Source organism: Natrinema halophilum, assembly GCF_013402815.2.
Taxonomy (GTDB): domain Archaea; phylum Halobacteriota; class Halobacteria; order Halobacteriales; family Natrialbaceae; genus Natrinema; species Natrinema halophilum.
This window is the reverse complement of the sequence record NZ_CP058601.1, coordinates 2,971,737-3,028,738: the sequence shown is the minus strand read 5'-3', so window position 1 is coordinate 3,028,738 and position 57,002 is coordinate 2,971,737. Positions and strand designations below refer to the sequence as shown.

Genomic DNA, 57,002 nt, shown 5'->3' with positions numbered 1-57,002 from the left:
TAGTGGCGAAGTGACGGCAGTCGAATCGGCTGGCGAAGGACGCCGAATTCAAATTCGCGCCGATATATTCGACGATATTGAGGCTGGCGACAGTATTTGCGTGAGTGGCGTTTGTCTGACTGCAGAAACCGTTACCGATGGGGCTATTTCCTGTTTTGCAGCAGCGGAGACGCTTGAACGCTCGTGGTTCTCGGATCTCGAGTCGGGTGATCATGTCAACCTCGAACGGCCACTGCAACCGGACGATCGCATGGGCGGACATATCGTCGAAGGACATGTCGAGGCGAGTGGCGAAATTCTGGACATATCGGAACTTGAGGAGGGATGGGACTTCGTCATCTCGAAACCATCGGGACTCGACTCGTACATCGTCGAGAAAGGATATATCACAATCGAGGGGATGAGTCTGACCGTCACCGATGTCGACGCTGACCGGTTCTCCGTAACCATCATTCCGGAAACTCACAACCGTTCGAATCTCTCAGAGAAGGATGAGGGTGATAACGTCAATTTGGAGACCGATGTCGTTGCGAGGTACGTTGAGGGGATGGTACAGAAGTCGTGACTTCCTCTCTCCCCTTCAGGCGCAGGATTCACCGGAGTGTGATCACGGTTGCGCGTTTCCTCGGGCCGCACGTACGCTCTCGCGTGGTCTGTCGAAGGGAGCCACCGAATTGTGACTGACGGTGTGGCCACCGAATTGTGACTGACGGTGTGGCCACCGAATTGTGACTGACGGTGTGCTTTCCAGCGCGTGTGGCCTCGTCAAAGGGGTACCATCTGACGCGCAGTCGGCGTGGTCCGAGTGACCGACGGTCTCTCGTACAGAGCGGCATCTTCGAATCCGCGAGGTCGTCGGGGGCTTCGCGGCGACTCGTTTGAAGATCACGAAAGTTGTGAAACGTTTTCGAACGACTTCGTCGGAGCGATCCCGTTCATCGCTCTGAGGCGGTGTATTCAGTTCGCACGGTGCCACGGTTCGCGTCGCCCGAAATGGTATGCGGTGGACTGGGTTCGGATGTGGTATCCCGCAGGCCGTGGACGCGAAGCGACCATATCAGCGAAGCTGAAAGCTCCACCCCGAGGTGATCGCGGTGGCTCACGATTTGATCCACGACGAGGAATGGATACTCGAAGACCACCGCCGCTGGCGCATCGAGTACGACGTTCCTCGCGGATCACAACAACCACGTAGCGGACACACTGTTCTCCAGCAATTCAATCGTCAGACGTTCGATCGAAGCGCGCTGGTAGCGTTTCTCGCCCATCCGGGACTGTCTCTCTCGCTACTGCGGAGCCAGTAGCCTCACGGAAAATCGAATTCGTCATGGGAACAGACGGGAATTCACCCGGCCACTGGTCCCGATGAATCCGCCGGGTGTCAGTCGGAGGGCTGTGCCTGGGTCAGCGCCGCATCCGCATCTGTGACGGCGTCGACTGCGCCCTTCGCGTAATGCTCGAGTCGCTTTGAGACTTCTTTCCACGAAGCGTCCGGTCCGATGATACCGTAGCCGACCGGTTTGACGTGATTGCAGGACTGCTCGAGCAACTGCTTGGACACGTTGTTCGCAAGTAACTGGTCGTGGTCGGTGCTTCCTTTGACGACAGCGCCGAACACCGCGACGCCGTCTACATTGTCGCGTTCAAGCGCCGCTTCGACGACGACAGGGAGTTCGTGGACACCCGCAACGTCGATCGTGTCGACGACGGATACATTCTGCTCTTCGGCCCGTTGACGGGCGATAGAAAGCATTTCGTCGACGAACTCGCCGTTGACCGTCGCGTGGACGAATACGACGTTCATTTCACTGATCACCGTCGATTAACAGGCCTTCGTTCGAACTCCCCTGACGGACGCCTTTGCCCACCTTCGGACAGAGTTCGGTCTTGCCGCGAAGCAGGCTAATGGCATTTTCCGTGTGTGCCATGACTCGGTCTTCGACGATGTCGACGAGGCCCTCAGGACCTTTGGCCTCGTCGATAGCGACGTAAGCCTCGAGAATATGTGTGTTTGTCTCGAGTGCTACTTCCTGCAGTCCCTTCGACGCAGTATGGAGAAAGTCCTTGTTGTGAGAGTATGGACTCGCCATCCCGACTGCGACCACGATGTCACAGTCATGCTCAGTGATCAAACGTTTCGCTGCCACTGGCTGTTCGTTGTAGCCGGGCACCGTATACCGTTCGACGTCGGCATTACAGTTCTCGTTGATGGTGTTCATCGCAAACTGTCCCATGTCATACTCAGCCCACGTGGTATCCGTGACGCCGATAATCTTCGACTCCAAGTCTGGCATCACCAAATCCTACTATCGAATCATATTTAAATTATTCTAATTTGAATTAATTTTATTAAATTGTCTATGGATATACACCTGTGTGGGCCAATGCTTCGGGCGTAATCGTGAACGGTTCACATAAATTGCTGGCCATCCGATGGAGCTGATACCGTCCACCGTCTATCCCGTGACCGACATCGTGAGGGAGACATGCACCTCGCCTGGTTCATCGTCGGTGATGTACTTCTTGGATCTGTACGACGCTGCTGGTGGTTCGGTTCATATCGATCCCAGGCCATGCTCCGTGTCGCAGCCCAGCATTCAAGTCGCAATCGAATACGCAACCCATAAGCCATTCCTCTATACCAGTACGCGACAATATCGCGTTCGGAGCGTACAACCCGGGCAATGCAGCTATCGAACGGACTGGGAAAGAATCCGGATCACGAATTCATTCGAAGCAATAACTGCCGTTCGAACGACATTTCTTGTCACTCAGCAGCTTTTGGGCGCCCCCAATACTGATCTCATGGTGATACGTGAAAACGGTAAACCAGATTGTGGACGAGGGTGATCGTGAGTCGTTTCTTGAAACCGACGGAACACATGCGTCTCTCCGGTACGAGCAAATTAGTACAACGGAATCGAACGCTGGGGCCAATCACGGTTCTGCGTTCACCATCAGTGAACACATCGAATACCCCGCTGCCGACGGTCAACCATCATCGATACTATTCTGCTCTCGACCGGTTCCCCGGACTGCGCTTGAGTGACGGCCAGAATACTCGCTGCTCCGTGGTCCCCTGCACTCCCGACGGAGCTTCCGATTCTCGCGTCAATCAGCATTCGAAATGAGGGGGCAAACGCATATTTCGTAATCGAAAAGAATATATTTTCTCCAGATTTCAGTATGAATGAATCAACCCGATGGGCTGTTAACGGTGGGCGGCGTATGGCTTGCGGTTCCCTATAGCCCAACAGCGAACCGACAATTACCTGCTGACATAGCATAAGAATGGAGTTCACGCCTAGTCAGGTTACCGGTGACATAACGAGCATTGCTACAGAGGAACTCGAAGGCGCAACCGGCTACCGAATTACGTCGGAGGAACACGAACTGAGGTACGATCTATCGAGTACATCGGTTAGCGAAAATCATCACCTATCGATTGATTTTTTCCTTCACTCAGAATACCGCCCCAAGTTCAATCTCTCGGTTGAAGGAACCGCCGAGACACGGTTTCGGGTGACGTTCGGGCTGTTACAGCAGTGTCAGTCGAGAATTCGGATTCCGTTGCGTTCCGTCCTCGAAGGGGCGATAGAGGTGACACGGGACGGCGGGTGGCTGGAACCACGGTCACAGGACGGCCACATTCAACCGGACGAGATAACCGAGATCGTCATTTGGGCCGCTCCCGTACCGTGCCGGCGGACGGCCGATGGGGTGACGCCTCGGGTGGTGGAATGGTCACAGACACCGCTTCGGATCACGGAATCCACGCCTGAGAATCTCTCCGAACCGACGTTACCCTCTGGGCCCCTCGTTGACGCGTTCGGTCAAAGCACGGTTCATGAATGGGAGCAACGGTCTGAGAGCCGGGACGAGATCACGGAGCGGTTGCGAAGGCAGTACGAAACGGCTGCCGACGCGTCCTGGCCGGAGCGCTTCTCCAGGTGGGGTGGCGACCGGACCTGCCAGTTCGAATCGACCGGATTCTTCCGGACGACCCACGACGGTGACCGCTGGTGGTTCGTTGATCCGGACGGCCACCCGTTCGTGTCCGTCGGCATGAACTGCGTCCGGCCGCGTGTCCAGAGTTGCTATGACAACCTTCGCAACGCGCTGACCCGGATACCGGATCCAGAAACGGTAGGATGGGAGATTCACGATCAAGATGAGAAACGGATCAACCATCTCGCAGATAACTTCTGGCACGCATTCGGTGACGATTGGCATAAAAATTGGCAGGATATTACCGAAGCCTTTCTTCGGGAAACCGGTTTCAATACCATCGGAAACTGGTCGAACCAAGAGCTCATTCAGGAGTGTGATATTCCGTACGTACGAACGCTGGACCCCTCCTACGAGCGTGTTCCGACGATCTATCGCGGCTTTCCAGACGTGTACCACGACGAGTTCAGTGCGGAAGCTGCGTCGATCGCTGAGCCGCTGGTCGAAACGAGAGACGATCCCGCACTACTCGGGTATTTTCTCGAAAACGAACCCGTCTGGATCTTCGGCGACAAGTGCCCCGCTGCCGGGATGTTGTACAACACAGAGCAGTGTGCATCGAGGGCCGTTCTCGTGACGGAACTCCGGAAGAAGTACGGGGACTCCAGGTCGCTCTCGGACGCTTGGAACGTCGACGTGACGTTTTCGGAGGTCGAAACCGGCCGCTGGAAACGACCGCTGACCGACACCGCGAGAGAAGACCTGAAAGAATTTAGCACCAAGATGGTAGACCGACTCTACGGTGTACTCAGCGAGGAATGCCGAAAGAACGATCCGAACCACCTGAATCTCGGAGTCCGGTATATTCTGTTACCGCCAGAGTGGGCAGAACCGTCACTCAAACACTTCGATGTCATCACCAGCGTCTCGTATCTTGAACAACTCCCCGTCGAGCAATACCGCGCGATGAGCGAGCGCTACGAATTGCCGATATTGGTCGGCGAATGGCATTTCGGCGCACTCGATGTCGGACTGCCCGCATACGGAATCTGCCAAGCGTCGGGGCAGGCGGGACGCGCAAGCGCCTACCGAAAATACATCGAACACGCCACATCACAGCCATGGTGTGTCGGAACCCATTACTTCGAACTATACGATCAGTCTCCGATCGGCCGCTTCGACGGCGAAAACTATAATATCGGGTTTCTCGACGTCTGTAATAACCCCTACGAGGAACTTGTCACTGCCGCGCGAAAGAGCAACGGGGCCGTATACGAACTCGCGAACGGTGAGCGGGAACCGTATTCGGAGTCGAACACGTTACTTACGCATCTGTTCCCCCAGCTAAATCTCATGCCAGATTGATGTGGTGACAACGAATACAGACCCGCTACCGTCGAATCGTACAGTCAATCCGCCCCATGGACCGGGCCGATGAAATAATGAGTGAGTGATAAACGCGGCATCGTTTCGGCGGTCACACCGAACGGTCGCATCAGCAGCATTGACGTCGATCGCCGGGTCGAACGCTCTATCGACGGTTTACTATCACGCCTTGCCGGGTGATTTCGTCGTGGTGGCGCTACAGGAGGACTCGTTTCACGCCTTTCGAGACAGTGTACTGGTTCGCGATACGTTCGAGGTGCTCGTCTTCAGCATGCACCATGTGACAAGTAGATGCGGTTCATGATCGAGTAACGGAGCTCTTCGGAACCGTTCGGTTCGCCGGCGTGAACCGCGAGGGGATAGTTCGCCGAACGCATCTCCGCCCGTCGGTCGGCAAAGTCATCGACGTCTGCGCTACCCGCTCCGAAACCGTTGGTGATTTCGAGCAAACCTGAATCGTCGCTCTCAAGTCGATGGGCCCGATTTCGTGGCCGCCGACTGCCACCGAAGTCGTCGATTCCTCTCGGTCTCGAACACACGACACCCTCGACGACGTCAGGTCCGACGGTCGCACCGTGGCAATCGAATCTCCGATGTGAAGGTGAGCGTTGACGAGCATCGGCAAGATACTGTCTGAAGAGGCGATACTGCGCTCTTCGACGGAATGATCAGGCGATATGCGTCCTGACGGCGGTCACAGTACCTGAGTCTGTAACTCGAGGTGGACGGATTCCTGTCGCTCGCGACACGTCTCGAGTGCGTCCTTTGCGGACATTCCGGCGTCCTGGATGGTCTGACCATGGCCGATGCCGACCCTGTACTTGGGTCCTCCATCCTCCATTACGTGCTCGACCGCCGCCTCGAAATCCTCACGTTTGAGATATGGACAGATCGCGATGACGTTGTCACCGCCAGCGTAGAACGAGAGGGCACCGTACGACGACCTCATGTATTCAGAGAGTGATAAATAACTCGACATCACTTTCTGGAACGTCTCGTATTCGCTTATCTCGTCCGTGTATTCTCCGGTCACATCGACGATATCGAAGTGCGCGACGAGCGGGACGGCAGGCTCATCGGAGGTCGTCGTTCCGCCGAGCACTTCGACCCGGTTCGGGTCCTGAGCACTGCCCCGTTCTTGCAGTATCTGTGTAGACTGTTTTACCGCCTCACCTGGACGCGGAGCGGAAGAGACTCCTATGCTCACCGTCACGGGGAAATTATTCGCGATTGATTCCTGTAAGAGGGCATGGTCCTCCATATCGAGGTGATTGGTGATTCCAATGACGTTATCGTACCGCGTCTGGAAAACGTAACCGCCTTTGCTACCGACAAACCTCGCGATGTCGCGGAACAATCTTGACTGCAGTACCTGTAGGTCCATCTCGTAGCGGGGTTCGGGAGTAACCGTCCACGGACCATAATCGTCGATCTGGAACAGCGACACTTGTGTTTGTGTTTCCATCTATTATATTTAACTCAAAACTAAAGAAATAAATTTGTCGTTTTGCCAGTACTGAATACCTTGACTTCGCACGTCATGCTGGTGAAGCGTGGAGAACCAGCGTGAAACGACCACGTTCATTGTCTTCTCGGGTACTGTGCCAATTGAGAAGTTAGAGCGCTTCTCGCCGAGACTGAAGCAATACGTCACACCAAACGTCACAGGTCTTGTTGGTGGTAGCAATGAGAGCATTACAGTATCTCGAGCCACGTTCTTCCAGCCAAAAGCGAGCATGCCCTGAACAAGTTTCTCGGGGAGTAGGCCGAAAATAGCTCAAATAAAGGACGTCTGGAGCATCTTCAACGGACTAACGACAACGAAGCGGTGGGGTGAAGGTATCGTCATCATCCTCGATACCTTCACGCACAAAACCGGCGAGAAAACACCCACCGTCGAATACTACTACAGGGAGGCAGGCAGAGTTCCGCTTGGCTCGCCACCCAGGCGGTCTACGGTACCCGCAGATTGTACAATCGATCAATTCATCAAAGAGCGAGCCGCTACCTTCGATTTGCTTTTGTACGCCCCTACAGCTGACTATCGATAGACCGGCTATCTTCGGTAACTGATTGCACGTCACCGACTTGGATGTTCCAGAGATCGGTGTAGACCCCCTCCTGTGCCAATAGATCGGTGTGATCTCCCTTTTCACGAATCATTCCGTCTTTGAGAACGAAAATGCGGTCCGCAGTACGAACCGTAGAGATTCGATGTGCAATGATGAAGGTCGTCCGATTCGCTGTGAGTTCTTCGAGGTTGCGTTGGATGAACGACTCCGTTTCGTTGTCAACGTGGCTGGTTGCCTCATCCAATATCATGAGTGGGGGATCTTGAAGGATCGCTCGTGCGATGGCGATCCGCTGCTTTTGGCCACCGGATAGCTTCTCACCGTGTTCACCGACGTTCGTGTGGTAGCCGTCAGGAAGCCGACCGACGAAATCGTGAATTCCAGCCGTTTTTGCAGCGGCTTTGATTTCCTCGTCCGTCGCTTCTGGATAACTATATGTGATATTTTCCCTGATCGAACGATCGAACAGGTATGGATCTTGGCTAACGTATCCAACCGCGCTTCGTAGTGTTGCTGGTGCAATATCGTCGAGGTCGTGACCGTCGACTCGAATCCGACCGGAATCCGGCACATAGAACTTGAGAAGCAGTTTCGTGAGCGTCGATTTTCCTGCGCCTGTCGTCCCAACGATACCGATCGTCTCACCTGCATCGACGCTCATCGAGATGTCAGTCAGTGCTTGCTCACTACTCCCTGGATAGCGAAACTGAACGTTGTTCCATTCGACGCTCCCCTGTGTAATTGGTATCGATGGATCAAACTCCGCTTGCGTTGGCGTATACTCATCGCCTCTACTGATACCGAGGATCCGTTTCGCAGAAGCTTTCGCTTCTTTGTACTTTTCAAGAATCCATCCGAAGTCCTGCATTGGCTTCGTTAGCCGCTGCATGTAGATCAAAAACGGAATGAGTTGCCCGGCAGTAAGCGTGCCTTCGAAGAACATCGGTGGCTCCACAACGATCCAATAAAAACCAATCACGAGAATCAAAAGCAGCCATGCTCCCGACAAGAGCCGCATAAGTGGCCGCTGACGGGCGTATATTCTGCGATCGTCCCAACGAGCTTGCAAGTGATCGTCGGACGCTTGCTCGACCCGTTCAGTTTCGAACGCCTCCGCGTTGGACGATTTGATCTGGTAGATCCCACTTAGACTCGTTTTCAATTGGGCGTTCAGTGACCCTGCCTTTGCGCGGACGATATCCTGGCGTTTCTCGAGTTCCTGAGAGAACCAGTAGTTGATCCCTGCGAAGAGGGGGGATGCAACGAGAACGACGAACGCGAGTTGAACGTTCAACTCTAGCATGAAGATCATCGATGCGGATAACGAGGCAACAATCCAGATCGTATGCCGAATGCTGAACGTGAGGAACTCTTCTAGTTTATTTATATCATCATTGAGAACATTCATCACATCACCGCTCTCGTTCGTGTCGAAAAATTCGATACCGAGTCGTTGTGCGGTATCAAAGGTTTCGACGCGAAGGTCGTGGAGAACGCGCTGTGCAAACACGTTGAAACCAAATCGACCACACATCGTCGCAATTATGTCAGCAGCCTTGAATGCAATGAGGAAGATGACTGTTTGAAACAGCAGGCCCATCTGACTCTCTGGGAGAAGTGATTCTGAGAGCAGTGGTACGCTAAACGCCTGCTGGTTGAATATAGCGTCTATAGCGAGGCCGATCAAATAGATATCTGCATAACTGGCGAACGTTCCAACAGTTGTTCCCACGATTCCAAGTAGAAAGTAGGGGAGGTTCGGCCTCCCAACGGTTCGGATGATCCGCAATAGTGGCATCTGCGTCCCGGCTGCTTCGGCAAAATCGCGTCTACTCATTTGCCATCTGCGAGTATTCGCTACTCATGGTATCGGGAAAGTGTACTTCACCAGTCTGAATACGCCAGAGGTTCGCGTACAAGCCATCCATTTCGAGCAACTCTTCATGGATTCCACGCTCGACGATTTCGCCGTCGTCGAAGACCAGGATACGATCTGCATTTCGAAGTGTCGAGAGACGGTGAGCAATCGCGAAGATCGTCTGAGTATCGAACTGCCCTTGTAAATTCTGCTGAATGATCATCTCCGTCTCATTGTCTACGTGGCTCGTTGCTTCGTCGAGAACGAGTACTGACGGATCGTGATAGAACACGCGGGCCAACGCTATCCGTTGTCGCTGCCCACCGGAAAGTTGGCTTCCGCTCTCACCGACCGTGGTGTCGTACCCCTCGGGTAGCGCCTCGATGAACTCGTGTGCACCCGCTACCTTCGCTGCTTCTTGGATGGTGGACTCGTCTCTCCTTTGGGCAGGACTGCCATAGATGATGTTCTCCCTGACTGTTCCGGGAAACATGACTGGATCCTGACTAACATAGCCTAGCTCCTGTCTGAGACTGCCCAAATCGAGCTCAGAGATGTCTTGTCCGTCGATACGGATCTCTCCCCTGTCTGCCTGGTAGAACTGGAACAGCAGCTTCATCAGTGTCGATTTCCCTGCACCACTCGATCCGACAATACCGATGAACTGGCCCGGTTCGGCAGTGAGAGTGACATCATCAAGAGCTACCTCCTCGGCACCGTCGTAGCTGAAAGTTACATCGTCGTATTCGACAGACGGCTCCGAAAACTCCATGTCATTCTCGTTTCGGGATTTCTCGGAGAACTCCGGTGAATCGAACAGGGAGACGATTCGTTCGGCGGAGGCTGAGGCGTCTTGTAGGCGATCGATTACTCTCACAGCTAGGTTTCTCACAGGAGCGAGGAACGATTTCGAGTAGATGATGAACGTCAACAGTGTACCCGCGGTGAGCGTCGTCTGGAAGACGGCCGGTGGGCCGCTTATGATCCAGTATCCGCCTACCAAGAACAGCCCCCACACGCCAATCGAGTTGAAAAAATAGAGGATGCTATCGTAGACAAGCCTGATTCGTATCGCCGACCACTTGTTCTGCTTGTATTCCTCCGATGTATCCCGTAGCTGGGTCCGCTCGTAATCTTCCCGATTCGACGTTTTGACTGTCGTGATCCCGTCGATTACGTCATTGATACGTTCATTGATCGTACCAATGCTCGCACGGACATCCGTGTAGTGGGACTGGAGGACGGCAGCGTAGAAGCGGCTCACGAGAGCGAGGCCGATCGGAATAATTGCGACTAACAGCGCCAATTCCCAGTTCAAAACGACCATGAACGCGAACGCGAAGACGAGCTTTCCACCGAAGTCGATGGCCTGGTAGATCGCCTCCGAGCCCTTCTTCAAGTTGTTAATATCGTTGTTCATCACGCTCATGATATCACCTGTCGACGTCCTATCGAAGTACCCCATCTGGAAGTTGATGACGGATTCGTAGCTACTCGTTCGTATGTCGTGAATCATCTCCAGCGTCCCGCGTTCGTAGGCAAGTCGACCCATGTAGTCGAAGATACTTTCGAGTATGATGGCGCCGACAATCACGGAGACGGTAAACCACAGTTGTCCCCTCTGTGAAGTCGGAATCACGTGCTGGGGGATGAGCGGAATCGAGTACTGCTGACTATGTAAGAGGAGTGAATCCAGCGCAACACCGATAATAAGCGGCGGAACGCGCTGTGGCAGTCGAGCGACCGTCACCGCTACTAGCCCGCAACCGATCTTTACCGCGTGTGGACGGCCAAATCTTCGAATCAAGCATATGAGTGGTCGCTGTCCCCCCTTCCACGGCAACGCCTTATTCATCACAGGAATACTGCTTAGAACATTTATCGAGTTCAGCGACTGATTCGACGAATTTGTTCGTAGACCTGACGAAACCGTTCAGATCGTGGCAAAGTGGATGATACAATCGTTTAGCGCCCATAATTCCATAGAAAATTATATTAAATAAATAAGCTTCGGTGTGGGTCACTCAGACTCGTGTACTAGTATGATGAGTTCCGGCATCGGGTCTCCCTGTGTCGTCAATAGTGATACCGTCCGAGAGGCTCAAACGATGACCGATTCGCATGACGAAGCAGCTGTCGCTACGTTTCAAACCCCGCTGCCAAATGTGTTATATCTGATGTATCTAACTCCAAGATACGAAGCTGCAGTTCTATCCGGGACGATCCGACGGACCGGACTATTGGCGAATGTCGTCCCGGGAAGATCTACAGATGAAACCAAATAGGACGCACTTACTCGATTACTTGAGCGTGGATACTTCGATGAAGCTTACGGTACACTCCGCGTAACGGTATTGCAGAATGAAAGCCCGTAGCCACACTCTGTCACGCTTCCCCTGGTAACGCCCACCGTCTCGCCGGCCGGCTGATCGATCTCGTAGCTAATCTTGTTCCCGTATCTGACAGTTACGATGAGCGTGTACTGATCGGGGGCTTCCTCGAGGAGGCCGTGCTGGGGAACTCGAGGTGGTGGCGCTGGCACTGATCGTCAGTGAACGTATACGTCCGTTCCGTCGTCTGTTCTTGGAACGAGTCTTCGACGGTTGGATTGGAGAGCGCATCGACGGGCATCGATCTCGAGCGCTATCGAAGGATCTCAGGAACAGATTCCAACGTCAGAACTCCTCGGTCGGCGGCGCGATACCCTCGTCATCGTCGCCTTCCAGTTCGAACTCCTCGCGCACTTCCCGAATCCGGTCCCGAATGTCCGCTGCCAGTTCGAACTCGAGGTTGCTCGCTGCCTCTTGCATTCGGTCCTCGAGCTCGGCGATGTACCGCTCGGCTTCGTCCTCGTCTGCGAGCGAGCGGCCGGAGACCTCACTGGTGTCGGTCTTGCTGCCCGGGAGATTGGTCTCGCCGATCTCCTTCTCGATCGTCGTGGGTTCGTAGCCGTGTTCTTCGTTGTACTCCTGTTGAATCTCGCGGCGACGCTGGGTCTCCTCGATGGCAGACTCCATCGCGTTCGAGGGGTCGTCGGCGTAGAGGACGACCTCGCCGTTGACGTTTCGCGCGGCGCGACCCATCGTCTGAACCAGGGTCGTCTCCGAGCGGAGGAAACCCTCCTGATCGGCGTCGAGAATCGCCACCAGCGAGACCTCCGGGATGTCCAGACCCTCCCGCAGGAGGTTGATCCCTACGAGGACGTCGATTTCGCCCAAACGAAGCGAGCGGATGATTTCGTGGCGCTCCAGGGTGTCCGTCTCGTCGTGCATGTAGGCCACGTCGACCCCGGCCTCTTCGAGGTACTCGGTCAGGTCCTCGGCCATGCGCTTCGTGAGGGTGGTGACGAGAGTGCGTTCGTCGCGGTCGATCCGTTCGTCGATGCGGTCCATGAGGTCGTCGACCTGTCCGCTGGCGGGCGAGACCTCGACCTTCGGGTCGACGAGGTGTGTGGGACGGACGATCTGTTCGACGATCTGATCGCTCTCCTCGCGCTCGTAGTCGCCGGGGGTCGCGCTGACGTACAGGGTCTGGTCGGTCTTCTCCTCGAACTCCTCGAAGGTGAGCGGGCGGTTGTCGTAGGCGGTCGGCAGCCGGAAACCGTTCTCGACCAGCGAATCCTTGCGGGACTTGTCGCCGGCGTACTGTCCGCGAACCTGCGGCAGCGTTACGTGCGATTCGTCGACCACGGTGAGGAAGTCATCGGGGAAGTAGTCGAGCAGCGTGTACGGCGCGTCGCCAGAGTCTCGATCCGAAAGGTAGACGGAGTAGTTCTCGATCCCCGAGCAGTACCCCGTCTCCTGCATCATCTCGAGGTCGAACGTGGTTCGCTCCTCGATGCGCTGGGCGGCGATCAGGTCGCCCTGGCGCTCGAAGTACGAGATACGAGCGTCCAGATCGTCGCGGATCTCGTCCATCGCCTGCTCGAGTTTCGTCTCCGGGATCGAGTAGTGTTCAGCGGGGTGGATCAGGACGGCCTGTTGCTCGCCCTGCGTCGTCCCCTCGAGGGGGTCGACCTTGACCATGCGGTCGATTTCGTCGCCCCAGAGTTCGACGCGAACAGCGTACCGGCCGTACATCGGGTATATTTCTATCGTGTCGCCGCGCACGCGGAAGGTGCCCTGCGTGAAGTCGACGTCGTTGCGCTCGTAGTTCAGATCGACGAGCTGTGCGAGCAGGTCGTCGCGGCCGACGTCCTCCCCGACCTCGAGTCGCAGCGACATGTCGATATAGTTGCGGGGGTCGCCGAGACCGTAAATCGCCGACACTGACGCGACGACGATCACGTCCTCCCGCGTGAGCAGCGAGCGGGTCGCGGAGTGGCGAAGGCGGTCGATCTCGTCGTTGATCGAGGCGTCCTTGTCGATGTAGGTGTCGGTCTGCTCGACGTAGGCCTCGGGCTGGTAGTAGTCGTAGTAGGAGACGAAGTACTCGACGGCGTTGTCCGGGAACAGGTTCCGGAACTCCTCGTAGAGCTGGGCCGCCAGCGTCTTGTTGTGAGCGATCACCAGCGTCGGCTTTTCGATCTCCTCGAACACCCACGAGACGGTGTTGGTCTTTCCCGAGCCGGTCACGCCAAGCAAGGTCTGTTTGTCCATCCCCGACCGGAATCCGTCGGCCAACTGGTCGATCGCGTCGGGCTGATCGCCAGCGGGCTCGAACGGGGCGTCGACGTCGAAGGACAGATCGACGTCCGGCCGATCCGGCTGCAAGGGGCCTCGAGTCTCACTCATTGTCCGATACAGGTGATCGAGGCACTTTACCCACACGCATGCCGAGTCGACGTGCAACTGACGAATCCTGTGCGTCTCCCGGAGACCCGTCTCCCGACCGGAACGTCGCTCCACGAATCGGGAGCGTGAGATCGGTCAGAAAGCCGGCTGCTGAGTTCTCGACGGCTGTCCGCGACACTCGTCGAAAGGGGCGAATTGTACCTACGATTTCGTTTTCTCGCCCATCGGTCCGTCTTCTACCCGTTTCAGGGTGAATTCTCGGCCCTCCGTCCCCGCCGGCGGCTCGAGATAGCCGATCGCGTACGCGGTGTAGGCGGTCCCGATTTCGCGGGTAACGTCGGCCGAGAACACCGTCGTCTCCGGATCGCCGGCCGGACGGATCGAGACGGTGTACGTGCCCGCGGGAACGGCGATGTAATCGGACGATTCACCGAACGACAGGTTCTCGAAGAGCAGTTCGTCGTCGGCGTAGACGTCGACGGCGGGCGCATCTGGCGAGGCGTGTACCGCACGGACGAGAGCCGAACCGGCGTCGAGGAGGACGAGCGGCTCGAACGAACTCGCGCCGAGTTCGCCGATAGCTGCGACGGTGTAGAAAGCAGCCTCCACCGTAACGTCGCCCTCGAAGGCGACCGTGCTCGGATCACCGGCCGCCGTAACCGCGACCGTGTAGGTGCCGGGTTCGATCTCGAGGTACGGCGAAACGTCACCGTAGGCGACGTCCGAGAGAATCCGGTTCCCGTCGACGTATACGTCGACGTTCGGCGCATCCGGAGAAAAGTGCGCGACCCGAACGGCAGCACCAGGCGCGTCGGCTGGCTGTTCGTCGATCATCGAGTTCTCGTCGCGTTTCGGCCGTTCGTCATCCGGGTGTTCGCCAGCAGCGAGCGCGATGCCGCTCACCGCAGTCACTCCACCGGCAGCACCCATGGCCTTCATCGCAGTGCGTCGTGTTACTTGCATGACACGGTCGTGAAGGCGGTGTGCGATTCAAAAAAGGGGCCAGTCAGTATCAGGTGTCGGTCTGGTATTTCTACTCGGGTGGCAAAGCGTACAGTGTCCCTGCGTCCCGAAAACGAGAGCTACTGGACGAGGAGTCTGCGGTAAGCGGTCCGTAGCATCGCATACGGCCCGGTTTCCGGATCGGCGGTGTCCGAGCGTTGCTGATACCCGGCCAACAGTTATCCGCCGAGTGGTCGTTGCTCCGATATGACACAGGACCTCCAGCAGGCCCGAAACGAACTCGAGGAGGCGGCGAAATCGGCCGACGACGATGACGTCCGTGGGGACATCCGCGAAACGACGGACGCGCTCGCGGACTACGTGATGGGCGATCAGCAACCCGATCACGCCATTCTCGACACCCACCTCAACACCCTCCGACAGGCCCGCGAACGGGCGGATGGGACGACGGAAACCAAGCTCGAGGCGGCGATCGAAGTGGTCGAAGACTACCGCGAAACGATCGATCAGGCCTGAGAGCTCGAGCCGTCACGTTCGCCTCGGCGCGCGTGATCGAACGCAGCCGCCGATGGCAGAATCGACCGGCGAATGCACGGCGATCAGTACTCCTTCGGCGTCCGATCCCCAACGTCGACGTCCGCATTCGTCTCTGCGGAGCAGTTCCTCGAAGCCGTAGTGTCGGAGCTGGTCGACGACCGCCGCACGATCGGGCTCGTCGACCATCTCGAGAAACGCCCCGAGGACGGTCGTCGCTGCTTCCTGGCCGGGGACGTCGTCGGTGTCCATGCGCCGGTCGACCCGGGCGACGAGCTCCTCCTCGGAGAAGCGAAGCCCCGAGTCACTCTCGGGGAAGTGCTGGCTCAGCAGACCCGGCACCTGCACGGCCAGGTCCTCGGCCTCGTCCCCGCTCAATCGCTCGCCGAGCGTCTCGAGCACCGCTCGAACGACGTCATCCGCCGATTCCTCGTCTGCTCCGGTGCGATCGCTCACCTGCTCGAGTAGCGCTGCACGTTCCATGTCCGCGGCCACGGCATCCCGTCATCTCACGATTCTGGCGGCGGCTGCGGGGTTCTGCCAGCCGCCGAGGCTGGACAGTAGCGTGGACAGACGCCGAATCGCGTGCTCGGTGGGTACGCGGTGGGCCACATAACTTACGGCCTCGAGCCGCCCTCGAAACATAGATTTGGTACTAGCTCACAGATACGAGAATATGACTGGTGACGGACGACCGGACGGCCCACGATGATCGGGGCGGAGTTGTCAGGGGGTGCGCTGGCGGTGTTCGGACTCATCGCCGTTGCCCTCGTCCTGTTCGTATCGGAAGTCATCCCAAACGACGTGACGGCGATGGGGATCATCGTCTCGCTGGCGGCCCTCGAGCCGCTGACGGGGGTCGGTCATCGGGCGGCGATCTCCGGGTTCGCCAATACGGCGACGATCACCATCGTCGCGATGTACATGCTCAGCGCCGGCATCCAGCAGACCGGCGTAGTCCAGCGGCTCGGGCTCTCACTCGCCTCGTTCGCGAAGGGCGACGAAACGCGTGCGCTCGCGGCGACGGTCGCGACGACAGGGCCGATTGCGGGATTCATCAACAACACGCCCGTCGTCGCGATTTTCATTCCGATGATTTCAGACCTCGCCGATTCGGCCGGGGTGTCCCCATCGAAACTGCTCTTACCGCTCTCGTACGCGGCGATTCTGGGCGGAACCTTGACGCTCGTCGGGACGTCGACGAACCTGCTCGCGAGTGAGTTCGCCGCCGACCTGCTCGGTCGCGGACCGATCGGAATGTTCGAAGTTAGCTCCCTTGGCCTCGTCGTCATGCTCGTCGGCGTCGCCTACCTCATGACCGTCGGCCGGCGGCTGACGCCGGCGCGGATCCCGGCCGAGGCGGATCTCGTCGAAGAGTTCGATCTCGAGGATCACCTCACACAGGTCCGCGTCAGGGCGGATTCGGCGCCGGTCGGGCAGACGATCGACGAACTCGAGTCCGAGACGGAGGCGAACGTCCGCGTCCTCCAGCTCCGTCGAGCGGTGGATCGCGACACACGGCCCGAGGGAACCGACCGCGAGTTCCAGTTCGGCGACGAAGTCGACCGGGACCGCGCCGCGAAACCGGAAGGGACGGGCCGCGATCAGCGGCTCCGCCAGGACGAGGGTATCGAGACATACCAAGACGCGGACGGCCTCGACGAGCAGCCTCGCACGAGCGAGACGTTCGCAGCGATCGAGACGGACCGGCGGATTCGGGAAGATGACGTTCTCACGGTCCACGGCAATCTTCGTGCGGTCAACCGCTTCGTCGAGAACCACGGGTTGCAACAACTCGTTCGAGAGGAGGTGACTGAGGAAACGTTCGCGGAGACGTCGAGCGACGATCTCCTTGCGAAAGCTATCGTCCCGGAGGACTCACCGTACGTCGGTGAGACGGTCGCAGAGTCGCATCTCCGAGACGTGTATCAGCTGACCGTGCTCGCGATCCGGCGCGACGGCGAGTTGCTTCGGACCGGCCTCGACGAAATCGAACTCGAAGCCGGAGACCTCCTCCTGGTCCAGACGTTCCCCAGTACGCTCGAGTACTTTACCGGAGCCGGAGATCTTGTCATCGTCGACGACGGAGCCGTCGACCGGCTGCTCGAGGCCAAGATCGAAGAGATTGCTCCGCTTTCCCCGAAAACGCCGGTTGCAATCGCCATCATGGCGGGCGTGGTCGGTACCGCTGCGCTCGGGCTCGTTTCCATCGCGATATCGGCGCTGGCCGGCGTCTTTCTGATGATCGTCACCGGCTGTCTGACGACCACCGAGGCCTACGAGGCCGTCTCGTGGAACATCGTGTTCCTGCTTGCGGGTGTGATCCCGCTGGGCGTCGCACTGGAAGCGACCGGTGGCTCGCAGCTCATCGCTGGCGGGCTGGTCGCGTCGGCCGAATTCCTCCCGCTCGTCGCGGTTCTCTTCCTGTTCGCGATCGTGACGGGACTGCTCGCGAACGTCATCACACCGGTTGCGACGGTCGTGTTAATGATCCCCGTCGCCGTCGACGCCGCGGGGAGCCTCGGCGTCGAACAGTTTTCCTTTCTCCTGTCGGTGATGTTCGCTTCCGCGACCTCGTTCATGACGCCGGTCGGGTACCAGACGAACCTGATGGTCTACGGGCCAGGCGGATACCAATTCGCCGACTTCGTGAAAGTCGGCGCCCCCCTGCAGTTGCTGCTTGCGGGTATCACGACGGTCGGCATCGTCCTCGGGTGGGGACTGTGACTCCGACAACCACAGCCGGTCTGTAGCCCGCCCGTCGCGGGAAGTCGCTCGAGAAGAAAGCTCACGGTTTCAGTCGCGGGAGTAGTCACTCGAGTCGTTCTAACACCGCATCCTTCTCGTAAGATAGCGTAAGCGACCGCGAGCGGCCCCGGCCGTCGACGTCGGCGTAATCGGCGTCGATAAGGCCGAGCTGGTCGAGTTTGTTGACGATCTCGGAGTAGCGCGTGTAGCCGAGGTCGGTCCGGTCGTGGAAGGTTTCGTAGACCTCGCCGGCCTGATCGCCGTCGTGGTCGGCGATCACCTCGAGGAGCATCCGCTCGGTGTCAGTCAGTCCCGACAGTGAGCGCGAGAGGTTGATGTACTTCGACTTCTCGTAGGCTTCTTCGACGTCTTCGCGCTCGACGGTGCGACTGGCGCGCATTTCGGCGTTCAGTCCGGCCCGGCGCAGCAGATCGATGCCGACCCGGAGGTCGCCGCTGTCGGCGGTGAGTTCAGCGACGTACTCGAGGGTGTCTCGACCGATGACGCCGTCGTGGAAGCCGCGTTCGACCCGTTCGGCGAGGATGTCGACGATCTCGGGCTGATCGTAGACTGGGAAGTAGACGTCCTCGGGACGGAAGACGCTCTGGACGCGGGAGTCGAGTTCGTCGATGACATCCAGTGCGGGATCGGAGGAGACGACGATGACGCCAATCTTCGCGCCGGGATACTCCTCGTGGGCCCGCAGCAGCGAATAGAGCGTGTCGCTGGCCTCGTTTTCGTAAAAGAGGTAGTTGACGTCGTCGAGCGCAACGATGAGGACTCGATCCTCCTCGACGAGTTTTTCGGCGATCTGGCCGAACAGCTTCTTGAACGAGATCCCGGAGGAGGGCGGCTCGTAGTCGAACGTCCCCTCGAACAACCGGGAGAACACCGAGTAGCGGGTTGCGTTGACCTGACAGTTGACGCGGATGGTTCGAACCTCGCTCGTCTGAGCGCCCACCTCGTCGAACAGCTTCTGAATCGCCGTCGTTTTTCCGGTCCCCGGCGGTCCGCGGACCATGACGTTAAGCGGCCGCGACCCCCGAACCGCCGGGCGTAACGCGTACGTCAGGCTCTGCGTCTGGCCTTCGCGGTGCTTGAACGTCTCGGGGACGTAGTCGATTTCGAAGACGTGTTCGTTCTTGAACACGGATTCGTCCCACGACAACATTCCCCCGTCGGGGTCGTCTGCCATCACTTTCACCACGCTGTCGGAGCTACTTAGATGTTTGCCGGATTCTCGGTTCGAGCGGCCTCATGCGGCCTCGATACGCTCGAGCCATCGATCGAGATCCGCCGGCGCGATTCGATCACGATGTGCGACTCGAGCGTGCGCGCGAGCGAATCGCGCCGCCTCGTGATCGACGTCACAGCGAAGTTCGAAAGAGCAGTCGTCCCGCGGGCACCTGAATTGGTATGTCATGCTATAACATTCTATCGGAGTGCGCAAAAGCTTCGCACTTGCATTCCCCGCTGTTCGACGGACGTGACGGTGATCGATTCGCGTCCGGGGTCGAAATGCCAGTTACTGGTTGGGTGACCGTCGTCAGTCGTCAGCGGTGTCGACGTGGCGGGCATGATACGCCGAGACGCAGCCCTCGGCGGCGGAGGTTACGGCTCCCGTCAGCTTCGATGGCCGATCGTCCGGCCAGCAAGTCGCTGGATCAGACCGCGAATCCGGTCGACCGTCGGCCGGCGGACCGGGTTTGCGGTCACGGCGACGTAGGCCGGCACGAGGTCGTAGCGGCCAGTTTCGAGGATACGCATTGCGGCCGCTGTTGCCCGATGGTTTCCGTCGGCGACGAACCACGGAGTCGCGCCGCGTCTGGTTCGGACGACCAGCGGGTCGACCCGCGTTCCGGCGGCGAGATTATCGCGGTACGTTCGGATCGTTCCGGCGTCGATTCCCGCCGACTCGAGCGGGCCGAACCCGTCCTCGTGAACCCGCTCGGCTACGCCAAACAGCGTGCCGTCCATAGAGACGGCACGCCACAGGAGGTCGTCCGGTCCGTCCACCGGTCGTAAATCGACGAACCGTTCTCGGTCGAGTCCGAGCCGATACCACCGAATCGGCCGCTCGCGCCAGACGAACGCGGCCGCCCCCGGCTTCGCCGAGAGGAGCGCGTCGAGCGTCGCCGCCGCGTTCGTCGGCGCGGACTCGAGGTCGGCGTCCGCCGGTCCACAATCGGCCTCTCGTTCGAGCCATTCGCGGAGCACGTGCTCCTCTGAAACCCGTTCAGACATCCGTTGCATTGATGCCGGCGACCACAGGCGGGACGATAGTGTCCGCCGCGTTCGTTCGAATCACGAGCCAATACTCCGGGGATTCGAACGGCATCGAACGGTATATATCTGGGGACGAGCCGTGTCCGTTCGAGAGTAGACACGGCGCTAGCACCGTGGGTCATCGCCAACGAATTATACCGGTGGACATGGTACGGCCGGAAGTGACACCGACCGAAACGATGGGGACGCCAATCGAGATCGCCAACTACGGGCCGTGGACGAGAGCCGCGTCACCGATACGTGAGACGGACCAGCTGACGGTACAGTCCAGGCCGTCCGTGGCTCTCCCGCAACTCGTCGATCAGGACGACGGTTGCGAGTTCGCCACGCGATTCGGCACCGTGATCGGCATCACGGACGGCCTCGTTCTGACGGGATACCGACTGGTTCGGGATGCCATCCGTAACCGTTACCCCGTGGCGGCCAGCTTCGACGCGTGGCCCTCGCCGCGGAAGCGGACGGGGAAGCACTCGCGCCCATTCGAGCATCCGAGAGCGCCCGGACGGCCGCCGACGCCAGAATGGCTGCAACGAAAGACGTCGAGCGCTGTCGGGAGAACGGCACGCACGTCGAGATCGATGCCGAGCGCGAGGAGGGCGTAACCCGATGACGGCCCAGTCGGTGTACTTCACGGGACCTCGCCGGGTTGAGGTTCGAGAGAAGACGGTCCCAGACCCCGGACCGGACGAACTCGCGGTGACGGCGACCGTCTCAGCTATTAGCTCCGGAACGGAACTATTACTCTATCGGGGCGAAATGAATCCCGAAATTGCCGCTGACGAAACGCTGGAATCGCTTTCCGGATCGTTTACCTATCCGTTCCGGTACGGCTACGCGGTCGTCGGAACGGTGACCGCCGTCGGCGCGAACGTGGACCCGGCGTGGCGTGACGAGACGGTGCTCGCCTTCCATCCCCACGCCAGCGAATTCGTCGTCGGGGTGGACGAGGTATGCGTCGTGCCAACGGACGTTTCGCCCACAGCGGCGGCGTTCCTCCCGAACGTCGAGACGGCGGTCAATCTGGTCCTCGACGGTGAGCCCCGCATCGGCGAACGAGCAGTCGTGTTCGGCCAGGGCGTCGTCGGCCTGTTAACGACGGCGTTGCTGGCCGAGACGCCGCTATCGTCGCTCGTGACCGTGGATTGCTACGAGAACCGACGACGGCTCTCGGAGACCTTCGGCGCCGACCGGAGCCTCGACTCCGAGAGAGCGGACCCGAGTGCGGCGGTTCGCGAGCGGGCGGGGCCGCCCGATCGGCCGGGGAAGCCGTCCGGACGGCTCGAATGGGAACCGCCCCCGCAGCGAGCGGATCTGACGTACGAACTCTCGGGTAATCCGACGGCGCTCGACGCGGCCATCGACGCGACCGGGTACGGCGGTCGCGTCGTCGTCGGGTCGTGGTACGGGACCGAGACGGCCGAACTGACGCTCGACGGGCGATTCCACCGGAGCCGAATCCGCCTTATCAGCAGCCAAGTGAGCACTATCGCACCGGAGCGGCGCGGGCGCTGGAACGTCGCGCGTCGGCTGGCGACCGCGTGGCGGCGCCTCGAGGCCGTCGAGACGGACCGACTGATAACCCATCGCATCCCGATCGAGGACGCCCCGGAGGCGTACGCCATGCTGGACGAACGCCCGCAGGAAGCGGTTCAGGTTCTGCTGGCGTACTGATTCGGCTCCGGCCTCGTTCGGCCGTCGTCCGCCGGCCCGATCGGTTCGGCCCTGGGCACACCGGATTTTAGTACTCGAACGTGGACCGACGCCGTATGTACACGGTAACGGTCACCCGCGACCTGGTCGCCCGACACTGGCTGACGGTCCCCGATCCCGGCCCCGAGGGGGACCTCCACTCCCACTATCTGACGGTGGAGGTCCAGGTGGAAGGCGAGCAACTCGATGAGTACGGCTATCTCGTCGACATCGACGACCTCGAGGCGGTCGTCGACGAACTGGTAGACCGGTACCGGGACGCGACGCTCAACGGCCTCCCGGAGTTCGAGGGGCGAAACCCGAGCGTGGAGCACTTATCGCGGTTCTTTGCCGAGGGGGTCGTAGACGGGATCGAGGCGGATCGCCTCGAGGCCATCGAAGTGACGACGTGGGAAGAGGACGCGGCTGGCGCCTCATACGCCACGACCGTCTGAGCCGATGCGACTGGGGTTGGTCGTCTACGACGGCCTCGAGTGTGCGTCCGGCGGCTACCGCTACGATCGGCGGATCGTGGCGGGGCTCCGTGATCGGGGCCACGAGGTCACGGTCGTCTCGATTCCGAGGGACGGGTACGGATCGAACCTGCTCGATAACGTCTCCCGAGGGGTCACCGCGGACCTGGCCGCCCTCGAGGTCGACGTGTTGTTGCAGGACGAACTCTGCCACCCGTCGCTCGTCCGATACAACCGCCGACGCGACGACGACGCGCCCGTGGTCTCCATCGTCCACCACCTCAGGAGTCAGGAACCGCGGGCCGCGTGGCACAACGCGCTCATCGGGGCGGTCGAGCGACGCTATCTCGAGACCGTCGATGCCTTCGTGTACAACAGCGGAACCACTCGGGAGACCGTCGAGGCGCTCGTCGGCCCGAAGCCGGGCGTCGTCGCGCCGCCGGGCGGCGACCACGTCGACCCGGGAATCTCGCGCGAACGGATACGCGAACGCGCTCACGAACCGGGGCCGCTTCGAGTCGTTTTCGTGGGGACCCTTATCGAACGGAAGGGGCTCCACACGCTGCTCCGGGGTCTGGCTGCCCGCCCGCCCGACGAGTGGACGCTGACCGTCGTCGGCGATCCGACTGTCGATCCGGAGTACGCCCACCGGATCGACCGATTGCTCGACGCGCTGGACGTCGGGCGGTCGGTGACGGTCGCGGGCCGACTATCCGACGCGTCGCTGTCGTCGACCCTCCAGGAGAGCCATCTCCTCGCCGTCCCGTCCGGCTACGAGGGGTTCGGCATCGTCTACCTCGAGGGAATGGGGTTTGGACTGCCGGCGCTCGCCTCGGCCGCCGGTGGCGCCCGCGAGGTCGTGACCGACGGGGAGACGGGGCTACTGATCTCGCCGGGCGAACCAAGAACCGTGGCCGAGGCGGTGGGCTCGCTCGCAGCCGATCGCGAACGTCTCGCCGAGATGGGAGTCGCCGCCCGGGACGCCTACGATGAACATCCAACGTGGAGCGACGCCGTCGACCGAGTCGAGGCGTTCGCCTCCGAGGTCCAGGAGATTGCTAGGATGCGAGGGGATGTCCGTGACACCCGCACTTAATCCGCTACGAGTAGAGAGGCCGACAAAGGCGTGACTGAACCCGATCGATACTCGTTTCGCCGCTACCTCGATTCGAAGCGGTCCGTCGACCGACGTGCTCGGAACCGGCGCGTCGCGGATGCGTTTCGCCGCGCTCTCGAGAGGTTCGACGAACCCGTCGAACTCTGCGAGGTCGGTGCGGGGACGGGCGCGATGATCGAAACGATTCTCGAGTGGACGGCCGACACCGAGGTCCGATACACGGCCATCGACACCGAGTCGGACATCGTCGAGGCCGCGAGGGACGGAATCTCCGATCGCGTGGCGGACAGGGGGCACGATCCGGGCCGATCGGCTGGGACGCTGTTTATCGACCGCGACGGGGCGGCGTTCGAAATCGAGTTCCGAACCGACGACGCACTCGCACACCTGACGGACCACGCGGAGTCGTACGACGTCGTCGTCGCTCAGGCGTTCCTCGACCTCACGGACGTGCGGGCGGCGCTCGAGGCGGTCGTCAACGGGCTTCGACCGGGCGGTGTCGCCTACTTTCCGATCACGTTCGACGGGGTGACGTCGCTCTTACCGGCTGTCGACCCCGAACTCGAGGACCGAATCGAGCGGCGGTTTCACCGTCGAATGGACACGACCGAGAAGGCCGGCGGCGAGACCGGCGACAGCAACGCCGGCCGCCATCTTCTCACCGCGGTTCCGGCGACCGGCAGCCGGGTCGTTGCGGCGGGCGGCTCCGACTGGATCGTCCGGCCGAACGACGACGGGTACGAGGCCGACGAGGCGTATTTCCTCCACCACATCGTCGACACCATCGAGTCCGCGCTCGAGGCCGATGGAGCGATCGACGCCGAACGGCTGCGCGCGTGGGCAGCGATTCGCCACGAACAGGTCGAAGCCGCGGAGCTCGTCTATCTCGCCCACCAGCTAGACGTTCTCGGCCGATGGCCGGCGTCGGCGGAGTGAGCACGAACCAGACAGGCGGCGGCTCGAGGGCCGTCGGCGCGGTCGGCGAACGAATCGCCGCTGGCCCGAACCGGCCGTCGCGGACCTGGAACCGGGAGGACCCCCGGCTAGCTATACGTCTCTCCGAATGGGAGCACGAGCCATGCACTGGAACCGGCGACGCGACCTCGAGGGCGGGAAGGAACTCGGCGTCTGGCTCCTCGTCGACGACGGCGCGGTCGACGAGGAACTGTACGTCGAGACCCACGAGTACCGCGGTGGCGGGTTCGACGTTTACACCGCCACTCCCGACGGCGAGTGGACGCACGAAGGCGAGTTCGCCGACGTCGACTCCGCCTTCGAGCGGGCGCTCGACGTGATCGAATCCAGTTCGCACCCGCTAGAGGGGTCACGACCGGAGTGACGTGTCCCCACTGCGTGCGACCGAATCGCCGGTATGGCATCCGACCGGGGATACGTGCGTGACCGAACCGCCGGGCGCGCGAGAGAAGACGAAAAGCGACGCGATCCCGACGCGAGCCGCGAGCGCTACTCGAACTTCTCGAGCAGCCGATCGTAGAAGAGCGGGTCGGTCGCGCCGTCGGTCGCCGTCGCGGTCCCGCCGTTCGTGTCTGCCGTCTCGCGCGATTCGGTGGCCAGCTTCTCGACGATCAGCTCCGGCGTCGACCGCGCCAGGTGATCCTTGACCGGCGAGCGATTCACCTCGAGTTCGCCGTCGACCAGCCCGACGGCTTCGATCCCGTCGACGGTGACCTCGAAGTCGGCCATCTCACGGATCTCGTCGGCCATGTGGGAGACGAACACCGCCGTCGCGCCGTTTTCGGACAGAGCCTCGAGGATGCCAGCGATGATCTTGGCCGACGCCCCCGGCTCGGTGATGCTCTCGAGTTCGTCGACGATCACCAGCGAACCCTCACCGCCTTCCGCGAGATCGGCGAACTCCCGGACGGTCGACTCGAACGCCCCCGCGTCGAGCGTCCCCTGGGACTTCGCGTGATAGTGGAGGTCGTCGAACCGCCGCAAGCGCACGCGCTCGGCGGGAACCGGCAAACCCATATGGGCCAACACGACGACGCTCGCGACCAGATCCAGCGTGGAGGTCTTTCCGCCGCTGTTGACTCCCGAGAGGAGGGTGACCCCCGCCACGCCGTAGTCGACGGGCTCGATCGCCTCGAGTGGCTCATCGAGCAGTGGAGAGCGACCGCCCTCGATCGCGAACCCGACGGCGTCGTCGCTCATGTTCGCGGTTTCACCGTCGTCTCGTGATGACGGAAGCCGCGAAGCGGCTTCCGAACTACCGCGAGACGGCGAAGCTGTCTTGGATGACTCCGCAGTCTGCTCGCGCGCTTCGCTGTCGACGAACTCCGGCATCGTACAGTCGTACTCCCGGGCGAACCGGGAGATCGCGAGTTCGACGTCCAGTTCGAGCGCGTCGCGGACGAGGTCGCGAGCCCCCTTGCGCTGATCGGCGAGATCGGCCGCGAGTTCGCGCTTCAGACGGCCGGCGCGGCGTTCCCTGACCGCCGTTAGCTCCTCGCGCAGTCGGCCGACGGCGTCCTCGTCGCGCTCGACCGGGAACGTCGGCTCGTCGCTGAACGCGCGACGAGCGATCTCCGCCTCGCCCTGATCGAGGTCGAGCGCATCAACCAGGTGGTCGCGAGCCGCCTCGACGGCCGCCGCGTAATCGTCCGCGAGCTCTCGCGAGAGTAGCGAGTCGACGCCGGCTCCGCGTTCGACCAGCGAGAGCAGATCCGAGCCCTCGATCGTCACATCTTGTTCGCGAATCGCCTCCCGTAACCGATCGTTCGCGACGCTTTCGGCCGCGCTCGCCGCCGCGTCGAGGTCGTCGACCGCCGTCGTCAGCCGATCGAGTTCCTCGTCGCCCGCGACCGTCCCGTCCTCGGCGAGCCGCGATAGACCGTCCTCGAGCGCCTCGAGGTCACACGACGGCTCGAGTCCTGCAGCCCGATGCACCTCGACGGCCGCCTGAAGCCGATCGCGATTCTGCGCGAAAAAGGAGAGGGGGCGCTCGGGGACGACTTCCGCCGGGTTCTCGAGGGCGTCGGGACGGACCTGGACGTCGCCCTCGAGCGTGACGCCGGCGAAGGACTCGTCTAAGGCGATCACGGTCGCGTAGCCCCGCGCGAGTTCGGCCAACCCCTGTGCGTCCTCGACGACCTCGACGGAGAGTTCCGGCACCGCCTGGCGCGCTTCGCTGTAGCGCTCGGCGTCAGTCGTCGCCAGACAGCGCTCGCGAACCCGTACGTCACCGGATTCCCGGAGGGGCTCGACCCCCTCGAGCGCCTCGAGGATCGCCGGGTCGGGCTCGCGTTCGAGTGCTTCGGACGCGAATTCCTGCACCTCCACGATGCGCGAGCGCTGCGAACTCGGATAAACCGTCTCGAGTCGCTCGGCGGCGTACTCGGTGACGGTGCGCTCCTTGAGCAAAGAGAGGACCTGACGGTATACTTCACGGGCGCGGTCGGTCGCGAGGAAGTCGCCGGGATCGTCGTGTTCGAGTCGGATCGCGCCGCGCGCGATGCGGGCGGCTCGGCCCTGGGTGATCCCCGGCGCGGTCGCGATCGCCGCCACGTCGCCCGCCCGAAGCGCGCGTTCGGGATCGTCGAGCTCCGACAGCGCTCGGACGGTCTTCTCGCCGACGCCCGGAATCGACTCGAGGTCCATGTTCTCGAGCGGCGTAACAAACCGGAGCGAGAAAAAGTTCCCGCCCGGTTTTTCGGGCCGGGCGTGGTATCTCGGTGCATGGCAACCGGAGCACCGGAGTATCACGAGCGGACGAAACACTCGCCCAGAAGCGTCCGCGAAGCGGGGCGTGGCCTCGACTTCGATAACAAGCCGACGCCATACAAGCAGTATATCGATCGGCCGTCGAGGCCGCTGGTCGACCGAATTCGCCCGCCCCAGCAGCCGGCGCTGGCTGCGATCACGGAACCGACGGCGGACGGGCGAGCCGAAATCGATGACGGCCTCGCTCGAGCCCGCCGACCGGACCTCGAGGCCCTTACGAACCTGTGTTACTATTCGGCGGGGATCACGACGGCGCTCAACCGCCGCGGTCGGCGCCTGCTGTTTCGCGCAGCCGCAACCACCGGTGCACTCTATCACGTCGATCTGTACGTCGTCTGCGGCGACCTCGCGGGGGCGAACGCGGCCGACGGCGGCGTCGAGCCATCGATTGGCACCCTCGAAGCTGGCGTCTACCACTTCGATCCGCAGACGCTGTCGCTTTCCGTCCTCAGGGAGGGGGATTACCGCGGCGTGCTCGCAAACGCCAGCGGGCACGCGGGCGTCGCCGACGCGCCGCTGTCGGTCGTCGCGACCTCGACCTGGTGGCGCAACGCCTGGAAGTACGGCGATCGAACGTTCCGCCACGCCTTCTGGGACTCCGGGACGATGCTCGCGAATCTGCTGGCGGTCGCACACGCACTCGACTACCGCGCCGAGGTCGTCACCGGGTTCGCGGACCGGCCCGTCGCCGAGCTACTCGGCGTCGAACCCGCGCGCGAAGCACCCCTCGAAATCGTCCCGATCGGCGCGGGCGACGCAGCCCCCGAAATCACACCTGCCGGCGTCGACCCGATCGATCCCGACACCGCGGCGCTCTCGCCCCACGAGAAGGAGTTCCCGCTGATCGGCGAGGCGTGGGCAGCCGGTACTGTAGAGAGCGGCTCCGAGGCGGAGGCCTGGCGAAGCAGGTACCCGACGGAACGGATCGGCACCCGCGACCCCGGCGACGGGGAGCGAGTCTCGCTCGAGCCGGTCGACCCCGAGACGGCATCGCGCCGGCCGCTCCACGAGACGATCCGGCGTCGCGGCTCCTGTCGCGAGTACGAACGCGAGCCGATTAGCTTCCGAAAGCTCTCGACCGTCCTCGACCGGGCCGCCCGCGGCGCGCCGATGGACGTTCGACTCCGCGGCAACCACGACGAGCCCGCGGACGAGCCGGCACTGTCGTTCGTCGATCCGTACCTGATCGTCAACGGCGTCGTGGGACTCGAGTCCGGAGTCTACCACTACCACCCGGACGCGGGCGAGCTCGAGCGGCTTCGGACCGGCGAGTTCCGCGCCGAGGCGGGCCACCTCGCGTTAGATCAGCGGCTGGGCGCCGACGCGGCGGTCTGCCTCTACTTCCTGACCGACGTGGCCGAGATCGTCGACGCACTGGGCGACCGCGGGTATCGAGTTGCACAGCTCGAGGCGGCGCTTTCGGCCGGTCGACTCTACCTGGGAACCTACGCCCACCGCGATCTGGGCGGGACCGGGCTGACGTTCTACGACGACGAGGTCACGTCGTTTTTCGCGCCGCGGGCCGCGGGACAGACGCCGACGTTCCTGTACACGATGGGGCGACCGAACTGATAGGACGCCGGAGGGACGTCCTACTAAATAGCACGCACTGACGCCGGTATTGCACACTAAATAGCACGCACTGACGCCGTTGTTGCACTTTTATACGGGCACGCGTTACTCAAACGAACATGCAGTCGAAACGGCGGCCAGTTCCGTCGGGCTCGAGGCGGTGGCATCGAACGCTGTCGGCCAGGAATCCGCGCCGTGTAACTCGGGGATGGATACATGGAGTATGAGCGACCAGACGTGGTCATGGATCGGCTCGAGTTGCTCCGGGCCTACGCGTACGGGCTCTGCATGGGCACGGCGGACGCCCTCCCCGGTGTCTCTGGAGGGACCGTCGCGCTCTTGCTCGGCTTCTACGGGCGGTTGATCGCCGCCGTCACAGCGCTCACACCCCATCGAGCCGTGACCGTTTTTCGAGGCTACGACCCCGACCGCCGGGCGCGAGCGCGGGAGGCCCTGCTCGAGATGGACCTGCAGTTTCTGGTCCCCCTCGGCGTCGGGATGGCCACCGCGGTCGTGCTCATCGCCGACGTCGTCACGACGCTCGAGGCGACCCATCCTGTCGCGCTCTTTGGCTTCTTTACCGGGTTGATCGCCGCCTCGGCGATCACGCTCGGACGGAGCCTTCCGATCACCTCCGGAGCCCACGTCAGCGCCGCTATCGCGGGCGCGACGATCGCGCTGCTGGTCGCCGCCGGTATCCTCGAACTGCCCGGAAGCGGTCCGATCGTCATCGTCATCGCGGGTGCGATCGCGGTCAGCGCGATGATCCTGCCGGGGATTTCGGGCTCGCTGATCCTGATCCTGCTCGGCCAGTACATCTTCCTCTCTAACGAGCTAAGCGCGTTCGTTAGCGCACTGGGCGATCTGCTCAGCGGCGGGTCGCTCGCGGCCGTCACTGACCCTGGATCGACCGTCGTGCTGTTCCTCGCCGGCGGTACCGTTGGACTCTTCAGCATCGCCCGCGTCGTGCGCGCGGCGCTGACCCGCCGTCGCGAGGTGACGCTCGTCTTCCTCGTGAGTCTTATCGCCGGCTCGATCCCCGCACCGCTGACCAACATCTCCGAAACGCACGCCTGGACGACTGAAACGATCACGCTGACGATCGCATGGGCGGCAGTCGGTGCGGTTGCGCTGTTCGGACTCGAGTACCTCGTGGGCGGCTTCGACCCGGAGTGACCGGAGTGGTCGGCCGGTTCGTCCGAATGGCCCCGACTGACGCAGTCCGGGGACGCCGTTATTGCCTCGCCGCGTCTAGAACGACCGTGCCAGTCACAGCCCTCCTCGGGACTGAACCGACGCGTTCGATGACCGTCCGGTCGACAGTGTCCGCAGCGCAGCGCGAGTTCGACCGTGGAAACTGGGTTCGTGGGCTCCTGTTGCTCGGCTTGCTCGTCCTCGTTCGGATGGTATCGGTCGTCGACCTACCAGCACGCGGTACCGGCAGCTGGCGTCGCGGCGAGTGATCAGAGCCCGTCTAGTCGCCGAAATCGGCGTCGTCGAAGTTCTCGTTCGCGAGGTCGTCGATCATCTCCTCGACCTGGTTTCGCTCGTCATCGTCGAGATCGTCGATCGCGCCGATGCCGTGGCCGGCGCTTTTCGCCGTTTGCAGGGCGTGTTTGTTGAGATTTCTGTCGGGATCGACCACGGGGAGTTTCAGGTCGGTGAAGTTCTCCGGCGGAAGCCCCGACGCCGAGCAGATGAAGTGATCCGCGACTTCGCCCAGATCATCGGTATCGAAGTCCTGACGGTCAGGCCAGCAGCGCCGTCAGATCTGACACGTCGTGTTCCTCGAGCGATCGGATCGTCTCGAGGAGCGTCTCGCGACCGTCGGGGGAGAGGGAGTCGCCAGTGACCGCGTCGAGCTTCTCCTCGAGGGCGTCCCACCCGATCGGTTCGGCCGGGTGACCGAGGAAGGCGTCCTTCTCGACGCGGTACGTGGTGCCGTCGTCCATCGTCACGTCGATGACGGCCGGCATCTCGCCCGCCTCGAAGCGCTCGGTGAGATCGGGATTTTCGCTCACGTCGACGATCCGAAGCAGTTCCTGGACGTCATCGCGACGGATGCGGTCGGGTTCGTACTGTGCGAGCGACAGATCGCGATCGATCAGCGCAGCGGCGAGCATGTACGGCAGGGAATGATCTGCCTCCGCCCGATTTCGAACCTCGTAGCGGTTGCCCTCCCCGCCGCCGATAATGAGCTTCGCCCCGCCGAAGGTCTGGAGTTTGATTCCTGCGACGTCGGTCGCGGCGAGATCCTCGCGTTCGGCAACTTCGATGATTCCCTCGACGGCGGACTGGGCGTAGGTCTCGGCGACGTAACGCTTGGTCATCACGTCGTGGACGCGCTCGCCGGGCGAGAGGTCGACCTCGAACGGCCCGGAGATAACGCTTTGCCATCCCTTCTGTCCTTCGAAGAGGTTCCGGGGCCCGGCCATCCCGTTTTTCGCCAGCATCGCCGAGTAAACCGCGTTGCGGGCCGCGTTCGCCGACGCGATTCCCTTCCACTCGTTGATCTCACCGGTGCGAGTGACGCGCAACGCGTTATGGGCCGTACCCGCGATGGCGATAGCGTTCCGCGCCGCCGCTTCGTCGAGCCCGAGGACATTCGAAACCCCCGCAGCGGCCGATATCACGGTATGGGTGACGTGATCGAACCCCCGGTCGCGAACGGGGGCGTTCCAGGCCAGTTCGGCCTGGATCTCGTATGCGACGGCGAGTCCGGCGAGCAATTCTTTCCCCGATCGGTCGGCGTACTCCGCAGCAGCGACGACGGCCCCGACGTTGTCGCTCGGATGGGGCGTCTCGCCCGGCGCGAGAAACGAGTCCATGTAATCGAGATACCGAACGAGCGCCGTGTTATGCATCGCTGCCTGGACGGGCGATGCACCCCGGCCCCGTCGCCAGAGCGCACAGGGCCCGTTGTCCTCGAGATCGGCCACCGTGTCGGCGACCGCATTCGGCGGGCCGGCGTCCGCTGCGGCGATACCGATGCCGACCGCATCGAGTACCCGGCGTTTGAGGGCGTCACGAACGTCCGGAGAGAGGTCGTCGTAGTCGATCTCAGTCGCAAAGCTCGCAAACTCGAGGGTCGTCGTCATGGGCGGGTTTCTACGGGTACCACAAAACGTCTTCGCGTAGCCAGCCTCAGCGCCGAGCGCTCTTCGAGTCGGGCTAACGTCCGGGAGCGTCCGGGCGACGGTTCACCACAGACCGACGGCAGGTGATCGACGACAGATGACTGACGGCAGGTAATTGACGACAATCACGACGGTGGAGACGAAACGAAGGGGTTCGCGGGAACCACTGGCTGCGATGCCGTCTCGAGATGGCGGCGCACGACAAAATACGGCTGGCGGCTGCAGGGCGCGGTCATTTTCGTTCTGTTGTCGAACCGTAACGCATCAGTGGCGGGGACTCGAGTCGATCGTTCGAGGAGAATCGTGCCTTTCTGAGAACTACTGTCATCCGACCGGCTGACTGGCTGGCAGCTGACGGGTGCTCAGCTACCCCGCGGTATCGCGCACCATCTCGAGCATGAATACGAGCATCGAAGTCGAGTACTGGGTCGTCGATAGCGACGGGGAACTCACCGACGCCGGCCCGCTCGCGGACGTATCAGCACGAACCGAGCAAGGGTGCGTGGAACCGCTGTTCCAACTGCAGACACCGGCCTGCGAGTCGGTGTCGGAACTTCGGACGTCGTTCGTCGAGGATCTCGAGGACGTGCTCTCGAAAACGACGAAACTGGACAAACACCTCGTCCCGTTTGGGACGCCGGTTAACGGTGACGTGAGTGACAGACACCCGGGGGAGCGATGTCGCATCCGGAAGGAGGTACTCGGGACGGATTTCGATTGCACGAAGTATTGTGCCGGGACGCACGTTCGTATCGAGAAGCGACACGTGACCGATCAGCTCAACACGCTCATCGCCCTCGGTCCAGCACTCGCACTGGTCAACTCGTCGCCGTACGTTCGAGGCGAACGGGTCGCTAACGGGGCCCGAGCCTTCTGCTACCGAACGCGAAGCGACGAAGTGGGACCGAAACACGGCCAGCGCTGGCGCTACGTCGACGACGTCGACGAGTGGTACCGACGGCTCGAGCGAAGCTACGAGGAGTTCGAAACCGCGGCCGTCGACGTGGGCATCGACGCGACGGCGGTCGAAGACCACTTTTCGACAACCGACGTGACCTGGACATCCGTTCGACTGCGGGATTCGACGCCGGCCATCGAGTGGCGGTCGCCCGACACCGCGCTACCGAGCCAGATCCTCCGGCTGGTTCGCGAACTCGAGACGGTGATAGAACGGGTCCCTCGCACCACGGTTTGGATCGACAACTCGGGCGCTAGCGGACCCCGGGACCACAGCCGCGGATCCCCCGGCGGTCCCGTCGGACGGAACAGAATCACGCGCGACGTCGACGATCCCGCCGCCGTCCTCGGCCGCGTCACGGACGACATGATCGCCCTCCCCACGTTCGATGTCGTCCAAGACCTCACCGAATCGGCGATCTGCGACGGGCTCGGGTCGGCAGCCGTGGCGAACTATCTCGAACGGATGGGGTTTTCGGTCGACGATTTTCACCCGATCGCGACCCAGATCGATGGACGCCAATTCGTGACGCGGGCCGACGCCCGCGACCTGCGACTGGAGTACGCGAGCCGGCTCGAAGAGGACGTCGCCCGGCTTGCGCGGTCATCCAGTAGTCGATGAACCGGTTTACCCACGGCTCGCTGGATGAAGCCAGCGAGCACTCGCTGGCCGCGAAGTCGCGAGCGGGGCATGCAGTGACGTTCAACGACTACGATCACTCGAACTCAGTTGCCGTCCCGGTACTCGTACTCCCGTTCGGGATCCTCGACGCCCTCCGTTCGCGAGCCGACCCAGGCCCCGAGGGAGAGTCCGTAGACGAAGTGGCCGGCGTGAAAGAGTGCGAGCTCGTCCGCCTCGAGGCGGATGTCGAGCAAGTCCTGTAACACGACCTGCACGCCGACCGCCGAGAGGACCATGCCGTACACCGAGCCCCAGACGAGCCCACGTTGTTCGGGTTCGATCGAACGGCCGGCGTCGTACAGGGGGAACAAGACGCCGAAGACGACACCGGCACTGACCCCGTAGAGGAGGTGCAGGACGATGGCAGCGAGCGGGTGATCACTGGGATCGCCGCCGGCGACGTACTGCGACCAGAAGTTGGCCGACGGTGGCAGTGAGCGCAGGATCGGCAGCCGGAACGCGGTCATGATCAGCGTCGCCACGAATCCACCCTGGATGCCCCGGACCGCAGCGTCGAGGACGTGTTCCTCGCGAGGGAGTTCGTCGGCGTCGCTCGTATGACCCTCAGCCTCGGTGATCGAACGCAAACCCGGCAGATGATCTGATACAGCCATGATGATCGTACCAGCACTACCACAGACACGGTCTTAACCGCCCGGCGCGCGGATTACGGTACGCCGCAGCCGAGCGGCGCTTCAGCTGAACTCGGCGGCCGGGTCGGGAAACACGTCATTGTGCGCCAAGAGTAGCGAATCGCTCACGTCGGTATCGAGCGCGACGGACGACAACGTCCTTTTGCCCGTCCGGCTCGAATCCCGGCCTATGACAACGGTCGAGGCGAAACTCAAGGCTGCCCGCGACGACCTCGCGGCTCGGGACGGCGTCGTGATCGCCTTCTCCGGCGGGGTCGACTCGAGCGTGGTGGCCGCACTCGCCCACGACGCGCTCGGCGAGGATGCAGTGGCCTGCACCGCGAAAAGTGAGACGCTTCCCGAGGCCGAACTCGAAGACGCACGGCGGGTCGCCGAAGAAATCGGTATCCGACACGAGATCGTTTCGTTCTCGGAACTCGAGAGCGACGCGTTCGTCGAGAACGACGACGAACGCTGCTATCACTGTCGGACGATGCGACTCGGCGAGATGCTCGAAACCGCCCAGAGCCTGGGAATCCGAACGGTCTGCGACGGGACGAACGCCGACGATCCGGGTGCCGGCCACCGACCAGGACTGCAGGCCGTCGAGGAACTGGACGTTCACTCGCCGCTACTGGCCCACGACATCTCGAAAGACGAGGTCCGCCAAATTGCCGAATACTACGACCTGTCGGTCGCCGACAAACCCGCCATGGCCTGTCTCTCTTCGCGCATTCCGACCGGCCTCGAGGTGACCGAAGACCGACTCACGCGGATCGAGCGCGCCGAAGCGCTACTACGACAGTGGGGGTTCGACCAGTTCCGCGTTCGCGACCACGACGGCCTGGCTCGGATCGAGGTATCGCCGGACGAACTCGAGCGCGCACTGGAACGGTCGTTCATCGAGACGGTGCGCGCGGAACTCACGAAACTCGGCTTCGATCACGTCACGCTCGATCTCCACGGGTACCGAACCGGCAGCGTCAGCCCTGACAGCGAGATGTCCGCCGACGAAGACCCCATCACGGATACCTCGAGCGACGACTGACAGTCACCGAGAACAGACCATTGCCACGGGCGACCCCCGAAGAGCCGTGCGGAACTGCAATTGGCGGGGACGGGTCACTCACGGACCAACAGATCGGTGACGCACAACGGGGACGACGCCGGCTACCGCTTTCGAATCGATCCGCCGATGAATGTAATTCGCCTCCAGGGTTGACATTCGACCAGAATCCAATGGTACCTGAGCTATAAAACCCACCATGGGCGGTTTTTCTCCGCTATTGGCCGGTAATATTGCACGTTACGATACGGACGTATACCCCGAGATTGTATCACCGGCCGATGGACGTCGACGTGCCGCTCGAGTGGAGCACGGAGGAAAGTCGGACGTACACCCCGGTCGAGACGGATCGAGAGCTGCAGTATCGGACGTATCTCCACGAATCGGGCGATCTCCGGTTGAAAGTCGCCCCGGCGTCGCTCGATGGCGATGACCACCCGGGGTATTCGCTGACGGCGACGAGCTACCCCGGGCTGGATCTCTCCGAGACGCGACGGGTCAGGACCGTCCTGACGTTCGATCGGTGTACCCGCATCGCCCGGCAGTTCATGGATCTGTTCTCGACGAGCTACGACGGTCCCGGTTCGCTCGAGGATGCACTCGACTACGCTACCGAGCGGACGCGCGCACACCGCTAACTCGTCGTCACCATCATCGTTATCTACATTATCAGTTTCATTCGATTTCTAACCGGCCATCGTCGCCACTTCCGCCGTCGGTCTCGTCCCACTCGAGTTCGAATTCGATACTGAGCTCCCCGGGTCCGTCCGCCGGACCTTCTCGCTCGGCTTTGACCTCGAACGTCGGTCGGGCCGGAGGCTCGAGCGTAACCGAATCGGAGCCGGCTGTGAGCGTCACAGCGTCGCCGGCGTCCAGGTTGTCCGCAACTCGTCGGAGCATCGACGCGATTTCTTCTCTGTCGCGGTCGCTTTCGGATTTGAACAGCACTTCTTCTGGCATGCGCTCCTGTACGTTCCGAGAGCTGATAAATAGGCGCCTGGAGGTCGTTCGATGAGGCCGACAAATCGGTTCGGTGGCGACGACAAATCGATTCGGTGGCGACGACAAATCGATTCGTTTTCGTCTCGATCGGTGGTCGCCATAGCGGACTCTGTGTCGGTTGTCGTACACCGCTGGCGAAGTCGTCGGGCCGTCACGACCGACACGCACGAGAGAACTCGAGCGGCGAGGGAATTACTCGCGTCCGACCCACTTCAGGATGAACAGCGTCCCTTCGAACAGCAGGATCATCGTGACGGCGACGAGGATCGGGGCCATCCCCGTCGGATCGAACGCGAACATGAACGCGATCCCGGCGAACGCCGCCCAGAAGTAGAGGCGCTTCTGTGCGAGCCAGCGGCGGGTGGTCACGCCCATCATGATCGCCAGCATGATAAACAGCGGAATCTGGAAGACGACGGCGAGGAAGCCGGTCAGCGTGATGATCAGGTTGAACGTATCACCGAGTGCGTACGCGATTTCGGCGCTGCCCTCGGCGTAATAGGTGAAGTACCTGAACAGGATGGGCAACACGAGCACGTACGAGAACAGCATCCCAAGCGCTGCCAGCACGACGCTCGTCGGCACCGCCGCGAGGTAGTACTTCCGCTCGTTGGGGTAAAGCCCCGGGCGCATGAACAGGTAACACTCGTAGACGAACGCCGGCAGGGCGATCATGATCCCAAGCAGCGACGAGATCTTGATCCGAGTGAGCCACAACTCGAGCGGGTGGTAGACGTGTGGTGGCGGAACCTCGCCGCTCGCGTAGGGGAACACGTTGAACCAGACGAATTCGATGGCCTGAGAGGCCCCCAGTAGACCGATTGCCGTCCCGCCAGCACCGAACAACAGGACGACCGCCAGCCTGAGAACCATCTCCTCGATGTGATCCGCCAGCGGCATCTCCTGGTCGTCCGGCGGCGCTTCGATCCCGTCGATATCCTCGTCGGGGTCGGGATACGTCGGTTCGGTCGGCTCTGTCGGTTCGGGAGTGCGATGACCGCCGACGACTCCCTCACCGTCGGTCTCGAGGTTCGCAGCGGCGGCGTCGGCGTCGGTTTCCGCCGGGGTTTCGGGACCGGATGGAGTCTCGGGACCGGATGGAGTCTCGGGGCCGGACGGGGGTTCGGATTCGTCGTCGGATCGCGGCGACTCGCCGAACGGACCGGTATCCTCACTCGACGGGAGAAAGTCAGTCTCGTCGTCGGAACGCGGTGGCTCGTCGTGGTCGTCCCATCGATCTCCGAGGTCCCCGGTGGCCGTGCCGTCCGTCGTCCCGTCCGGGTCGCTCCATCGATATCCGAGGTCCCCAGTGGCCGTGCCGTCCGTCGACTCGTCGAGATCGGCCTGTCGGTGTACGCGATCGCGAGTGGATTCGCCGTCCGACGGCTCGTCGGGGACGCTCCATCGCTCTCCGAGGTCCGAGGTTCCCTCATCGTCCGACGGCTCGTCGGGGACGTCCCATCGGTCGCTGATGTCCCGGGTGTCCTCGCCGTCCGGCGGCTCGTCCGACATCTACGGGATAGTGATAGGCCGCCAGTTATAGGCCTTTTTCTTACGAACACCCGATGAGAGTGAGAAGGCGATACGTTCGGCCATCGTTTCTCTACCCACTCGAAAGGTTGATAACTGAATGTCAGTTACCCCACCTCAATGAGTTCCGCCGTCGACGAGGACACCGTCCGTGCCATCAATAGTGGCCGGGAAACGATCGGCGCCCTCCTCGCTGGTGCCCAACAGCACCTCCAGAAGGTGTTCATCGTCTTCCTTATCGGCTTCGTCGGTTCTTTCTACGCACTTCGCGTGGTCGTCTGGGACTTTCTCGAGGCGACTGCGAAAGAGCAGATGAGCGAGGCGGTCGCCGGGTCGACCGACATCATCACCCGAACCCCGTTCGAGGTTATCTTACTGCAAGCCAAGATCGGGATGATCACGGGCCTCATCGTCGCTATCCCGGCGCTGATCTTTTTCTCCCGGAAGGCACTTCGCCGCCGCGGCTACACCAGCGAGGTCCCGATTTCGACGGGCGCTATCGCCGGGTTCGTGGTCGTGTCCCTGTCGCTTTTCATCACCGGCGTCGTCTACGCGTACAGCGTCTTCTTCCCGTTCTCGTTCAACTTCCTCGCAGGGAACGCCGTCAGTGCCGGCATCAAACCCCATTACGGCATCACCGAGTTCACCGAGTTCATCGCGCTGTTGACGCTCTCGTTCGGCCTCGCCGCCCAACTGCCGCTGATAATGGGTGCGTTGTCCTACACCGAAATCATCCCGTACGAGACGTTCCGCGACAAGTGGCGCCACGCCGTCGTCGCGATCGTCATCTTCGGGGCCCTGTTCTCGCCGCCGGACCCGTTTACGCAGGTCATGTGGGCGATGCCGATGGTTATCCTCTACGTCTTCAGCCTCGGCCTGGCCAAGGTCGTCACCAACGTCCGCCGCCGCGGCGCGGCAAAATCCGAGCGGACGGGCACGGCTCACGTCAAACGGCGCCTCCTCCAGTTCGGCGGCGTACTGGCCCTCATCGCAGCAGGGGCAGCCGTCGCCGTCGAACAGGGTGCGTTCGACTACCTCCGGCAATCGGTCTACCCCGCGGTCCCCGAACTGGTGCGACCTAGCGGCAAGAGCGGACTCGAGATCATGGCGAACGAACACGGCGTCCTCGGTGCGGTTGCGGTCGGCCTCGTCGTCGCCGGCGTCGTCGGGTTCATCGTCCTGCTTGCCTACACGATTCGCGTCCTCCAGTTGCCGGTGTATCCGAAAGCGGACGACATTCGACGGGCAGACACCCACGAGGACGTCGACTTCGAGACGCTCGACGTCGAGGACATCGACGACGTGTCTGCGCAGGTCTTTCTCAGTATGAGCGAAGAGCAGGCGCTCGAGTACTCCCGGCAGGCGATGTACGACGACGACCGGGACAAAGCGCAGGCCATCCTCGACCGGTTCGATTCGCTCGACGCAGCGAACGAAACCGCCGACGGCTCCGCTGCGAGCGGTAGCGCAGGTGCCACGGCGGGCGGTGCAGGGGGCGAAGCCGGCGAAGACGACAGCCTCTTTGCGAGCACCGCCGCCGGTATGCTCGATCCCTTTACCGAGGACGAAACCACCGAGGACGACATCGGCGGCTACGCCTACGACATCGCGTTCATTTTCCAAAGTCTGACCTCGAAGATGTTCCGCATCGTCGGACTGTTCATCGTCGTTATGGGCGGGACCTTCTTCTGGCTCTACTCGGGCGGTATCGGGGACGTCCTCAGACTCTTCCTCGATCGGGTTCCGCGACACGTACTCGAGGAAGTCGTCGGCGAGGGCGTCGATCCGAGCACGCTCTCTCTTATGGAGCTCATCGAGGCGATGGACATCGTCGTCGCCCTGCACCCGGTCGAGGTGCTCATTTTCGAAGCGAAGGTGAGCGCACTCGCCGGAATCGTCGCCATATTGCCGCTGACGCTGTTTTACGCCTGGCCCGCCGCCAAAGAGCGCGGATTGGTCTACGGCGACCGGCGTACATTCGTCCTCTGGGGCGGCGGTCTCATCGTCGGCTTCGCCGTCGGGACCTACCTCGGGTTCTTCTGGATCGCGCCGTCGATCATCTCGTATCTGGTCTCGGACGCCCTCCGCAACGGGATGGTCATCTCCTACCGGATCAAGAGCTTCTTCTGGCTCGTGATCTTGACGACCGTCGGCATCGGCTTCCTGTTCAATATCATCGTCACGATGGCATTGTTCCACGCCGGCGGCATCGTCAGCTACCGCTCGATGCTCGAGCGGTGGCGGCCGTTCGTCGTCGCCACCTTCACCCTCTCCGCGTTTTTCAGCCCGAAGGGCGTCCTCATGATGCTGGTATTCGCCATCCCGATCTCGCTTACCTATCTGATCGGGCTCATCGTCCTCTACGTGCTGACCGCTGGCGGTCGGCTGTTCGGCGGTGGGGGTGGGGCAGTCGCCGATCCCGATGCGGAAGACGCCAGTGCGTCGGCCACCGAGTGAGCAAGTGACATCCTCCTCGCCGTAACCGGAGAGGGATCGAAGATCCCTCAGGCAGTCGGGCAGAGCCCGACGACGGCGAGGCTTCCCGTACCGCAGGTGGGATATTTGCCGGTTTACGACACGGCCTGTTCTCTCGTGTGAAACGTCCCGCTCTCGCGGTCAAACAGGTATGTCGATGGCTGTGCCACACAGCCGTTACTCCTATCCTCGCCGTGAGGACTCGGAGTTATCTTCTGTCGCATATTCTCTGCTCCGTTACAATCCGCGTTGGCTACCAACTCACACGACGAGCAAACGTACAGGCCACGTTCGACACGGTTCGACTTCGTGTCGTCACCACACCGTGAGCAGGTCTTACTGGTGTTCCACTCGTTTTCCTTCACTACCTCGACGCCACGCATCTCGCCTTTGTATTCGAGGTACTGGTAGATGCGGTCAAACGCCCACGAGTGCAACTTCTTGTTGCCGGTCTTGCCCCAGTCTGAGTCTCGCACATCTTCAGGCCAACTCACCGCGAGCGTGCCGACACCACGTTCGACACACTCCCTAATGATGGTGTCCGTAAGAACGTGATAAAAATGCGTCTCGCGATCTGCGAGTTTCCGACGCGCCCACATCGACTTTTCTGACGGGCCGTTCTCACCTTCGGTGTCGTACTCTGCCCAGGTGAAGTAGTGCTTGTCCTGTTTGAGCGAGTTACCGGGATACAGGACGTATTCATCGGGGAATGCGACCGTGGCGATATTCGTGATGCCGAGGTCGATGCCTGCAACTCCGTCGCCTGTGGTGTCGTTCGTTTCACGTTTGACTTTGCAGACGAAGTGCAGTTCCCACTCGTCGCCATTCCAGACCGCCCGAACGTTCTGTACCTTGGTAACCTTCGAAAGGTCAACGTCTGGGCGCGTCTGATACTCACAGAGGATGAAGTCTGACCAGTTTTCTTTGAGGTTCGAACCTTTGCTCAGTCGGACGCGGTTGTTCTCGGGGTCGTGTCTGAACCCGTCTGCTTTGAATGTGACTGTGCTTCGTGGTCGGATATCGCCGTGTTTGCGGTAGCCGGGCGGATTCGCTTCCGGGTCATTCTGGCGCAGGTCGAACCACGACTGGAAAGCCTCAGAAAGTTCTTCGATGACTTTCTGACTGGATTGGGCGTTCAAGTCTTTCCAGCACGCTTGGTTCTTCATATACGCCTTCAGCGCCCCTTCGTCTGGTATTTCACCGGTTGCGTTCCAGATACGGTCAGCTGTCCAGTGTGCGACGTTCCAAATTTTAGAGGCAGAATCACCGAGCGAGTCAAGGTCATCACAGACCTGCCGCTGGTTCTGGATAGAACCAACGTAGGTGCGGGTGACCTCGATCGCCATACATAGCCTATGTAGATAAACCAACTTAATGGTGTGGATTAGCGTTAAATATCCGGCCTGCCATCGGCGGTGGTTGGCGTCAAGGTTGTCGGATTCACTCCCGTCGTAAACGACGGAATTCTCTCCTCGCAGAAAGATAGCTGTCAAGAACGGCGTGCCGAATAGAGAGGATAGAGTCAGGACCCCGATTTCGGCAGGTCTGGACAATCTGGGCCGAATCGGTCGATCATTGGAGCTACGAACTGGCCGCTGAGAGACTCCCCGTTGCAGATGTTCGCCGTTATTCCGCTTCTTCGTCGAGGCGGAATGTCGCACGAACCGGTTCGGGAAGGGGTGGTCGTGGGGCGGTTTCGTGGCGCTCAATTTTCTCGGGTTTTCGCGTTTTCTGGTGGACAGCTCGCGCCATTGGGACGCCCTTGAGATAGTTGAAGTCCCCGAGGATGTCGGCACCATACTTTGTGAAGCCGTAGAATTTCCACGGCAAGCCGCGTTTTTCCCTGTTTGGGGGATACTCGTAGATTGCGAGGATGTCTGCTTCGACGAGCACGTCCAGTTGCTCTTCGACGGTTTTTTTCGATTTGCTTGGGACGAAATGGTTGATTTCATCCGCTGACGCGAGGGTTTTCGGGTGCCCAACGAGCGACTGAATGATGCTGTGTCGAGTTTCCTGTGACAGGAGTTCCATCAACTCACGCTGCCGATCTAACGGGTTTTCCTCGTTGTCGGCTTTGGAATGCGAGGAGATGTCGGCCATTGTCAACTGGACCTACGATGGCGGATCACATAAACAGACAGGATTGACTTCTCTACGTTAGACCAGTGTGGTTATTGGCCAGTATTTCCTTATTGGTTAGTATGGCGGACATACCGGAGACCACCGAAGAACGTACCGACTACATCGTAAACGACGTTCTCTATGGCCTCGAACTCGACCCAATAGATAGCGAACGACTCCTCTCGTATATGCGAGAGCGACACGAGCACCTCTTTGGCCCACATTCGACGTATTTCGTGCTGGGCAGTTACGAATCACCGTTCAAATATCGTCTCGATGAGGCGCTCGACGTGCTGAACCATCGACACGATGCCTACGCGTACATCCTCGCCACCCAGCCCGACCTCGAGGTGTCGGATGAGATCCCCGGCCTCAAAGTGAAGTTCTTTCTCCACGCTCTCTACGCGGATTCGATTCCGTTGATTCTTGAACACGACACTGGTGGGGCGGTCGCCGAGTTTGGACGCGTTGAACGCCCGGCGCTGCTCGACCGCACGTACCTCTTCCCTCGGGCACGAGAGGAGCACTACGATGATGACTCCCTGCTCACAACGCAAGACGCGATCCTCGCTCGGGCGGTCGAACTGGCATATCGTGCTGATGACCTCGACGAGGAACTTGATGCGCTCGCCGAACGCGCTCGTGACCACGGGCTGGACATCTCGACGCAGGATCTCGAATCGTATCTGGAGTCCGAACTCGGCGGTCGCACGCCGTCGTATAGCGGCGTGATAACCGATTCCCTCGTCCATCTCGAATCAGTGAACCAGTGCTTTTCGTGGACGACGACGGAGGAACTCGAAGAACGATTGGCGAACGTTCCGTAGTCAGTTTCGAAGACACGATACCCCTGATGCGCCGTCGTTACCAGCGCGTCCATCTTGCTCGGTCACGATCCCTCGCTTGTCGAACGTCGAGCTCCGTCACATTCGCGCTGTTCTACAGCACGATCACCGCGTTCTCCCACATTGCCGTCAAAAGAGAGATCCCGTAGATCGGTTGTCGTCAGCAACGCTCGCGGTTTCAGTAGACGATGTCCCACATCGGCGTTAGCGTGATCGACTCGATCGCTTCGCGATCGATCTCCGTCTCGAGCCCATTCTCACTCTGCAACTGCAGTATCGCCCCGTCATCACCCTGGATCGGTTCGGCACTCGCCGCGAAGTACTCCGAGCGTTCGTCGTCCCCCGAGACGTCGATACGTAACTCCGCCCCCTCGTCGTCGTCGGTCCACTGATGATCGACGTACGTCCCCCAGCACTCGCGACAGACGTCTTCGCACTGGTCTTTCAGATTCCCGGTGAATGACTCCGGCTCGAACGGCATCGAATGGTGTAACACGGTTCGACAAACCGACTCGGCTCGAACGATCACGCCGTCTTGGTCCCTGTCGAATAGAACCAGGCAGCCGTTTACGCACCCGATAGAATCACCGTCAAAATCAGTCGATGGCCGGTCGAGTCGGTTCAGACAATGGCCACACGTGATGTCGTCTGCCGTCACATCTTCGCGTAACTCGAAGTGCTCACCTTCGATCGGGACCCGTATCGCATCACAGAGACTCGACCAGCCGAATCCGGTGTCCGGAGGCACGTGGTTGTCGTAGAATACGTGCGTGAGACCGTCGTCGGTTTGCCAGTGATAGGGTGTCGGATGATACATACTTGGGTATTCAATCAAAGGATAATAAGTATACTTCAGATATTGCTTATAGAGAAAGAAGCCGTGGTCCGTCGCATTCCGTTCTGTTCCCGCGAATTAGCCGTCGACTACGCCCCGCGACCTCTCCCGTACGGGTCCGTGACACCAGCACAACCTACACACTCACCGTGATCGGCCACGCACTCGAGGTGTCCCGCACCGAACGAACCCTCGACTGCCCTGGTCCGGGAACAGCTCCCCGAATCGAAGTAGCTGCTATAGTAGTCGTTGAAACGATGTCCCCACCGCTTGCGCTGCTGTGGCCAGCGCGTACTCGCTGGCCGCGAATTCGCGAGCGGGGTGTGCAATGACGTTCAGCGACTACTATAGAGAGCCCCGTGCATCGGGCGGGGGCGTGATGCGCCTCGAGCCGACGGCTTAAGGGAGGCGCATGCGAACGAGCACCCAGACTGATGCCCAAGATTAGCGTCGAAATCCCGCAGGAACTCCTCGATGATCTGGACGACCACGTCGGGGACGACGGAAAGTTCGTCAATCGCAGCGATGCGATCCGTGCGTCGATCCGCAAAACCCTGGATATATTGGACGAGATCGACGAGCGTCACGATCGCCTCGAGAGCGACGGGTAACCACTCGGTGGCTCACTTCCCGTCGAGTCGCCGTGCGAACCCGAAGTTCGGCTTGACGTCCTCGACGCGAACGGTGACGATCTCGCCTTCTTCGGTGTCCGGGACGAACAGCCGGTAGCCGTCGACCGAGGCGATGCCGTCCCCTTCGCCACCCACGTCGATAATCTCGACCTCGAGTTCGTCGCCTGGCCGCACCGAGGCGGTGAGCCGGCCCTTCCCGATGAAGTAGACCTCGGACGATTCGTCGCGGCTAGCCTTCGGCGAGGTAGCCCGGACGTACTGGAACTCCGCTTCGACGTCGGCCCGGAAGTCGTCGACGTCCGGCCCTTCGAAGACCTTCACGACGAAGTCGCCACCGCTGTCGAGGAGTTCGAGTGCGGTCTCGAAGGCCTGCCGTGCAAGGTGGAGCGAACGGGCCTGATCGAGCGAATACTCGCCGGACATGTTTGGCGCCATGTCGGAGAGGACGACGTCCACGGGCCCGCCTGCTCGCTCCGAATCGGCAGCACCCGCCCGATCGGCAGAGCCGCCCGCCGCGTCGATAACCCGGTCTCGCGTCTTCTCCTCGGTCATGTCCCCGCGGAGCGTCTCGACGTTGTCGTGATCCTCGAAATCTTTGATCCGCTGGAAATCGACGCCGATCACGTTCCCCTGCGGGCCGACTTCTTCGGCGGCGACTTCGAGCCAGCCGCCGGGGGCCGCACCCAGGTCGACGACGGTATCGCCGCGTGAAATGACGTTCTCGAGGTCGTCGAGCTGTTTGAGCTTGTAGGCCGCTCGAGAGCGATAGCCCTCCTGTTTCGCTTTGTTGTAGTAGTGGTCTCGACCCGTCATGCGTACCCCACCAAATTCATTGATATGTTCCGGATGGGGACTGCCTGCGAATTCGCGTTCATATCAACTGAGACGTGGTCGACCCGGAAAGGCACATCGGATGGTCCGCATCGGTACGATGCTCAATCGGAAGACACGATACAAGTCCGCTACGGGGTTTTCTTCATCCGGCGGAAACCGAACTGTCATCGACCCACGACTGAAGTCGTGGGCTTGTCCGTGGACTCCCGGTCTGCCGACGAAATGTCGGAGGCGGTGTAATCGCCATTCCCGTTCACCATCCCGGACTTGAGGGCGAGATGACCGTCGCCCAACCCAGAGGGGCGTTTGCCCTCTGGTAACGTTAGCAGTTTCAGACCGATGTTCTTCGCGGCGTTGTAGTCGCCGTCAACCGAGTACCCACACTCGTTGCACTCGAACCACCCGTCTGAGTTACGATTCGTACTGGACTGATGCCCGCACTTCGAGCACGTCTGACTCGTAAACGCGGGTGGAATCTTCTCGACACGGATGCCGTACTCGGCGGCCTTGTACGCGATTTGTTCTTGAAGTTCGCGGAACGCCCAGTTGTGCATCTGCCGCTTCACTTGATCGTTCCTGTTGTCCATCTGCTCGCGGATGTGGGTCAAGCGTTCGACGGCAATGTACGAACAACCGTGGGTGACGGCTTCCTCCACGATGCGTCGGGAAATCGTGTGCAGGCGATTCAGCACGAAGCGGTTTTCTCGCCCCGACAATCGCCGGAGTACCTGCTTTGCGGAGCGAGTGCCTTTGTGCTGAAGGCTTCGACGCACGCGGAAGTAGTGATTCTGCCCCCACAGTAGTTCACCACCGTCGTAGAACGACCCCGTACTCGTCACGGCGACGTTCTTCAGGTTCAAATCCACGCCAAGTACCTTGTCACCGTCACGTTCATCGACCTCTTTCTTGATGACGATGTGGAGGTGGAACGCATCCTCGTCTTCCCGGTAGTGGAGTGTTCCCATCCGTGTTTCGTAGTCGTCATCATCGAGATAGGATTTCTGGTAGTCTCCGAGAACGTAGTCCACAGCGACCCTGCCGTTGATCGTGGAGAGGGTAGCCGACCTGTCCCTGATGGTCAACGTCCGTTTGTCGTAGACTGCGGACGGTTCGCTGAATCGGGGGAGTGGGCGGCTGTTGCCCTTCTCCCAGTCTGCAACGGTGGATTTCATCGCTTCGACGGCTTTCGAGTACGCCCGAACGCAGAGGTTCGCGGGCAGGTCAGTTTCGTCTCGCAAGTCGTGATACACTTTGTCGTGTATGGTAGACTTATTGAGGATGAGGTAGCCGTCGTCGTTCCTGGCGTTCTGGACGGTGTAGTTGCAGGCGTGGTTGAACTGCTCGATAGTCTGATGGAGGTCGTCTGCTCGGTCGTCTGGAACCGAGAGTTTGACTGGAATGGTTCGTTTGACCTCCATCTGTAAATTCACATATAGGACCCTGTTTTATGTAATCTGCGGCTGGCGTTGGGGAGTCGGAATGCTATCGCTCGTGGTTTGATTCAATGCTTGTCGGATTCCTCCCACGACTGAAGTCGCGGGCTTCCTCCTTGAATTTCTGTGAGAGCGGGTTCCGTCGGCCCGACGCGAGTCAGTCCGATCACCTCCCGATCGGTAGAACGCCGCGTCGATGTCGCGTCGATCAGCCTGTCTCGAATCGATTCGACGAGCTCGTCCGTGTCTCGGTGACCTTCAGAGAATAGCATCAGATCCATACACCGTCCGCCTCGCGTTATTTTCATCAATCGTTCGAATAGGAAACTATCTCCGCGAGAAGGGGCCTCTATTGGGTTCCCGGTCGTAGGCCAGACCGGTGTTATCATGGGAGAAATTGACGTGGCAATAGGTGTCGATGCGGACTGCGTCGCCGGCTGGTTAGGCTCGTACGGCGGTTCGGACTCGCCCGCGGACCTGTCGCGCGGACTCTCCGCGGGGAACGAAGGGATTCCTCGCCTGTTGCAGCTCTTCGAGGATCAGGACGTGACGACCTCGTGGTACGTGCCGGGGCACACGATCGATACGTTCCGCGACGAGGTCGAGGAGGTCGCGGCCGCTGGACACGAACTCGGCGTCCACGGGTACTCACACGAGAATCCCACCGATCTCTCGCGCGAGCAGGAAAACGAGATACTGCAGGTTTCGATCGACTTGATCGAAGACGTAACCGGAGAAGAGCCGGTCGGCCACCGTGCGAGCTGGTGGGAGTTTAGCGAAAATACGCCCGAACTAGTCGAGCAGCACGGCTTTCTCTACGACAGTAGTCTGATGGAACGTGCGTTCGAACCCGGCCGGATGCGCAAGGGGGACGACTGGACGCCGATCCAGTACGATCAGGACCCCGAGACGTGGATGGAACCGTACGAGTACGGCGAGGAGACCGACGTGATCGAGATTCCGATCAGCTGGTACCGTGACGACATCCCGCCGATGTTGTTCATCAAACAGCCGCTCTACCACGCCGGATACAAGGACCCGAAGATGATGTACGACCAGTACTACAGACGGCAGTTCGACTTTCTCTACGATCGGCGGGGCGCGGGCGTGTACACGTTCACCATCCATCCGGACCTCCACGGACTTCCACACATGATCTCCCACCTCGAGGAGTTTATCCAGTACGTCGAGAGCCACGAGGACGCCGAATTCGAGACGCTGGAAACGATCGCTCGGAAGTACGATGACGATCCAGCAGTCTACGAGAGCGAGGGCGACTACGTTTGAGCGACCGCCCATTTGTTTTCTATAGTAGTCGTTGAAACGATTTACCCACCGCTCGACCGACTGCGGCCAGCGAGTGCTCGCTGGCCCCGAATTCGCGAGCGGGGTGTGCAATGACGTTCAACGACTACTATGATACCGTCTGGTCAGCCGGCAAACACCTGCCGAATCTCTTCGGCTGTATCGTATGCGGCGAGCGCCAGCATCAGTTTGATACGAGCTTTCTGGGCCGGCAAATCGCTCGCGAAGATCACCCCGTGCTCCCGCAACGTTTCGCCGCCGCCGACGCCGCCGTAGACGGGTGCAAGTCGACCCTCGAGACAGCGAGACGTGATCACGACTGGAACCCCCTGATCGATGGCGTCTCGGACGCCGGTTCCGATTCCGGTCGTCACGTTCCCGAGACCCGTTCCTTCGACGACGAGTCCGTCCGCGCCTCGCTCTACGGCCGCATCGATCAGATCGCCCGTGACGGCACTCCCGCTCTTGATCGTGTAGACGTCCGCCTCCAACGAGGCGTTCGAGACGTGGTCCGATTCTCCCTCAGGCGGCCGGTGGAGCGCGACGCCGGTCCGATCGACGGTGGCGACGGGGCCCGGGCCGACGGAACGAAACGCCTCGAGCTTCGAGGTGTGGGTCTTCGTGACGTGACGCGCGGCGTGAACCGCCTCGTTGAACGCCACGAAAACGCCGCTGCCGTCGTGAGCGGAGAACGCGTCGGCGGCTCGAAACGCCGTGAGAAGGTTCGACGGACCGTCCGGACTGTACTCGTCCGGACGGCGTTGTGCGCCGGTCACGAAAACCGGTATCTCGGGCTGGATCGCGGCGTCGAGATAGTATGCGGTTTCTTCCATCGTATCCGTGCCGTGGGTGATGACCACCGCGTCGACCCCGTGGTTCCCGTCGAGTTCGCGGACTCGTTCGCCGATCGACTCGAGCGTCTCGGCGTCCATCTCGAAGCTCGGCACCTGCGCGACCTGGTCGACGTCGACGTCGGCGTACGCTTCCAGCGCCGGGACCGCGCCGACGAGTTCGCTGCCCCGTTTGGTCGGAGACGCACCATCGTCGCCGTCGGTACTGGCGATCGTGCCACCCGTGCTGAGTACGGTTACGTGCATGGCGTTCGTACAGGAACCTACCGTCGGCATCCTCAAAACACCGCAGCCTTCCGGGGGTAAAACGCGGTCGATGCCGTTTCCGGAACGGAACGCGTCCGATCGTGTCGGTCGGCACCACCGAACGAGCCGCGGCCGTGCGTAAAGGGTGCCTTTTTATGGCAACCGTTCGTACGGCGACCTATATGTTCAAGGCCATCGTGAGCGCCGAAACGCTCACCAGCGCGCTCGACTCGGTGAGCGTGCTGGTCGACGAGTGCAAAATCCACCTCGAGGAGGACGGCCTCGAAATCCGGGCCGTCGACCCCGCGAACGTCGGGATGGTCGACCTCTCGCTCGATTCGGCTGCGTTCGAGTCCTACGAAGCTGACGGCGGGCTGATCGGCGTCGACCTCTCGCGACTGGAAGACATCGCTGGCATGGCCGAATCCGGCCAGCTCATCCAGATCGAACTCGACGAAGAGACACGGAAACTCCACATCCAGATCGACGGACTCGAGTACACGCTCGCGCTCATCGACCCCGATTCGATCCGCCAGGAGCCGGACATTCCGGACCTCGATCTTCCCGCAGAGGTCATTCTCGAGGGGAAAGACGTCAACCGGTCGGTGACGGCCGCTGACATGGTGTCCGACCACATCGCACTCGGCGTCGACGAGAACGAGGAGTATTTCTACGTCGACGCGGAGGGCGACACCGACGACGTCCACCTCGAACTAACGGAAACGGACCTGATCGATCTGCAGGTCGGTCCCGCACACTCGCTGTTCTCGCTCGATTACCTCAAAGACATGAACAAGGCGATCCCCTCGGATACCGAGGTTACGCTCGATCTCGGCGAGGAGTTCCCCGTCAAAATCTACTTCGGCTTCGCGGAGGGGCAGGGACAGGTTACCTACATGCTCGCACCGCGAATCCAGAGCGACTGACGGGTCGAAGACGCTCTCCATTGTCGGTAGTTCTGCTCGGCTGCAACCGCGTTCTCTCGAGATATCCGTCGGTTCGGATGGCTTAAAAAGAGGACATGAGCAGGAAAGGGGCTACCGGGCCGCCCTTCGTACCGTCGTTCGTGCCCTCCACGAACGATTCGACGGACGAAACGGAATCGCAGCCAGTCAGATGCATCGCGACGTTCGACCCCGCCGACGAACGAGCGAGCGAAGCCGTCGTCACCGCGGTTGCCGCCGTTCTCGGGGAGGATCCCGGCAACCTGCGACCGCTGTACGAGCACGTCGACCCGGATGCGCTCGATTCCCTAATTGAGAACGCTCAACTGACCGATTCCGGGACTCACCAGGTGTGGTTTCCCTACGAAGGGGTCGACGTCGGCGTTCGAAGTGGCGGAGAGATCCGGGTTCGAGATGCGACTGTAGACCGGTCACGGTAGTTGGGTATACGAATATTGTTCGGGCGGACAGGGGACACTCTGACCGCACGGATCGTGTCGCCCGCGTTGTCGGTGGTGACTGAGTCCATACCCTGAGAGTTAGCAGGACTTCCCGACGAAGTCCAGGTTGGCTTGGATACTCCCTTTCTCTTTGAGACCGACATGCCTGGGGATCCACCACTCGAAGCCGATGTACCCGGTGTTAGAGTTCTCGATGCACCAATCGTCCTCGTCGTGATCACTGCAGACGCCGAAGCGGACGCCGGTCATCGGACGCCGCCGACCGTGATTGTCACCGGTATCGTCGTAGAACGGTGCCAGTGCGGTACCTTTTCGAGCACGGTCGAAGACGTTCAATTTCGTCCGGTTACCGCTGGCAATCTCGATCCGGCAGATCGGCAGGTTACTCTTCCACTCGAAGCCGACCGGTTTGCCCTTCTTACCTGTGATAATCTTCGTGACCTCGATGCAGAGGTCGGGAAGGGGCTTGTCCTCGTTCATCGCCACGTGGCCGACGCCGTCGATGCACAACTCGACGCCGTCGCCGAGGTGGGAAATACAGTCGCCGAGGTCGTCGACGTTCTCGCTGTCGACGATCTTCTCGACCTTCTTCCCGTCGACGAACTCTTCGATGTTTTCCACCGTGATCCACTGTGGGACGTACTCGTCGGCCGAAGCGACCTCGCAGTCGCTCGTGTTGACGCGCGGGTACCCGTAGTAGTGGATACCGTCCCGGTCGAAGGGGCCGGCGACGTACGGATCGCCCGAGATGTGGACGCCCTTCTCGAGTCTGTGGAGTACTTTTTTGAGCGATCCCTGGACGATGATCGGCTCGTACTCTTGATAGACGTTGTCTCCCCGATTGTCGTGGCCGTTGCCGTTGTCGCCGTTCTCGGCGCAACAGACGTCGATGTTACTGATACCCTGACCGGTAGGCGTCGAGAAGGTGGCACCGTCGAGTATGACGGGTTCATCGAAGACGTAGACCTGCTCACCTTCGTTGCCGCCCTTGACGCTGACGATCATAACGGGACCGTCCGACGAAAGTGTGACGCTCCCGCTGGTCCGGCTGTCGACAGTGATCGTGGCACATCCCTCTGCGATATCACCGGCCTCGAAGTCCGAGCCGAACACTTCAGATCCCTCGAGATCACCGTCTTCGAACCGGTCGAGTCGATCCTCGTAGTCGTCGCAGTCGTAGTTTCGAGCGCCTCCGAACCGCGGATCGTCACCCGTGACGATGATATCGTCGATCCTCGGCGTCGCCTCGGTCACCGGACCGGTGACCGGCATGTAAGTGCCGTTGTTCCCGCCGTTCGGTGGTTTCATCCCGCCGAACTCGTCGTACCAGACGCGCGCCCGGGCGAGGTGGGCGAGTTTCTTGTCGACCGAGACGTCGTCCGCTATGAGCGTGAGCTTCCCGGGCTCGTCACAGATATGATAGCTGAGCGTTACCTCACCGCCGTAACCCGGCTTGATGCCGTGGAAATTTATCAGCGGATCTCCCCGTTCGGTGTCGTCGTCGTTCGTCCGCAGATCATCGCTGAGCGGATCCTCGACATCGACGAGGGCATCGTTCGTCAGACCTCCGTCGCAGTAATCGATGTCGTCGTCCTGCACCCGGTCGTTGTCCTCGTCCGGGAATGCCTCGAGTTGCTTCCAGCCCTTTCCGGTAATGACCGCCTCCTGCCAGTCGATCGCCACCGGAACGTCGTACTCGTGTTCGTGATCGGTATTCTTCTCTCCTGCAATCACACTGTTCGCGCCGAGTGCAAGCCCGGCGCCGGTCGTGCCGATACCCGCGAGAACGTTGCGTCGATCGATAGTCGGTTTTGTCTCTTTTGACATAGTTTCTCTGCGCCCCCCGGAACCACCCGGGAACCACGCAAGAAGTGCCGACCAGATATCATAATATAAGTATACACAAGAATCTCCAATGTTACAGACAGTATACGGTTTTGCAACCACCACATATTACAACATATTCCGAATAACACGGCAGTTTTACTAATCTAGTACGTATTTATTTATTGCTGATGTCGTTCTATCACTGCAGCCCATATATAACGGATTGAAGTATTTACATACGATATCAAAACTATTACTCCCAAACCACCCTTGCGGTCCGATGCTGTCAGAACCACCCTCGCGGACCGATACTGTCAACTACATTTGATGGGCGAGTTCTTGGCTGGAAAAGCTCTGCGCATACGCCAAAGTCATCGAGGCGAGGATATCACCGGTTGTGATGGGAACGGGCGATAGTTAGCTGCGTTTCGGACTGAAGGAACCGCCATCAGCTAGACGAGAGTGACAGATACAGCGGCTGTACTGGCTTTGAGTTTCTCGACTTATTGTGGTCGAATAAACTCCGCTACTACTTACTGGGAGCGTAGCGATTTCGTTCTCCAGTCGGCGGAGTTGCGACGAACACGAATCCCCGTCAATCGTGCTCGTCGTCAATCGTGCTCGTCGAGAAATGCCAAAAGGTGGTCGTTCACGGTAGTATCGTCCTCGATAAAGAAGAGATGCGAACCGCCCTCGACGATTTCGAGACGGCTGTCCGGAATCTTCTCCTCGAGCAGCCTCGCGTTTTCGACGGGGACCACCTCGTCGTTCGTTCCGTGGAGGATCAGGGTCGGTACGCGGAGACGTTCGAGGCGGTCGCTGACGTCGAAGTTCAGGACGGCGGCGGCCTGTGCCTCGCGAGCGGGGTCCCCGGCGTCTTGCTCGAGGCGCCACTCGACGATCTGGTCCATCAGATGGGGGTTCCGATTGGTGAACCGTTCGTTAAACGCGGGGCGCATCCGATAGCGGATTTTCTCGCGCTCGCTTGCACCACTCGGCGTGTCGAACATGTGTTCCTGCGTTTCGTCGGGCACCGGTGCTGCGTCGGGCCCCCCGTGGCTCGTACAGCAAAGCGTCAGCGACTTCGTTCGAGAGTATTCCAGCGCGTATCGCTGGGCGATCATCCCACCCATACTCGCGCCGACGATGTGGGCGTCGTAGATGCCCGCGTTGTCGAGGACGGCCTCGAGGTCGGCCGCGAGGCCGCCGATCGAGTAGCCAGCGAGCTTGAAGATGATGGGGGCGCGGAGTTTCCTCGGCAGTCGGGGAACGAGCGGCGGGAGTCCGACGTCGGAGCGGCCGGTCCCCCGGTTGTCGGGGGCGATGACGTCGTATCCGGAGTCGACCGCTTCGCGCTGCCAGCGCCACATCCATCGGCCGTATCCCAGCCCTTGAACGAAGACGACGGGTGCCTCGCCGTCGCCGTCGCTGTCGTCGCGCTCGTAGTAAATCGACACGCCGTCTCTCGTCGCCTGTGGCATACTCGGGATGACGTGTCGAGCGCCCTTGAAATCGATCCTCGAAACCGCGTTACGCGACCGAGGGGAGTCGCCTCTCTCGTGCCGGTAATACGATTTTATCGCCGTCGCGGCACCCGGGTTTGGGGAGGGAACCGGATTCGAACGCCCCCGTCGATCCGGCGACGCGACCGGACTCTTTAATGGAATATTGTGCTAACCGGCGCGTTTATCCCGTTTCGGTAAAACACTATTACCGATGCAGCGACTCCACGCCAGGTACCCGTTTCTCGAGACCGCTCGCGAGTCCGTCGCGACGGAGGCGGTCGATCTGGCGACTGTCGTCGAGCAGGATCGGGCGGTCGTCGACCGAGCCCGTCAACGCGTTATTACCGCGCTCGAGGAGGGTGACACCGGAGAGCCACACCGCGACGCTCGAATCGAGTTGCTCTCGTACCCGGTCGCACGGGTGCTCGTTTCTATGCTCGAGGAACGCGTTCTCGTCCGAAAGTATGCCCGCGCCGAGGCCGAAACGGCCTACGACCGCTTTACCGCCGACATGGCGGACACGACCGAACTGAAAAGCGTCGAGTCGGCGGGACTGGAACTGAGCGATCTGCTCGCCGAATTCGATCTACACGGAGCGGTCGCCGAAACGGCCTCTGGCCATCGGATCGGCGTCGGAACGTACCTGCCACTGGCCGAAGATCTGTGGGGCGACGAGTGGCGACTCGTCAATCGGTCGCTGAACGCGGGCGAGGTACCGGTCGACGAGGGCGAACTGCTCACCCTGCTCCGGGAAGCGATCCGAACCCGTATCGAGGACGGCCTCCCCTTCGAAGTCCCCGACGCCATCGCGACCGTACTCGAGGACGACGCCGCACAGATCCGCGAGGTGCTGGCGGATCTCGAGTTGACCCGCGAAATCGACACCGTCGTTCCGGACCTCTTTCCGCCGTGTATGAAATCCCTCCTCGATCAGATCCAGAAGGGCGAACACCTCCCACATCACTCCCGGTTTGCCATCACCGCATTCCTCTCGAGCATCGGAATGACGACCGACCAGATCGTCGAACTCTACCGCGTGAATTCGTCGTTCGGTGAGGAGATGACCCGGTATCAGACCGACCACATTCGCGGGGAAACCTCGCCGACGGAGTATTCGCCGCCGTCTTGCGCGACGATGCAGTCCTACGGCGACTGCGTTAACAAGGACGATCTCTGCGAGCGAATCCCCCACCCGATGGCCTACTACGAGGAGCGGATCGACGACGCCGACGACGAGGAAATCGACGACTGGCGGGAGCAACCCGACGAGAGCGACAACGAACGCGCAAGCGGCGACTGACCGCGCTGGCTGCGACGATATGCCGACCGTCGGGCACGATTGGAGCGCCGTTACTTTCGCGACGGATCGTCGGACAATCCGTCGGCCTGTTGGCGAATGTCTTCCAGCGCGCGCTCTTGCTCATCTCGAGTGAGCCCGCCGGATTCGGCGTGTCGACCGTCGTACTGCTCGGACGGGATCGCGTTCCAGACGCTCGAGTTCGTGTCGTCTTCGCCGCCGTCGCCCGCCGGCGGGGAACCCTGTCGCAGCGTCGCGACTGCGATCGCGAGTCCTATCAGTATCGCCAGCGACCCGGTTGCGGTAGCGGCGGGAGCCGCGGCTGGCGCGTAAACGACAAGCGACGAACCGACCACCAACAGAACGACGGCACCGACGAGATGACGAAGTCCAGATCGGTACAGCGGATCGGACCCGGCGTCTGAACGAACCATACAAATCGTCAGGGTGCCAACGTGAAACCCGTACCGATGCCCGTTAGAACGTTCCCCCGGCGTTCGACCCGCCGTTGGTCTCGAAGCCGTCCTCCGGTTCGTTCAGCGCGTAGGCCAGACCGATTCCGATGACGGTGAGAAGAATGATAAAGCCGACGATGACCCAGACGAGTATCCAGCCGCCCTCGGGCGTAAGCTTACTGCCGGTTCCGTAGGTGGACCCGACGACGGCCATAGCTGCAAGCATCACGAGGACTGCACCGACGGAGGCGGCGATTTCGAGGACCTGTTCCCGATCGAGCATTACCGGGTCGGTTTCGCCGGCCAGGTAAAAAGCGCTTCGAAGGGGATCTCGGACGGGAGCTTGTGAGAGCACTCTCCCGTGCAGCGACACTACGTCGATGAGAACGCCGCCGACTTCGGTCGCCGGAGTGAGCACGTCGTGTGATCGCCTCGGGGTCACGTGGTTCGAACGACCTTCGGCCATTCGTCACTAAGCGGAGCCCAGTTCCGCGAGGTCAGCGTAGCCAACGGTTTCAACAGATCACGAGAGAGTATTGCTCTCTCGAACGACCCCGAAGAAGTCTCCGATACCGCTGATAAACCGGGTACCTGAATGTGCAAGCGCGTCCGTTATGACCGTGGGATTCCTATCCACGTCGAATAGCCAGCCGACCAGCGAATCGACCCTCGACGCATCATGAAAACAACAGCGTCACCGAAAGCGCCGCTTCCAGTACCGTCGAACGATCACCTCACGGAGCGATCGCGCCGAGCGCGCACCGAACCGATGTCGGTGTTGCCACTCGGCGACGGCCTCTACGAGGT

The 57,002-nt window shown here is 61.0% G+C and carries 53 protein-coding genes and 1 pseudogene (2 of these 54 cut by a window edge); 25 read left to right on the top strand and 29 right to left on the bottom strand.

The window, feature by feature from the left end; translation table 11 throughout:
- Both HYG82_RS35330 and HYG82_RS35325 read left to right on the top strand, forming a co-directional pair.
- A protein-coding gene (locus tag HYG82_RS35330) for a riboflavin synthase (RefSeq protein WP_179262000.1) crosses the window boundary here: on the top strand, positions 1 to 565 show its 3' portion. 23 nt of this gene lie to the left of the window's left edge; the window shows 565 of its 588 coding nt (coding positions 24–588); the start codon falls outside the window, past its left edge; it ends in the stop codon at positions 563 to 565.
- Positions 566 to 1,094: 529 nt separating this feature from the next.
- On the top strand, positions 1,095 to 1,304 hold the full coding sequence (locus HYG82_RS35325) for a hypothetical protein (RefSeq protein WP_179261998.1): 210 nt from the start codon (positions 1,095 to 1,097) through the stop codon (positions 1,302 to 1,304).
- A 77-nt stretch (positions 1,305 to 1,381) separates the two neighbouring features.
- Here HYG82_RS35325 and HYG82_RS35320 read toward each other — a convergent pair whose 3' ends face one another.
- The gene (locus tag HYG82_RS35320; RefSeq protein ID WP_179261996.1) at positions 1,382 to 1,804 is read right to left on the bottom strand and encodes a 6,7-dimethyl-8-ribityllumazine synthase; all 423 of its coding nucleotides are present in this window, start codon (positions 1,802 to 1,804) and stop codon (positions 1,382 to 1,384) included.
- Between the two features lies 1 nt (position 1,805).
- Entirely contained in the window at positions 1,806 to 2,294 is a 489-nt protein-coding gene (ribC, locus tag HYG82_RS35315) for a riboflavin synthase (RefSeq protein WP_179261995.1), read from the bottom strand.
- Positions 2,295 to 3,735: 1,441 nt separating this feature from the next.
- Between ribC and HYG82_RS35310 the strand changes: the two genes are divergently transcribed.
- Complete coding sequence (locus HYG82_RS35310) at positions 3,736 to 5,313, top strand: hypothetical protein (RefSeq protein WP_179261992.1); 1,578 nt, start codon at positions 3,736 to 3,738, stop codon at positions 5,311 to 5,313.
- A gap of 715 nt (positions 5,314 to 6,028) precedes the next feature.
- Here the strand turns inward: HYG82_RS35310 and HYG82_RS35305 are convergent.
- The 6 genes from HYG82_RS35305 to HYG82_RS35280 form a co-directional block, all read right to left on the bottom strand.
- Entirely contained in the window at positions 6,029 to 6,799 is a 771-nt protein-coding gene (locus HYG82_RS35305; protein ID WP_179261990.1) for a GTP cyclohydrolase IIa, read from the bottom strand.
- 566 nt (positions 6,800 to 7,365) lie between these two features.
- Complete coding sequence (locus HYG82_RS35300) at positions 7,366 to 9,243, bottom strand: ABC transporter ATP-binding protein (RefSeq protein ID WP_179261989.1); 1,878 nt, start codon at positions 9,241 to 9,243, stop codon at positions 7,366 to 7,368.
- On the bottom strand, positions 9,236 to 11,014 hold the full coding sequence (locus HYG82_RS35295) for an ABC transporter ATP-binding protein (protein WP_179261987.1): 1,779 nt from the start codon (positions 11,012 to 11,014) through the stop codon (positions 9,236 to 9,238). The genes HYG82_RS35300 and HYG82_RS35295 overlap by 8 nt, the downstream gene beginning before the upstream one ends.
- Positions 11,015 to 11,593: 579 nt before the next feature.
- Positions 11,594 to 11,806 (bottom strand): hypothetical protein, encoded by a 213-nt coding sequence (locus tag HYG82_RS35290; RefSeq protein ID WP_179261985.1) that lies wholly within the window; start codon positions 11,804 to 11,806, stop codon positions 11,594 to 11,596.
- Between the two features lie 133 nt (positions 11,807 to 11,939).
- Entirely contained in the window at positions 11,940 to 13,997 is a 2,058-nt protein-coding gene (gene uvrB, locus HYG82_RS35285) for an excinuclease ABC subunit UvrB (protein WP_179261983.1), read from the bottom strand.
- A 201-nt stretch (positions 13,998 to 14,198) separates the two neighbouring features.
- Positions 14,199 to 14,960 (bottom strand): DUF4397 domain-containing protein, encoded by a 762-nt coding sequence (locus HYG82_RS35280; protein ID WP_235217712.1) that lies wholly within the window; start codon positions 14,958 to 14,960, stop codon positions 14,199 to 14,201.
- 246 nt (positions 14,961 to 15,206) lie between these two features.
- Here HYG82_RS35280 and HYG82_RS35275 point away from each other — a divergent pair, with 246 nt between their 5' ends.
- A complete protein-coding gene (locus HYG82_RS35275) occupies positions 15,207 to 15,476 on the top strand; it encodes a DUF7553 family protein (protein ID WP_179261981.1) in 270 nt (89 codons plus the stop codon).
- A gap of 12 nt (positions 15,477 to 15,488) precedes the next feature.
- Here the strand turns inward: HYG82_RS35275 and HYG82_RS35270 are convergent, their stop codons facing one another.
- Positions 15,489 to 15,977: a DUF2267 domain-containing protein gene (locus HYG82_RS35270; protein WP_235217711.1), complete on the bottom strand. Its 489-nt coding sequence runs from the start codon at positions 15,975 to 15,977 to the stop codon at positions 15,489 to 15,491.
- Between the two features lie 225 nt (positions 15,978 to 16,202).
- Here HYG82_RS35270 and HYG82_RS35265 point away from each other — a divergent pair, with 225 nt between their 5' ends.
- Positions 16,203 to 18,221 (top strand): SLC13 family permease, encoded by a 2,019-nt coding sequence (locus HYG82_RS35265; RefSeq protein ID WP_179261979.1) that lies wholly within the window; start codon positions 16,203 to 16,205, stop codon positions 18,219 to 18,221.
- Between the two features lie 85 nt (positions 18,222 to 18,306).
- On the opposite strand, the gene HYG82_RS35260 is transcribed toward HYG82_RS35265, so the two are convergent.
- The 3 genes from HYG82_RS35260 to HYG82_RS35250 all read right to left on the bottom strand — a co-directional run bounded on the left by HYG82_RS35260 (position 18,307) and on the right by HYG82_RS35250 (position 20,495).
- Positions 18,307 to 19,437: an ORC1-type DNA replication protein gene (locus HYG82_RS35260; RefSeq protein ID WP_179261977.1), complete on the bottom strand. Its 1,131-nt coding sequence runs from the start codon at positions 19,435 to 19,437 to the stop codon at positions 18,307 to 18,309.
- Between the two features lie 60 nt (positions 19,438 to 19,497).
- The gene (locus HYG82_RS35255; protein WP_179261975.1) at positions 19,498 to 19,665 is read right to left on the bottom strand and encodes a hypothetical protein; all 168 of its coding nucleotides are present in this window, start codon (positions 19,663 to 19,665) and stop codon (positions 19,498 to 19,500) included.
- Positions 19,666 to 19,865: 200 nt separating this feature from the next.
- Positions 19,866 to 20,495, bottom strand: coding sequence for a hypothetical protein (locus HYG82_RS35250; protein ID WP_235217710.1), 630 nt, complete (start codon positions 20,493 to 20,495; stop codon positions 19,866 to 19,868).
- A 2-nt stretch (positions 20,496 to 20,497) separates the two neighbouring features.
- On the opposite strand from HYG82_RS35250, the pseudogene HYG82_RS44670 reads away from it, so the two are divergent.
- From HYG82_RS44670 to HYG82_RS35220, 6 genes and pseudogenes are all read left to right on the top strand, one after another.
- Positions 20,498 to 20,896 (top strand): annotated as a pseudogene (locus HYG82_RS44670) (GTP cyclohydrolase IIa); the annotation flags it as partial.
- Positions 20,897 to 21,134: 238 nt separating this feature from the next.
- Positions 21,135 to 22,199, top strand: coding sequence for a zinc-dependent alcohol dehydrogenase (locus tag HYG82_RS35240; RefSeq protein WP_179261971.1), 1,065 nt, complete (start codon positions 21,135 to 21,137; stop codon positions 22,197 to 22,199).
- A gap of 95 nt (positions 22,200 to 22,294) precedes the next feature.
- Positions 22,295 to 22,672 carry a 6-pyruvoyl trahydropterin synthase family protein gene (locus HYG82_RS35235; protein WP_179261969.1) on the top strand — a complete coding sequence of 126 codons (378 nt, stop codon included), beginning with the start codon at positions 22,295 to 22,297 and terminating at the stop codon, positions 22,670 to 22,672.
- Positions 22,673 to 22,676: 4 nt separating this feature from the next.
- Positions 22,677 to 23,786, top strand: a complete 1,110-nt coding sequence (locus tag HYG82_RS35230; RefSeq protein WP_235217708.1) for a glycosyltransferase family 4 protein — start codon at positions 22,677 to 22,679, stop codon at positions 23,784 to 23,786.
- A 30-nt stretch (positions 23,787 to 23,816) separates the two neighbouring features.
- Positions 23,817 to 24,743 carry a class I SAM-dependent methyltransferase gene (locus tag HYG82_RS35225; RefSeq protein WP_179261967.1) on the top strand — a complete coding sequence of 309 codons (927 nt, stop codon included), beginning with the start codon at positions 23,817 to 23,819 and terminating at the stop codon, positions 24,741 to 24,743.
- Positions 24,744 to 24,885: 142 nt separating this feature from the next.
- Positions 24,886 to 25,146: a DUF1998 domain-containing protein gene (locus HYG82_RS35220; protein WP_179261965.1), complete on the top strand. Its 261-nt coding sequence runs from the start codon at positions 24,886 to 24,888 to the stop codon at positions 25,144 to 25,146.
- A gap of 125 nt (positions 25,147 to 25,271) precedes the next feature.
- Here the strand turns inward: HYG82_RS35220 and HYG82_RS35215 are convergent, their stop codons facing one another.
- The gene (locus HYG82_RS35215) at positions 25,272 to 27,428 is read right to left on the bottom strand and encodes a MutS-related protein (RefSeq protein ID WP_179261963.1); all 2,157 of its coding nucleotides are present in this window, start codon (positions 27,426 to 27,428) and stop codon (positions 25,272 to 25,274) included.
- A gap of 78 nt (positions 27,429 to 27,506) precedes the next feature.
- Between HYG82_RS35215 and HYG82_RS35210 the strand changes: the two genes are divergently transcribed.
- From HYG82_RS35210 to HYG82_RS35200, 3 genes are all read left to right on the top strand, one after another.
- A complete protein-coding gene (locus tag HYG82_RS35210) occupies positions 27,507 to 29,123 on the top strand; it encodes a SagB/ThcOx family dehydrogenase (RefSeq protein ID WP_179261961.1) in 1,617 nt (538 codons plus the stop codon).
- A gap of 216 nt (positions 29,124 to 29,339) precedes the next feature.
- Positions 29,340 to 30,299, top strand: a complete 960-nt coding sequence (locus tag HYG82_RS35205; protein WP_179261959.1) for a DUF368 domain-containing protein — start codon at positions 29,340 to 29,342, stop codon at positions 30,297 to 30,299.
- An 86-nt stretch (positions 30,300 to 30,385) separates the two neighbouring features.
- Entirely contained in the window at positions 30,386 to 30,586 is a 201-nt protein-coding gene (locus HYG82_RS35200; protein ID WP_179261957.1) for a hypothetical protein, read from the top strand.
- 11 nt (positions 30,587 to 30,597) lie between these two features.
- Here the strand turns inward: HYG82_RS35200 and HYG82_RS35195 are convergent, their stop codons facing one another.
- Together HYG82_RS35195 and HYG82_RS35190 are read right to left on the bottom strand one after the other, a co-directional pair.
- Positions 30,598 to 30,768: a hypothetical protein gene (locus tag HYG82_RS35195; protein ID WP_235217707.1), complete on the bottom strand. Its 171-nt coding sequence runs from the start codon at positions 30,766 to 30,768 to the stop codon at positions 30,598 to 30,600.
- Positions 30,769 to 30,871: 103 nt separating this feature from the next.
- The gene (locus HYG82_RS35190) at positions 30,872 to 32,221 is read right to left on the bottom strand and encodes an MmgE/PrpD family protein (protein WP_179261955.1); all 1,350 of its coding nucleotides are present in this window, start codon (positions 32,219 to 32,221) and stop codon (positions 30,872 to 30,874) included.
- 436 nt (positions 32,222 to 32,657) lie between these two features.
- Here HYG82_RS35190 and HYG82_RS35185 point away from each other — a divergent pair, with 436 nt between their 5' ends.
- Positions 32,658 to 33,839: a glutamate--cysteine ligase gene (locus HYG82_RS35185; RefSeq protein WP_179261953.1), complete on the top strand. Its 1,182-nt coding sequence runs from the start codon at positions 32,658 to 32,660 to the stop codon at positions 33,837 to 33,839.
- 104 nt (positions 33,840 to 33,943) lie between these two features.
- Here the strand turns inward: HYG82_RS35185 and HYG82_RS35180 are convergent, their stop codons facing one another.
- Positions 33,944 to 34,513, bottom strand: a complete 570-nt coding sequence (locus HYG82_RS35180) for a DUF6789 family protein (protein ID WP_179261951.1) — start codon at positions 34,511 to 34,513, stop codon at positions 33,944 to 33,946.
- 208 nt (positions 34,514 to 34,721) lie between these two features.
- Here HYG82_RS35180 and larE point away from each other — a divergent pair, with 208 nt between their 5' ends.
- On the top strand, positions 34,722 to 35,579 hold the full coding sequence (gene larE, locus HYG82_RS35175; protein ID WP_179261949.1) for an ATP-dependent sacrificial sulfur transferase LarE: 858 nt from the start codon (positions 34,722 to 34,724) through the stop codon (positions 35,577 to 35,579).
- A gap of 299 nt (positions 35,580 to 35,878) precedes the next feature.
- Positions 35,879 to 36,235 carry a hypothetical protein gene (locus tag HYG82_RS35170; RefSeq protein WP_179261947.1) on the top strand — a complete coding sequence of 119 codons (357 nt, stop codon included), beginning with the start codon at positions 35,879 to 35,881 and terminating at the stop codon, positions 36,233 to 36,235.
- 37 nt (positions 36,236 to 36,272) lie between these two features.
- Here the strand turns inward: HYG82_RS35170 and HYG82_RS35165 are convergent, their stop codons facing one another.
- Positions 36,273 to 36,557, bottom strand: a complete 285-nt coding sequence (locus HYG82_RS35165; protein ID WP_179261945.1) for an amphi-Trp domain-containing protein — start codon at positions 36,555 to 36,557, stop codon at positions 36,273 to 36,275.
- 234 nt (positions 36,558 to 36,791) lie between these two features.
- Complete coding sequence (gene tatC / locus HYG82_RS35160; protein ID WP_179261943.1) at positions 36,792 to 38,111, bottom strand: twin-arginine translocase subunit TatC; 1,320 nt, start codon at positions 38,109 to 38,111, stop codon at positions 36,792 to 36,794.
- Positions 38,112 to 38,249: 138 nt separating this feature from the next.
- On the opposite strand from tatC, the gene HYG82_RS35155 reads away from it, so the two are divergent.
- Positions 38,250 to 40,586 carry a twin-arginine translocase subunit TatC gene (locus HYG82_RS35155; RefSeq protein ID WP_179261941.1) on the top strand — a complete coding sequence of 779 codons (2,337 nt, stop codon included), beginning with the start codon at positions 38,250 to 38,252 and terminating at the stop codon, positions 40,584 to 40,586.
- Positions 40,587 to 40,699: 113 nt separating this feature from the next.
- On the opposite strand, the gene HYG82_RS35150 is transcribed toward HYG82_RS35155, so the two are convergent.
- Positions 40,700 to 41,950: an RNA-guided endonuclease InsQ/TnpB family protein gene (locus HYG82_RS35150; RefSeq protein WP_179261939.1), complete on the bottom strand. Its 1,251-nt coding sequence runs from the start codon at positions 41,948 to 41,950 to the stop codon at positions 40,700 to 40,702.
- Positions 41,951 to 42,230: 280 nt separating this feature from the next.
- Positions 42,231 to 42,704 (bottom strand): ArsR family transcriptional regulator, encoded by a 474-nt coding sequence (locus HYG82_RS35145; protein WP_179261937.1) that lies wholly within the window; start codon positions 42,702 to 42,704, stop codon positions 42,231 to 42,233.
- A gap of 101 nt (positions 42,705 to 42,805) precedes the next feature.
- On the opposite strand from HYG82_RS35145, the gene HYG82_RS35140 reads away from it, so the two are divergent.
- Entirely contained in the window at positions 42,806 to 43,552 is a 747-nt protein-coding gene (locus tag HYG82_RS35140) for a DUF8170 family protein (protein WP_179261935.1), read from the top strand.
- Between the two features lie 196 nt (positions 43,553 to 43,748).
- Here HYG82_RS35140 and HYG82_RS35135 read toward each other — a convergent pair whose 3' ends face one another.
- Positions 43,749 to 44,387 (bottom strand): hypothetical protein, encoded by a 639-nt coding sequence (locus HYG82_RS35135; protein WP_179261933.1) that lies wholly within the window; start codon positions 44,385 to 44,387, stop codon positions 43,749 to 43,751.
- 452 nt (positions 44,388 to 44,839) lie between these two features.
- On the opposite strand from HYG82_RS35135, the gene HYG82_RS35130 reads away from it, so the two are divergent.
- Entirely contained in the window at positions 44,840 to 45,016 is a 177-nt protein-coding gene (locus HYG82_RS35130) for a ribbon-helix-helix protein, CopG family (RefSeq protein ID WP_179261931.1), read from the top strand.
- Between the two features lie 12 nt (positions 45,017 to 45,028).
- On the opposite strand, the gene HYG82_RS35125 is transcribed toward HYG82_RS35130, so the two are convergent.
- The 3 genes from HYG82_RS35125 to HYG82_RS35115 all read right to left on the bottom strand — a co-directional run bounded on the left by HYG82_RS35125 (position 45,029) and on the right by HYG82_RS35115 (position 47,585).
- Positions 45,029 to 45,850: a 23S rRNA (uridine(2552)-2'-O)-methyltransferase gene (locus tag HYG82_RS35125; protein ID WP_179261929.1), complete on the bottom strand. Its 822-nt coding sequence runs from the start codon at positions 45,848 to 45,850 to the stop codon at positions 45,029 to 45,031.
- Positions 45,851 to 46,035: 185 nt separating this feature from the next.
- Entirely contained in the window at positions 46,036 to 47,289 is a 1,254-nt protein-coding gene (locus tag HYG82_RS35120; protein WP_179261927.1) for an RNA-guided endonuclease InsQ/TnpB family protein, read from the bottom strand.
- An 83-nt stretch (positions 47,290 to 47,372) separates the two neighbouring features.
- Positions 47,373 to 47,585, bottom strand: a complete 213-nt coding sequence (locus tag HYG82_RS35115; protein WP_235217706.1) for a hypothetical protein — start codon at positions 47,583 to 47,585, stop codon at positions 47,373 to 47,375.
- Positions 47,586 to 47,691: 106 nt separating this feature from the next.
- Here HYG82_RS35115 and HYG82_RS35110 point away from each other — a divergent pair, with 106 nt between their 5' ends.
- Positions 47,692 to 48,591, top strand: coding sequence for a polysaccharide deacetylase family protein (locus HYG82_RS35110; RefSeq protein ID WP_179261925.1), 900 nt, complete (start codon positions 47,692 to 47,694; stop codon positions 48,589 to 48,591).
- Between the two features lie 143 nt (positions 48,592 to 48,734).
- Here HYG82_RS35110 and HYG82_RS35105 read toward each other — a convergent pair whose 3' ends face one another.
- The gene (locus HYG82_RS35105) at positions 48,735 to 49,706 is read right to left on the bottom strand and encodes an asparaginase (RefSeq protein ID WP_179264550.1); all 972 of its coding nucleotides are present in this window, start codon (positions 49,704 to 49,706) and stop codon (positions 48,735 to 48,737) included.
- 182 nt (positions 49,707 to 49,888) lie between these two features.
- On the opposite strand from HYG82_RS35105, the gene HYG82_RS35100 reads away from it, so the two are divergent.
- A complete protein-coding gene (locus tag HYG82_RS35100) occupies positions 49,889 to 50,632 on the top strand; it encodes a DNA polymerase sliding clamp (protein WP_179264548.1) in 744 nt (247 codons plus the stop codon).
- 140 nt (positions 50,633 to 50,772) lie between these two features.
- Positions 50,773 to 51,090, top strand: a complete 318-nt coding sequence (locus tag HYG82_RS35095; protein ID WP_179261923.1) for a HalOD1 output domain-containing protein — start codon at positions 50,773 to 50,775, stop codon at positions 51,088 to 51,090.
- A 99-nt stretch (positions 51,091 to 51,189) separates the two neighbouring features.
- Here the strand turns inward: HYG82_RS35095 and HYG82_RS35090 are convergent, their stop codons facing one another.
- The gene (locus tag HYG82_RS35090) at positions 51,190 to 52,938 is read right to left on the bottom strand and encodes a hypothetical protein (RefSeq protein WP_179261921.1); all 1,749 of its coding nucleotides are present in this window, start codon (positions 52,936 to 52,938) and stop codon (positions 51,190 to 51,192) included.
- A 611-nt stretch (positions 52,939 to 53,549) separates the two neighbouring features.
- Complete coding sequence (locus tag HYG82_RS35085) at positions 53,550 to 54,419, bottom strand: alpha/beta fold hydrolase (RefSeq protein WP_179261919.1); 870 nt, start codon at positions 54,417 to 54,419, stop codon at positions 53,550 to 53,552.
- A gap of 235 nt (positions 54,420 to 54,654) precedes the next feature.
- On the opposite strand from HYG82_RS35085, the gene priL reads away from it, so the two are divergent.
- Entirely contained in the window at positions 54,655 to 55,743 is a 1,089-nt protein-coding gene (priL, locus tag HYG82_RS35080; RefSeq protein WP_179261917.1) for a DNA primase regulatory subunit PriL, read from the top strand.
- A 50-nt stretch (positions 55,744 to 55,793) separates the two neighbouring features.
- Here the strand turns inward: priL and HYG82_RS35075 are convergent, their stop codons facing one another.
- Together HYG82_RS35075 and HYG82_RS44505 are read right to left on the bottom strand one after the other, a co-directional pair.
- Positions 55,794 to 56,174 carry a hypothetical protein gene (locus tag HYG82_RS35075; RefSeq protein WP_179261915.1) on the bottom strand — a complete coding sequence of 127 codons (381 nt, stop codon included), beginning with the start codon at positions 56,172 to 56,174 and terminating at the stop codon, positions 55,794 to 55,796.
- Positions 56,175 to 56,217: 43 nt separating this feature from the next.
- Positions 56,218 to 56,637, bottom strand: a complete 420-nt coding sequence (locus tag HYG82_RS44505; RefSeq protein ID WP_343233060.1) for a DUF7472 family protein — start codon at positions 56,635 to 56,637, stop codon at positions 56,218 to 56,220.
- A gap of 237 nt (positions 56,638 to 56,874) precedes the next feature.
- On the opposite strand from HYG82_RS44505, the gene HYG82_RS35065 reads away from it, so the two are divergent.
- A protein-coding gene (locus tag HYG82_RS35065) for an SWIM zinc finger family protein (protein WP_179261913.1) crosses the window boundary here: on the top strand, positions 56,875 to 57,002 show its 5' portion. It continues 505 nt past the right edge of the window; 128 of the gene's 633 nt are visible here — the first part of the coding sequence; it begins with the start codon at positions 56,875 to 56,877; the stop codon falls past the right edge of the window.

Excerpts from the sequence above, each read along its gene's own strand:
- HYG82_RS35320 (WP_179261996.1), bottom strand. The coding sequence starts at position 1,804 with ATGAACGTCGTATTCGTCCACGCGACGGTCAACGGCGAGTTCGTCGAC.
- ribC (WP_179261995.1), bottom strand. The coding sequence starts at position 2,294 with ATGCCAGACTTGGAGTCGAAGATTATCGGCGTCACGGATACCACGTGG.
- HYG82_RS35305 (WP_179261990.1), bottom strand. The coding sequence starts at position 6,799 with ATGGAAACACAAACACAAGTGTCGCTGTTCCAGATCGACGATTATGGT.
- HYG82_RS35300 (WP_179261989.1), bottom strand. The coding sequence starts at position 9,243 with ATGAGTAGACGCGATTTTGCCGAAGCAGCCGGGACGCAGATGCCACTA.
- uvrB (WP_179261983.1), bottom strand. The coding sequence starts at position 13,997 with ATGAGTGAGACTCGAGGCCCCTTGCAGCCGGATCGGCCGGACGTCGAT.
- HYG82_RS35280 (WP_235217712.1), bottom strand. The coding sequence starts at position 14,960 with ATGCAAGTAACACGACGCACTGCGATGAAGGCCATGGGTGCTGCCGGT.
- HYG82_RS35275 (WP_179261981.1), top strand. The coding sequence starts at position 15,207 with ATGACACAGGACCTCCAGCAGGCCCGAAACGAACTCGAGGAGGCGGCG.
- HYG82_RS35270 (WP_235217711.1), bottom strand. The coding sequence starts at position 15,977 with ATGGAACGTGCAGCGCTACTCGAGCAGGTGAGCGATCGCACCGGAGCA.
- HYG82_RS35265 (WP_179261979.1), top strand. The coding sequence starts at position 16,203 with ATGATCGGGGCGGAGTTGTCAGGGGGTGCGCTGGCGGTGTTCGGACTC.
- HYG82_RS35260 (WP_179261977.1), bottom strand. The coding sequence starts at position 19,437 with ATGGCAGACGACCCCGACGGGGGAATGTTGTCGTGGGACGAATCCGTG.
- HYG82_RS35255 (WP_179261975.1), bottom strand. The coding sequence starts at position 19,665 with ATGACATACCAATTCAGGTGCCCGCGGGACGACTGCTCTTTCGAACTT.
- HYG82_RS35250 (WP_235217710.1), bottom strand. The coding sequence starts at position 20,495 with ATGCAACGGATGTCTGAACGGGTTTCAGAGGAGCACGTGCTCCGCGAA.
- HYG82_RS35240 (WP_179261971.1), top strand. The coding sequence starts at position 21,135 with ATGACGGCCCAGTCGGTGTACTTCACGGGACCTCGCCGGGTTGAGGTT.
- HYG82_RS35235 (WP_179261969.1), top strand. The coding sequence starts at position 22,295 with ATGTACACGGTAACGGTCACCCGCGACCTGGTCGCCCGACACTGGCTG.
- HYG82_RS35230 (WP_235217708.1), top strand. The coding sequence starts at position 22,677 with ATGCGACTGGGGTTGGTCGTCTACGACGGCCTCGAGTGTGCGTCCGGC.
- HYG82_RS35220 (WP_179261965.1), top strand. The coding sequence starts at position 24,886 with ATGCACTGGAACCGGCGACGCGACCTCGAGGGCGGGAAGGAACTCGGC.
- HYG82_RS35215 (WP_179261963.1), bottom strand. The coding sequence starts at position 27,428 with ATGGACCTCGAGTCGATTCCGGGCGTCGGCGAGAAGACCGTCCGAGCG.
- HYG82_RS35210 (WP_179261961.1), top strand. The coding sequence starts at position 27,507 with ATGGCAACCGGAGCACCGGAGTATCACGAGCGGACGAAACACTCGCCC.
- HYG82_RS35205 (WP_179261959.1), top strand. The coding sequence starts at position 29,340 with ATGGAGTATGAGCGACCAGACGTGGTCATGGATCGGCTCGAGTTGCTC.
- HYG82_RS35190 (WP_179261955.1), bottom strand. The coding sequence starts at position 32,221 with ATGACGACGACCCTCGAGTTTGCGAGCTTTGCGACTGAGATCGACTAC.
- HYG82_RS35185 (WP_179261953.1), top strand. The coding sequence starts at position 32,658 with ATGAATACGAGCATCGAAGTCGAGTACTGGGTCGTCGATAGCGACGGG.
- HYG82_RS35180 (WP_179261951.1), bottom strand. The coding sequence starts at position 34,513 with ATGGCTGTATCAGATCATCTGCCGGGTTTGCGTTCGATCACCGAGGCT.
- larE (WP_179261949.1), top strand. The coding sequence starts at position 34,722 with ATGACAACGGTCGAGGCGAAACTCAAGGCTGCCCGCGACGACCTCGCG.
- HYG82_RS35170 (WP_179261947.1), top strand. The coding sequence starts at position 35,879 with ATGGACGTCGACGTGCCGCTCGAGTGGAGCACGGAGGAAAGTCGGACG.
- HYG82_RS35165 (WP_179261945.1), bottom strand. The coding sequence starts at position 36,557 with ATGCCAGAAGAAGTGCTGTTCAAATCCGAAAGCGACCGCGACAGAGAA.
- tatC (WP_179261943.1), bottom strand. The coding sequence starts at position 38,111 with ATGTCGGACGAGCCGCCGGACGGCGAGGACACCCGGGACATCAGCGAC.
- HYG82_RS35155 (WP_179261941.1), top strand. The coding sequence starts at position 38,250 with ATGAGTTCCGCCGTCGACGAGGACACCGTCCGTGCCATCAATAGTGGC.
- HYG82_RS35150 (WP_179261939.1), bottom strand. The coding sequence starts at position 41,950 with ATGGCGATCGAGGTCACCCGCACCTACGTTGGTTCTATCCAGAACCAG.
- HYG82_RS35145 (WP_179261937.1), bottom strand. The coding sequence starts at position 42,704 with ATGGCCGACATCTCCTCGCATTCCAAAGCCGACAACGAGGAAAACCCG.
- HYG82_RS35140 (WP_179261935.1), top strand. The coding sequence starts at position 42,806 with ATGGCGGACATACCGGAGACCACCGAAGAACGTACCGACTACATCGTA.
- HYG82_RS35135 (WP_179261933.1), bottom strand. The coding sequence starts at position 44,387 with ATGTATCATCCGACACCCTATCACTGGCAAACCGACGACGGTCTCACG.
- HYG82_RS35130 (WP_179261931.1), top strand. The coding sequence starts at position 44,840 with ATGCCCAAGATTAGCGTCGAAATCCCGCAGGAACTCCTCGATGATCTG.
- HYG82_RS35125 (WP_179261929.1), bottom strand. The coding sequence starts at position 45,850 with ATGACGGGTCGAGACCACTACTACAACAAAGCGAAACAGGAGGGCTAT.
- HYG82_RS35120 (WP_179261927.1), bottom strand. The coding sequence starts at position 47,289 with ATGGAGGTCAAACGAACCATTCCAGTCAAACTCTCGGTTCCAGACGAC.
- HYG82_RS35115 (WP_235217706.1), bottom strand. The coding sequence starts at position 47,585 with ATGGATCTGATGCTATTCTCTGAAGGTCACCGAGACACGGACGAGCTC.
- HYG82_RS35110 (WP_179261925.1), top strand. The coding sequence starts at position 47,692 with ATGGGAGAAATTGACGTGGCAATAGGTGTCGATGCGGACTGCGTCGCC.
- HYG82_RS35105 (WP_179264550.1), bottom strand. The coding sequence starts at position 49,706 with ATGCACGTAACCGTACTCAGCACGGGTGGCACGATCGCCAGTACCGAC.
- HYG82_RS35100 (WP_179264548.1), top strand. The coding sequence starts at position 49,889 with ATGTTCAAGGCCATCGTGAGCGCCGAAACGCTCACCAGCGCGCTCGAC.
- HYG82_RS35090 (WP_179261921.1), bottom strand. The coding sequence starts at position 52,938 with ATGTCAAAAGAGACAAAACCGACTATCGATCGACGCAACGTTCTCGCG.
- HYG82_RS35085 (WP_179261919.1), bottom strand. The coding sequence starts at position 54,419 with ATGCCACAGGCGACGAGAGACGGCGTGTCGATTTACTACGAGCGCGAC.
- priL (WP_179261917.1), top strand. The coding sequence starts at position 54,655 with ATGCAGCGACTCCACGCCAGGTACCCGTTTCTCGAGACCGCTCGCGAG.
- HYG82_RS35075 (WP_179261915.1), bottom strand. The coding sequence starts at position 56,174 with ATGGTTCGTTCAGACGCCGGGTCCGATCCGCTGTACCGATCTGGACTT.